This is a genomic window from Cellulomonas sp. EB106-03-03-XG116 (assembly GCF_058792015.1).
Genome location: NZ_JBYTEP010000038.1, coordinates 1 through 41833, shown reverse-complemented (window position 1 = coordinate 41833; position 41833 = coordinate 1). Strand labels below are relative to the sequence as shown.

Annotated in this window: 39 protein-coding genes; 11 read left to right on the top strand and 28 right to left on the bottom strand. The window is 75.9% G+C overall.

Translation table 11 applies throughout. The features are described from left to right. Positions 1 to 964, bottom strand: a 964-nt coding sequence (locus tag AC3WUG_RS13950; protein WP_492328220.1) for a serine/threonine-protein kinase, incomplete at its 3' end; no start/stop codon positions are given. A gap of 165 nt (positions 965 to 1129) precedes the next feature. Here AC3WUG_RS13950 and AC3WUG_RS13945 point away from each other — a divergent pair. The 5 genes from AC3WUG_RS13945 (at position 1130) to AC3WUG_RS13925 (ending at position 7683) form a co-directional block, all read left to right on the top strand. Next, the gene (locus AC3WUG_RS13945; RefSeq protein ID WP_431837529.1) at positions 1130 to 2563 is read left to right on the top strand and encodes an alpha,alpha-trehalose-phosphate synthase (UDP-forming); all 1434 of its coding nucleotides are present in this window, start codon (positions 1130 to 1132) and stop codon (positions 2561 to 2563) included. Between the two features lie 11 nt (positions 2564 to 2574). Then, positions 2575 to 3447: a trehalose-phosphatase gene (otsB, locus tag AC3WUG_RS13940; RefSeq protein ID WP_492328219.1), complete on the top strand. Its 873-nt coding sequence runs from the start codon at positions 2575 to 2577 to the stop codon at positions 3445 to 3447. Between the two features lie 9 nt (positions 3448 to 3456). After that, on the top strand, positions 3457 to 5046 hold the full coding sequence (locus tag AC3WUG_RS13935; protein ID WP_492328218.1) for an outer membrane protein assembly factor BamB family protein: 1590 nt from the start codon (positions 3457 to 3459) through the stop codon (positions 5044 to 5046). Positions 5047 to 5205: 159 nt separating this feature from the next. Continuing rightward, complete coding sequence (locus tag AC3WUG_RS13930; RefSeq protein ID WP_492328217.1) at positions 5206 to 6330, top strand: ABC transporter ATP-binding protein; 1125 nt, start codon at positions 5206 to 5208, stop codon at positions 6328 to 6330. A gap of 81 nt (positions 6331 to 6411) precedes the next feature. Then, positions 6412 to 7683, top strand: a complete 1272-nt coding sequence (locus AC3WUG_RS13925; protein ID WP_492328216.1) for a DUF4032 domain-containing protein — start codon at positions 6412 to 6414, stop codon at positions 7681 to 7683. Here AC3WUG_RS13925 and AC3WUG_RS13920 read toward each other — a convergent pair whose 3' ends face one another. The 4 genes from AC3WUG_RS13920 to AC3WUG_RS13905 are packed head-to-tail and all read right to left on the bottom strand — an operon-like array spanning position 7684 to position 11627. Beyond that, positions 7684 to 8169, bottom strand: a complete 486-nt coding sequence (locus AC3WUG_RS13920) for a pyridoxamine 5'-phosphate oxidase family protein (RefSeq protein WP_147795479.1) — start codon at positions 8167 to 8169, stop codon at positions 7684 to 7686. Between the two features lie 55 nt (positions 8170 to 8224). After that, positions 8225 to 9220 (bottom strand): 23S rRNA (guanosine(2251)-2'-O)-methyltransferase RlmB, encoded by a 996-nt coding sequence (gene rlmB, locus AC3WUG_RS13915; protein ID WP_492328215.1) that lies wholly within the window; start codon positions 9218 to 9220, stop codon positions 8225 to 8227. Next, positions 9220 to 10659 carry a cysteine--tRNA ligase gene (cysS, locus tag AC3WUG_RS13910; protein WP_492328214.1) on the bottom strand — a complete coding sequence of 480 codons (1440 nt, stop codon included), beginning with the start codon at positions 10657 to 10659 and terminating at the stop codon, positions 9220 to 9222. The genes rlmB and cysS overlap by 1 nt, the downstream gene beginning before the upstream one ends. Positions 10660 to 10670: 11 nt before the next feature. Next, on the bottom strand, positions 10671 to 11627 hold the full coding sequence (locus tag AC3WUG_RS13905; protein WP_492328213.1) for a LysR family transcriptional regulator: 957 nt from the start codon (positions 11625 to 11627) through the stop codon (positions 10671 to 10673). A gap of 72 nt (positions 11628 to 11699) precedes the next feature. On the opposite strand from AC3WUG_RS13905, the gene AC3WUG_RS13900 reads away from it, so the two are divergent. After that, positions 11700 to 12674, top strand: coding sequence for an EamA family transporter (locus AC3WUG_RS13900; protein WP_492328212.1), 975 nt, complete (start codon positions 11700 to 11702; stop codon positions 12672 to 12674). 177 nt (positions 12675 to 12851) lie between these two features. Here AC3WUG_RS13900 and ispF read toward each other — a convergent pair whose 3' ends face one another. The 3 genes from ispF to AC3WUG_RS13885 form a co-directional block, all read right to left on the bottom strand. Next, a complete protein-coding gene (gene ispF, locus AC3WUG_RS13895) occupies positions 12852 to 13343 on the bottom strand; it encodes a 2-C-methyl-D-erythritol 2,4-cyclodiphosphate synthase (protein WP_492328224.1) in 492 nt (163 codons plus the stop codon). A 65-nt stretch (positions 13344 to 13408) separates the two neighbouring features. Next, positions 13409 to 14152: a 2-C-methyl-D-erythritol 4-phosphate cytidylyltransferase gene (gene ispD / locus AC3WUG_RS13890; RefSeq protein ID WP_492328211.1), complete on the bottom strand. Its 744-nt coding sequence runs from the start codon at positions 14150 to 14152 to the stop codon at positions 13409 to 13411. A gap of 39 nt (positions 14153 to 14191) precedes the next feature. Continuing rightward, positions 14192 to 14674: a CarD family transcriptional regulator gene (locus tag AC3WUG_RS13885; protein WP_492328210.1), complete on the bottom strand. Its 483-nt coding sequence runs from the start codon at positions 14672 to 14674 to the stop codon at positions 14192 to 14194. Positions 14675 to 15042: 368 nt separating this feature from the next. On the opposite strand from AC3WUG_RS13885, the gene AC3WUG_RS13880 reads away from it, so the two are divergent. Then, positions 15043 to 15660 (top strand): hypothetical protein, encoded by a 618-nt coding sequence (locus AC3WUG_RS13880; RefSeq protein ID WP_492328209.1) that lies wholly within the window; start codon positions 15043 to 15045, stop codon positions 15658 to 15660. Positions 15661 to 15804: 144 nt separating this feature from the next. On the opposite strand, the gene pstB is transcribed toward AC3WUG_RS13880, so the two are convergent. The 6 genes from pstB to AC3WUG_RS13850 form a co-directional block, all read right to left on the bottom strand. After that, positions 15805 to 16584 (bottom strand): phosphate ABC transporter ATP-binding protein PstB, encoded by a 780-nt coding sequence (gene pstB, locus AC3WUG_RS13875; RefSeq protein WP_158375122.1) that lies wholly within the window; start codon positions 16582 to 16584, stop codon positions 15805 to 15807. A gap of 46 nt (positions 16585 to 16630) precedes the next feature. Further along, positions 16631 to 17587: a phosphate ABC transporter permease PstA gene (gene pstA / locus AC3WUG_RS13870; protein WP_492328208.1), complete on the bottom strand. Its 957-nt coding sequence runs from the start codon at positions 17585 to 17587 to the stop codon at positions 16631 to 16633. A gap of 1 nt (position 17588) precedes the next feature. Then, a complete protein-coding gene (gene pstC / locus AC3WUG_RS13865) occupies positions 17589 to 18599 on the bottom strand; it encodes a phosphate ABC transporter permease subunit PstC (RefSeq protein ID WP_492328207.1) in 1011 nt (336 codons plus the stop codon). A gap of 135 nt (positions 18600 to 18734) precedes the next feature. After that, positions 18735 to 19853 (bottom strand): phosphate ABC transporter substrate-binding protein PstS, encoded by a 1119-nt coding sequence (pstS, locus tag AC3WUG_RS13860; protein WP_492328206.1) that lies wholly within the window; start codon positions 19851 to 19853, stop codon positions 18735 to 18737. Between the two features lie 165 nt (positions 19854 to 20018). Next, positions 20019 to 20738, bottom strand: a complete 720-nt coding sequence (locus AC3WUG_RS13855; RefSeq protein WP_492328205.1) for a response regulator — start codon at positions 20736 to 20738, stop codon at positions 20019 to 20021. Positions 20739 to 20742: 4 nt separating this feature from the next. Continuing rightward, the gene (locus AC3WUG_RS13850) at positions 20743 to 21987 is read right to left on the bottom strand and encodes a sensor histidine kinase (RefSeq protein WP_492328204.1); all 1245 of its coding nucleotides are present in this window, start codon (positions 21985 to 21987) and stop codon (positions 20743 to 20745) included. A gap of 208 nt (positions 21988 to 22195) precedes the next feature. Between AC3WUG_RS13850 and phoU the strand changes: the two genes are divergently transcribed. Continuing rightward, complete coding sequence (phoU, locus tag AC3WUG_RS13845) at positions 22196 to 22858, top strand: phosphate signaling complex protein PhoU (RefSeq protein ID WP_492328203.1); 663 nt, start codon at positions 22196 to 22198, stop codon at positions 22856 to 22858. 172 nt (positions 22859 to 23030) lie between these two features. Here the strand turns inward: phoU and AC3WUG_RS13840 are convergent, their stop codons facing one another. Next, positions 23031 to 23771, bottom strand: a complete 741-nt coding sequence (locus tag AC3WUG_RS13840; protein ID WP_492328202.1) for a phosphoglyceromutase — start codon at positions 23769 to 23771, stop codon at positions 23031 to 23033. A gap of 89 nt (positions 23772 to 23860) precedes the next feature. Here AC3WUG_RS13840 and AC3WUG_RS13835 point away from each other — a divergent pair, with 89 nt between their 5' ends. Next, positions 23861 to 24304 carry a nitroreductase family deazaflavin-dependent oxidoreductase gene (locus AC3WUG_RS13835; RefSeq protein WP_492328201.1) on the top strand — a complete coding sequence of 148 codons (444 nt, stop codon included), beginning with the start codon at positions 23861 to 23863 and terminating at the stop codon, positions 24302 to 24304. A 16-nt stretch (positions 24305 to 24320) separates the two neighbouring features. Here AC3WUG_RS13835 and mshA read toward each other — a convergent pair whose 3' ends face one another. From mshA to AC3WUG_RS13815, 4 genes are all read right to left on the bottom strand, one after another. Next, positions 24321 to 25556 carry a D-inositol-3-phosphate glycosyltransferase gene (gene mshA / locus AC3WUG_RS13830; protein WP_492328223.1) on the bottom strand — a complete coding sequence of 412 codons (1236 nt, stop codon included), beginning with the start codon at positions 25554 to 25556 and terminating at the stop codon, positions 24321 to 24323. A gap of 151 nt (positions 25557 to 25707) precedes the next feature. Beyond that, entirely contained in the window at positions 25708 to 27144 is a 1437-nt protein-coding gene (locus tag AC3WUG_RS13825; protein WP_492328200.1) for a sugar porter family MFS transporter, read from the bottom strand. Continuing rightward, complete coding sequence (locus AC3WUG_RS13820; RefSeq protein WP_492328199.1) at positions 27141 to 28205, bottom strand: lactonase family protein; 1065 nt, start codon at positions 28203 to 28205, stop codon at positions 27141 to 27143. Before AC3WUG_RS13820 ends, AC3WUG_RS13825 begins: the two co-directional genes overlap by 4 nt. Before the next feature lie 75 nt (positions 28206 to 28280). Further along, the gene (locus AC3WUG_RS13815; RefSeq protein WP_492328198.1) at positions 28281 to 29594 is read right to left on the bottom strand and encodes an ROK family protein; all 1314 of its coding nucleotides are present in this window, start codon (positions 29592 to 29594) and stop codon (positions 28281 to 28283) included. 79 nt (positions 29595 to 29673) lie between these two features. Between AC3WUG_RS13815 and xylA the strand changes: the two genes are divergently transcribed. Both xylA and xylB read left to right on the top strand, forming a co-directional pair. Further along, positions 29674 to 30861 (top strand): xylose isomerase, encoded by a 1188-nt coding sequence (gene xylA / locus AC3WUG_RS13810; RefSeq protein WP_492328197.1) that lies wholly within the window; start codon positions 29674 to 29676, stop codon positions 30859 to 30861. A 119-nt stretch (positions 30862 to 30980) separates the two neighbouring features. Continuing rightward, positions 30981 to 32411, top strand: a complete 1431-nt coding sequence (xylB, locus tag AC3WUG_RS13805; protein ID WP_492328196.1) for a xylulokinase — start codon at positions 30981 to 30983, stop codon at positions 32409 to 32411. Between the two features lie 183 nt (positions 32412 to 32594). On the opposite strand, the gene AC3WUG_RS13800 is transcribed toward xylB, so the two are convergent. From AC3WUG_RS13800 to AC3WUG_RS13760, 9 genes are all read right to left on the bottom strand, one after another. Beyond that, positions 32595 to 32936, bottom strand: coding sequence for a histone-like nucleoid-structuring protein Lsr2 (locus AC3WUG_RS13800; protein ID WP_147795459.1), 342 nt, complete (start codon positions 32934 to 32936; stop codon positions 32595 to 32597). 119 nt (positions 32937 to 33055) lie between these two features. After that, entirely contained in the window at positions 33056 to 33232 is a 177-nt protein-coding gene (locus AC3WUG_RS13795; protein WP_492328195.1) for a hypothetical protein, read from the bottom strand. Positions 33233 to 33312: 80 nt separating this feature from the next. Continuing rightward, positions 33313 to 34851 (bottom strand): lysine--tRNA ligase, encoded by a 1539-nt coding sequence (gene lysS, locus AC3WUG_RS13790; protein WP_492328194.1) that lies wholly within the window; start codon positions 34849 to 34851, stop codon positions 33313 to 33315. A 69-nt stretch (positions 34852 to 34920) separates the two neighbouring features. Further along, a complete protein-coding gene (gene nadC, locus AC3WUG_RS13785; protein ID WP_492328193.1) occupies positions 34921 to 35817 on the bottom strand; it encodes a carboxylating nicotinate-nucleotide diphosphorylase in 897 nt (298 codons plus the stop codon). Positions 35818 to 35938: 121 nt separating this feature from the next. Further along, positions 35939 to 37639: an L-aspartate oxidase gene (locus AC3WUG_RS13780; protein ID WP_492328192.1), complete on the bottom strand. Its 1701-nt coding sequence runs from the start codon at positions 37637 to 37639 to the stop codon at positions 35939 to 35941. Then, positions 37636 to 38211, bottom strand: coding sequence for an aspartate 1-decarboxylase (gene panD, locus AC3WUG_RS13775; protein ID WP_492328222.1), 576 nt, complete (start codon positions 38209 to 38211; stop codon positions 37636 to 37638). The genes AC3WUG_RS13780 and panD overlap by 4 nt, the downstream gene beginning before the upstream one ends. Positions 38212 to 38213: 2 nt before the next feature. Beyond that, positions 38214 to 39104: a pantoate--beta-alanine ligase gene (panC, locus tag AC3WUG_RS13770; RefSeq protein WP_492328191.1), complete on the bottom strand. Its 891-nt coding sequence runs from the start codon at positions 39102 to 39104 to the stop codon at positions 38214 to 38216. Further along, positions 39101 to 40225, bottom strand: coding sequence for a Rossmann-like and DUF2520 domain-containing protein (locus tag AC3WUG_RS13765; RefSeq protein WP_492328190.1), 1125 nt, complete (start codon positions 40223 to 40225; stop codon positions 39101 to 39103). Before AC3WUG_RS13765 ends, panC begins: the two co-directional genes overlap by 4 nt. Next, positions 40222 to 41754, bottom strand: coding sequence for a PH domain-containing protein (locus AC3WUG_RS13760; RefSeq protein ID WP_492328221.1), 1533 nt, complete (start codon positions 41752 to 41754; stop codon positions 40222 to 40224). The genes AC3WUG_RS13765 and AC3WUG_RS13760 overlap by 4 nt, the downstream gene beginning before the upstream one ends. Positions 41755 to 41833: the final 79 nt, after the last annotated feature.

The window sequence follows — 41833 nt, the reverse complement described above, 5'->3', positions numbered from 1 at the left end:
CCGCGGCCGTGCCGTCCGCGGCGCCGAGCGCCACCGTCGCCGCGGTCACGGCACCGAGCGCCACCGTCCCGCCGGCGGCCGTGCCGCCGCGCAGCGCCCCGCCGCCCGGGCCGGCCGCGAGCGCCGCGGCGGCCGCCGCGTCGTCGTACTCCTCGCCCCGGCGCTCCGCCTCCGCCAGCGCCGCCACCACCTCGTCGGGCTGCGCGCGCTCCTCGGGGTCGGCCGCGAGGGCGTCCCAGAGCGCGCCCGCGGTCACCGGCCCGAGCCCGGCCAGGTCGGCGTCGCCGCTGCGGGTCCGGACCAGCACCGCCTCCAGCGGCCGGGTGCCGAACGGCGCGCGGCCGGTCGCGGCGTAGGCCAGCAGCGCCGCCCACCCCCACCAGTCGGTGGCCGGCGTCGGCTCGGCCCCGTCCACGAGCTCGGGCGCGAGGTAGCCGGGGGTGCCGACCACGAAGCCGGTCGAGGTCACCCGGGTCTCGTCGACGGACTGCGCGATGCCGAAGTCGATGAGCACCGGCCCGTCGGCGGTGACGAGCACGTTGCTGGGCTTGAGGTCGCGGTGCACCACACCGGCGGCGTGCACGGCGCCGAGCGCGTCCCGCAGCCCGTCGGCGAGCCGGTGCAGGGCGGCGGCGTCCAGCGGGCCGCGCTGCCGGACGTGCTCCGCGAGGTCGGCGCCGGGGACCAGCTCGGTGACGAGGAACGCCTCGGTCGAGTCGGCCTCCGCGTCCAGGACGGCCGCGACGCCCGGGTGCCGGAGCCGCTGGAGCGCGAGCACCTCGCGGCGCAGCCGCTCGCGCGAGGACGGGTCGGCGCCGATGTGCGGGTGCAGCAGCTTGAGCGCGACCGGCGTGCCGCCGCCGTCGACCGCCCGGTACACCGTGCCCATGCCGCCGGAGCCGAGCGGCGCGAGGATGGTGTACCCGCCGATCTCGGCGCCCGGCGACAGCCCGATGCGCTCCATGCGGGCACCGTAGCCGCCGCCCGGGCAGGGGTCGTGGTGCCGCGCGGCGGGTCCCGTGAAGGCACCCGGACGCCCGGTCGGGACGACGGCCGGACCTCCCGCGTCCCCGGGCGGTCGGTGCTCGGTCACGTTAAGGTCGAGCCGACACCAAGGAGATGGACTTCAGTGGATTCTGCTGGTTATGACCTGGTCGTCGTCGCGAACCGCCTCCCGGTCGACGTGACCGTGGGCGAGGACGGCGCGCCGAGCTGGACCCGCTCCCCCGGCGGTCTCGTGACCGCCCTCGAGCCCGTCGTGCAGCAGTCCGACGGCGCCTGGGTGGGCTGGGGCGGCTCCGCCGACCTCGAGCTCGAGCCGTTCGACGCCGACGACATGCGGCTCGTCCCGGTGAAGCTGACGGAGGACGACCTCCGCTTCTACTACGAGGGCTTCTCCAACGACACGCTGTGGCCGCTGTACCACGACGTGATCCAGCCCCCGACGTTCCACCGGCAGTGGTGGGACGCCTACCAGCGGGTCAACCGCCGGTTCGCGGACGCGGCGGCGGCGCAGGCCGCGCCCGGCGCGACGGTGTGGGTGCACGACTACCAGCTGCAGCTGGTCCCGAAGTTCCTGCGCGAGCTGCGCCCGGACGTGCGGATCGGCTACTTCCACCACATCCCGTTCCCCCCGCTGGAGATCTTCGCCCAGCTGCCGTGGCGGCTCCAGGTCGTCGAGGGCCTGCTCGGCGCGGACCTCATCGGGTTCCAGCGCGGCGGCGACGCGGCCAACTTCGTCCGGGTGGTCCGCCGGCTCACCGACCGCACCACGCGCGGGCAGATGATCACGCTGACCGACGCCGACGGCCGGGTCGAGCGGCACGTGCGCGCCGCGGCGTTCCCCATCTCCATCGACTCCAAGGCGTTCGACCGGCTCGCACGCACCCCCGAGGTGCAGCAGCGCGCCAAGGAGATCCGCGCCGAGCTCGGCGACCCGGAGGTGCTGCTGCTCGGCGTCGACCGGCTCGACTACACCAAGGGCATCCGGCACCGGATCAAGGCGTTCGAGGAGCTCCTCGAGGACGGCCGGATGACCGTGCCGGAGTCGACCCTCGTCCAGGTCGCCTCGCCCAGCCGGGAGAACGTCGGCGCCTACCAGCAGCTCCGCGAGGAGGTGGAGGCGCAGGTCGGCCGGATCAACGGCGAGCACGGCGAGCTGGGCCACGCGGCCGTGCACTACATGCACCACTCCTACCCGATGGAGGAGATGGCGGCCCTGTACCTCGCGGCCGACGTCATGCTCGTGACCGCGCTGCGCGACGGCATGAACCTGGTCGCCAAGGAGTACATCGCCGCGCGGTCCGACGACCGGGGCGCCCTGGTGCTCAGCGAGTTCACCGGCGCGGCCGACGAGCTCGGCGGCGCGGCCATCCTGGTCAACCCGCACGACATCGCCGGCCTGAAGAACGCGATCCAGCACGCCGCGAACATCGACCCGCGGGAGGCCCGCAAGCGGATGCGCCGCCTGCGCCGCCGGGTGCTGGAGAACGACGTCGCGCACTGGTCGGAGTCGTTCCTGTCGGTGCTGACCGCCGTCCCGGTGCGCGAGCGCCACGTCTGAGGAGCCCCGCCGTGCCCGCAGCACCCACCCCGCCCGGCGGACCCGCCGGCACCGACGACCTCCGCGCCGCGCTGCGCGCGCTGGTGGCCGACCCGGCCCGCCGGCCGCTGCTGGTCGCGCTCGACTTCGACGGCACCCTCGCCCCGCTGCAGGACGACCCCGAGGCGTCGCGGCTGCTGCCGGAAGCCGTGACCGCGCTGCGCGGGCTCGCGGGGCACCCGGACGCGGTGCGCCTCGCGCTCGTGTCCGGCCGGCCCGCCGCCGACCTGCACCGGCTGGCCCAGGTCCCGGCCGGCACCGTGCTGATCGGCAGCCACGGCGCCGAGCGCGCCCGGGTCGGCGAGCACGGCCTGGAGCGCGACGTCCTGACGCTGACGGACGACCAGGCCGACCGGCTGACCCGGCTCGGCGGCGAGCTGCAGGCGGTCGCGCGCGGCCGCGACGGCGTCTGGGTCGAGACGAAGCCCGCCGCGGTCGTGGTGCACACCCGCATGGCCGACCCGGCGACCGGCGACGCCGCGGAGCGGGAGGCGCTCGGCGTCGGCCAGCGCCTCGGGTCCGTGACGCTGCACGGCAAGAAGGTCGTCGAGGTGTCCGTGCTGGACGCGGACAAGGGGGCTGCCCTGGTCGCGCTCCGGGACGAGCTCCGGGCCGGGTCGGTGCTGTCCGCCGGGGACGACGTCACCGACGAGCACGCCTTCGAGGCGCTCGGACCCGGCGACCTCACCGTGAAGGTCGGCGACGGCCCCACCGCCGCCCGGTACCGGGTCCCCGACCCCGAGGCGCTGTCCGCGCTGCTGACCGGCCTGGCGGCCGACCTCGCGACCGGGTCCGCCGGATCCGGGGAAGCCGATCCCGCGCGCGGGGCGACCCCCGGGGCGTAGGTTCCGGTCGTGGGGCGACGACGGGAGCCGATGCAGGACGTCGAGCTGGTCGACGTCGGCACCGACCTGCCGCTCGCCCCCGAGGCGGAGGACCCCGAGGCCGAGGCCGCGCTCGCCCGCCGGGTCGCCCGGCGCCGGCGCGCGGTGCGCCGCTGGTGGCCGGTCCCGGTCGTCGCCGCGCTGGCGGTGGTCGGCACGCAGGCCCTGCTCGACGCGCGCGAGGACGGCCGGGTCGCCGCCCGGCAGGAGGTCGCCGGGGTGCTGCGCAGCGTCGCGCCCGGCCTGCCCGCCGCCCACCGGTACAGCCAGGAGACGGCGGCGGTCGTGCTCTCCGGCATCCCCGTCGACGACCTCCGGGTGGGGGTCGCGTCGCCGCCGTGGGACGCCGCCCGCGAGCTCGTCGCCCTCGACCGCGACGGGACCCAGGTCTGGTCGACGTCGCTGGAGGACGGCGGCCGCACGGAGCCGGACGTCGGCATGGAGTACCCGACGTGCGTGCCCGACGCCGAGCCGGTCAGCACCGTCCGCTGCCTGGTCCTCGACCGCGGCGCGGCCGACGCCGCCGACGACTCCGGGACCTGGGCGCCGGCCGCGCCGAGCGCCGCCCGGCTCGTGGCGCTCGACGCGGCGACGGGCGCGCTGCTCGCCACCCGCCAGGTCGCGCCGATGTCCGGCTGGGGCGGCGCCGACGGCCTCCAGGTGCTCGCGTCGATCGCCGACGGCACCCTGCGGGTCTCCGCGTGGGACACCGCGGCCGACCGGGGCGCGCCCGACGACGGGTCCGCCGCGCCGCTGTGGCGCACCGACGTCCCGCTCGCCGACCCCGAGGCGGCCGCGCGGCTGTTCTACCCGCCCGGCGTGTCCGTCGTGCCGGGGCGGGTGCTGGTGCAGGGCGAGCTCGGCTCCTGGGCCCTGGACGCCGACGACGGGCGGCTGCAGGCCTCGGGCACCGACTACCTCTCGGTCTCCCGCACGGGGCGCCTGCTGGCGAGCGGCGGGGCCGGCGCGCGGCTGCTCGACGACGACGGCGAGCCCCTGACCGACCTGCCCGGGCAGCCGCTGTGGCTGTCCGTGGACGACGGCTCGGTGCCCGGGGTGGAGCTCGTCGCCTCGTCGACCTCGGAGGGCCGGGTCCTGCTGGGGGTCGACGCGGAGTCGGGCGCCGAGCTGTGGTCGTCGCCGCACCCCCGCTGGTCGGACCCGGCCGCGGTGCTGCTGGAGGGCACGCTGTACGGCGCGGACACGGACGGCCTGTGGGCGCTCGACGTCGCCACCGGCCGGGAGCTCTGGCGCACGGTCGTCGAGGTGTCCGGCGACGGCGCCTCGGTGATGACCGACGGCCGGTACGTCCTGGTGCTCGCCCGGCCGGACGCGCTGGAGGGGCTGGGGGTCGCGGTCGGGGACGCGCCGACGGCGTCCGGGCGGGCGGACGAGGGGGCCGCCCCCGGGCCCGACTCCGCGCGCGCCCTCGCGGCGTTCGCGCTGTCCTCCGGCGCGCCCGCGTGGGCGACGCGGCTGCCCGCCGACGTGCAGGGCGTCTGGCCGTACGGGGGCGACCTGCTCGGCTACGGCGCCTCCGACGTCGTCGTCCTGAACTGACGACCGCGAGGTCACCCGCGGGTCAGCGTGGTGTGGTTGGATGTCGGTGGACCGAGGGGGGTCACCCGACCTCCCTCGACCCGTGTCAGCGAAGACACTCTGACACTCTTCACGACGGATCGTCCGGCACGTACCTGCCGGTGAAGGGATCGATGAACCATGGCTACGGTCACGTTCGACAAGGCCACCCGGGTGTACCCGGGCACGGAGCGTCCCGCGGTGGACGCCCTCGACCTGCACATCGAGGACGGCGAGTTCCTCGTCCTCGTCGGCCCCTCGGGCTGCGGCAAGTCGACCTCCCTCCGCATGCTCGCGGGCCTGGAGGACGTCAACGCGGGTCGCATCCTCATCGGCGACCGCGACGTCACCGACGTCCAGCCGAAGGACCGGGACATCGCGATGGTGTTCCAGAACTACGCGCTGTACCCGCACATGACGGTCGCCGACAACATGGGCTTCGCGCTCAAGATCGCCGGCACCCCGAAGGCGGAGATCCGCACCCGCGTCGAGGAGGCCGCCAAGATCCTCGACCTGACCCAGTACCTCGACCGCAAGCCGAAGGCCCTCTCGGGTGGCCAGCGGCAGCGCGTCGCGATGGGTCGCGCCATCGTCCGCCAGCCGCGCGTCTTCCTCATGGACGAGCCGCTGTCGAACCTGGACGCCAAGCTCCGCGTGCAGACCCGCACCCAGATCGCGTCGCTGCAGCGCCGCCTGGGCGTCACCACGGTCTACGTCACGCACGACCAGACCGAGGCGCTCACCATGGGCGACCGCATCGCGGTCCTCAAGGACGGCCTGCTCCAGCAGGTCGGCACCCCGCGCGACATGTACGACACCCCGGCCAACGTGTTCGTCGCCGGCTTCATCGGCTCCCCGGCCATGAACATCGGCACGTTCCCGCTCACCGACGGCGTGGCCAAGGTCGGCACCGCCGGCATCCAGGTCCCGCGCGACGCGATCAGCAAGCTCGCGGCCGACGACAACAACACCATCGTCATCGGGTTCCGCCCCGAGGCGCTGGACGTCGTCCCGCAGGGCACCCCGGACTCGATCCCGGTGGCGGTGAACATCGTCGAGGAGCTCGGCTCCGACGCGTTCGTGTACGGCTCGCTCGTCGGCGAGGCCGGCGCGGCCGAGGTCCACTCCGGGGCTGGCGACTCGCAGGTCATCGTGCGCGTCGACCCGCGGCAGGTCCCGGCCAAGGGCGAGACGATCAGCGTCCGCATCCGCACCGGCGAGCAGCACCTGTTCCACGCCGGCTCGGGCGAGCGCATCGCGCTCTGACGCACACATCTCCACGCCGAAGGGGCGGGGCCGGCACGCACCGGTCCCGCCCCTTCGTCGTCCGGATGGGAGAATCGACCCATGACCCCTCGCACGCGCCTGCAGATCACCGCGGCCGCGCCGGACCCCGCCCTGCTCGACCTGCCCTGGGACGTGCCGCTCGCGGACTGGCCCGCGGAGCGCCTCGCCGCCCTCCCCCGCGGCATCTCCCGGCACACCGTGCGGTTCGCGCGGCTGTCCGGCCGGGTCGTCGCGATCAAGGAGATCGGCGAGACGGTCGCGTACCGCGAGTACGAGCTGCTCCGCCAGCTCGGCCGCCTGGACGTGCCGAGCGTCGAGCCGGTCGGCGTCATCACCGGCCGCACCGCGCCCGACGGCGAGCCGCTCGAGGCCGTGCTCATCACGCAGCACCTGCGGTTCTCGCTGCCGTACCGCGCGCTGTTCAGCCAGGCGCTGCGCCCCGACACCGCCACCCGGCTCATCGACGCGCTCGCGGTGCTCCTGGTCCGCCTGCACCTCGTCGGCTTCTACTGGGGCGACGTGTCGCTGTCGAACACGCTGTTCCGCCGGGACGCGGAGACGTTCGCCGCCTACCTCGTCGACGCCGAGACCGGCGACCTGCACGACGAGCTCACCCCCGGGCAGCGGGCGTACGACCTGGAGGTCGCGCGGGTCAACATCATCGGCGAGCTCATGGACCTGCAGGCCGGCGAGTTCCTGGACGAGGACGTCGACGCCGTCGCGATCGGCGACGCGCTGGCCGAGCGGTACGAGGAGCTGTGGTCGGCGCTGACCAGCTCCGAGTCCTTCGGGCTCAACGAGCGGTGGCGGGTGCAGGCCCGGATCGAGCGGCTCAACGACCTGGGCTTCGACGTCGGCGAGCTCGACATCACCACCGACGTCGACGGCACCACGGTCCGCATCCAGCCGAAGGTCGTCGACGCCGGCCACCACTCGCGCCGGCTCATGCGGCTCACCGGCCTGGACGTGCAGGAGAACCAGGCGCGCCGGCTGCTCAACGACCTCGACCAGTACGTGGCCGCGATGGACCGGCAGAACGACGACGAGACGTTCGTCGCGCACGACTGGCTGACCGAGGTGTTCGAGCCCGCCGTCCGCGCCGTGCCCCGCGACCTGCGGCCCAAGCTCGAGCCCGCGCAGCTCTACCACGAGCTGCTGGACCACCGGTGGTTCCTGTCCGAGGCGCAGAAGCGCGACGTCCCGATGCGCGAGGCCGTGCGGTCCTACACGCAGGACATCCTGCCGAACCGCCCGGACGAGGAGTCGATCCTCGGCGTCTCCGCCGCGGACCTGCGCGAGGACCCGGACGTCCTCCCCGTCCCCCGGGAGTGACTAGAGCTCGACGCGCTCGTTCTCACCCTCCAGGCGCTCGCCCTTCGCCTTCGCCTTCACGAAGCTGAGCAGCGTCGCGACCCGGCCGCCCGGGGCGTCCCAGTACTCGGCGGACTCGGCGCGCACGCGCAGCAGCACGGCCTGCGGGGAGTCGGGCCCGTCGGGCAGCCACGCCTCGACCCCGGCGCTCCACAGCTCGCGCTTCTTGGCGACGTCCTCGACCGGCTCGGCGACGCCCGCCACCGACACCCAGGTCGCGCCCGACCCGACGGTGACGTTGACCCGCGGGTCGGCGGCGACGTGCGCGAGCTTGCGGGAGCCGCGCTCGGCGAAGAACCACAGGTCCCCGTCGAACTCGACCTCCTGGAGCGCCATCGGGCGCGCGATCAGGGTGCCGTCGGGGGCGACGGTGGTGAGCACGCCGAGGCGCTCGTCCTTCAGCATCCCGGCGACGGTGCGGACGGGATCGGTGGTGTCGTGGCTCATGCGACCACTGTCCGCCCGCCCCGGGGTGACCGCACCCCGGGGACGGCCGGGCGGGTCAGGAGGCGCGGGTGCGGGCGACCTCGTACAGGGCGATGCCCGCCGCGACGCCGGCGTTGAGGCTCTCGACCTCGCTGGCGATCGGGATGGACGCGATCGCGTCGCAGTGCTCCCGCACCAGGCGGGACAGGCCCTTGCCCTCCGAGCCGACGACCAGCACCAGCGGGTCGGCCGAGTACGGCAGGTCCGCGACCGCGACGTCGCCGCCGCCGTCCAGGCCCACGATGAAGCAGCCGGCCTCGTGCAGCCGCTCCAGCGCCCGCACCAGGTTCGTGGCCCGGGCGACCGGCACGCGGGCGGCGGCGCCCGCGGACACCTTCCAGGCCGACGCGGTCACCCCGGCGGACCGGCGCTCGGGCACCAGCACGCCGTGCGCGCCGAACGCCCCGGCGGACCGGAGCACGGCGCCGAGATTGCGCGGGTCGGTCACGCCGTCGAGCGCGACGATCAGCGGCGCGCGGTCGCTCGCGGCCGCGATGTCCAGCAGGTCCTCGACGTCCCCGTAGTCGTACGGCGGCACCTGGATCGCGACGCCCTGGTGCACGGAGCCGTCGGTGAGCCGGTCGAGCTCGGGCTTGGTGACCTCGAGCAGCGGGTAGCCGGCCTCGGTCGCGGTGCGGAGGATCTCGCGGGTGCGGTCGTCGGCCTCGAGCCGGGTCGCGATGTACACCGCGGAGACCGGGATGCCGGCGCGCAGCGCCTCGACCACGGAGTTCCGCCCGGCGACGACCTCGGTCGCGCCCGCGCCCCGCGCCTTGCCCGCGGCATTCGCCCGGCCGGCCGGGCGGCTGCCCGAGCCGCGGGTGCCCGCGACGGCGCGGCGCTCGGCCGCGGCCTTCTTCTTCGCGGCGGGGTGGTAGGACCGCTCCTCCGCCTTCGGGGTGGGGCCCTTGCCCTCGAGCCCGCGGCGGCGCTGGCCGCCCGAGCCGACGGAGGCGCCCTTCTTGGAGCCCGGCTTGCGTGTGGCGCCGCGGCGCTGGGAGTTCCCGGCCATCAGTCCTCGTCCTCGGTGGTCTGGCGCGCGGCGAGTGACCAGCGCGCGCCGGTGGCGTTGTCCTCGACGGCCACGCCCGCGGCCGTCAGGCGGTCGCGGATCGCGTCCGCGGTGGCCCAGTCGCGGGCCGCACGGGCCGCGGCGCGGGCGTCGAGCTCGGCGCGCACCAGGGCGTCGAGCGCCTCGGCGTGCCGGTCGTCGGCCGCGGCCGTGCCCCACTGCTCGCCGGCCGGGTCCAGGCCCAGCACGTCGAGCATGGCGCGCACGGCCACGAGGCCCGCGCGCACGGCGGCGTCGTCCCCGGAGGCCAGGGCGGTGTTGCCCGCGCGCAGGTGCTCGTGCACGACGGCGAGCGCCGCCGGCACGTTCAGGTCGTCGTCGAGCGCGGCGCCGAAGCCGTCGGGCAGCTCCGCGGTCGCCAGCTCGGCGGCGCCGACCGCGCCGACCCGCTCGGTGGCGCGCTGCACGAAGCCGGCCAGCCGGTCCCAGGTCGCCTCGGACTCGGCCAGCGTGTCCGGGGTCCACTCGAGCATCGACCGGTACTGCACCGCGGTCAGCGCGTACCGGACGACGGCCGGGCGCACGGTCTCCAGCAGCGTGCTGACCAGCAGCCCGTTGCCGAGCGACTTGCTCATCTTCGCGCCGGCCTGGGTGACCCAGCCGTTGTGCAGCCAGTACCGGGCGAACCCGTAGCCCGCGGCGCGCGACTGCGCCTGCTCGTTCTCGTGGTGCGGGAACCGCAGGTCCAGGCCGCCGCCGTGGATGTCGAACGTGTCGCCCAGGTAGCGCTGCGCCATCGCGGAGCACTCCAGGTGCCAGCCCGGGCGGCCGCGACCGAACGGGGTGTCCCAGGAGGCCGTCTCCGGCTCCCCGGGCTTGGCGGCCTTCCAGAGCGCGAAGTCGTGCGGGTCCCGCTTGTCGCCCGCGGAGCCGTCGGGGGCCGGGGCCATGTCGTCGAGCCGCTGGCTGGTGAGCGAGCCGTAGTCGGCGTAGGAGCGCACGTCGAAGTAGACGTCGCCCTCGGCCGCCACGTAGGCGTGCCCGGTGTCGACGAGGCGCTGCATCAGGGACACCATCGCGGGCACGTGGCCGGTGGCGCGGGGCTCGTAGGTGGGCGGCAGCACGCCGAGCGCGTCGTAGGCCGCGGTGAACGCGCGCTCGTTCTGCATCGCCCACGCCCACCACGCGACGCCGGCCTCGGCCGACTTCGCGAGGATCTTGTCGTCGATGTCGGTGACGTTCCGGACCAGCGTGACGTCGTGCCCGGTGCGGCGGAGCCAGCGGACCAGGACGTCGAACGCGACGGCGGACCGGACGTGGCCGACGTGCGGGGGCGCCTGCACGGTCGCGCCGCACAGGTAGATGCCGACCGCGCCCGGGGTGACGGGGACGAAGTCGCGCACCTCGCGGGTGGCGGTGTCGAACAGGCGCAGGCTCACGAGGGTCAAGGCTACCGGTCGGGGCGCTCCGGGCCGGTGGCGACGGCGTCCGGCCCGGTGGCGGCGGCCTCCGGGCCGTCCGCGAACCGGGCGGCCTCCGCGCGCAGGGCGTCCAGCACCCGCCGCACCACCCGGCGCGCGCCGCGGTCGGGCCGCACCAGCGCGTCCACCCGGCGCCCCGCGCGGACCCCCGCGAGCGGCACCAGCACCGCGCCGCGGCGTCCCGCGGTGTGCCGGGGCAGCAGGCTCACGCCGTGCCCCGCGGCGACCAGCGCCTCCACGACGCCGAAGTCGTTGAACCGCTGCACGATCCGCAGCGGCCGCCCCGCCACCGCGCCGACGGCGTCCAGCACGCCGGCCACCGGGAACCCGGCCTCCACCGCGATCCAGGGCTCGTCGGCCAGGTCGGCGGGGGTCACGGTCGCGCGGTCGGCGAGCCGGTGCCCGGGCGGCAGCGCGACGTCGAGCGGCTCGCGGAGCAGCGGCACCACGTCCACGCCCGGCGGCCAGTCGGCACCCGCGTCCGGGCGGTGCGCCACCACCAGGTCGAAGTCGGCGGTCAGCGCGGGGAACTCGTCCTGGGCCACGTCCTCGTCCCCGAGCTCCACCCGCACGCCGTCCATCGCGGCGACCCGGCGGAGCAGGCTCGGCAGCAGCAGCTCCGCGCCGGACTGGAACGCGGCGACCCGCACCAGGCCGTGCGGGGCGGACCGGAACGCGTCGACGGCCGCCTCGGCGCGCTCCAGCGCGACCGCCACGTCCGCGGCGGCGTCCGCGAGCGCGTGCCCGGCGCCGGTCAGCCGCACGCCGCGGCCGGAGCGCTCGACCACCTCGGCCCCGGCGTCCCGGGCGAGCGCGCGCAGCTGCTGCGACACCGCGGACGGCGTCAGGTGCAGGGCGGCGGCGGCCGCGGTGACCCCGCCGCGGTCGCGGACCGCCCGGAGCGTCGCGAGGTGCCGGGTGTCCATGCAGCGACGCTACAGGAACCCTGCGTGATCTTTCGATGGTGCTGCACGGTGCACGCGGGCGAGGATCGGCGCATGCCACCCCGGGACCGCCTGCTCGCCCTCACCGTCGCCGTGCTCTGGGGGCTGAACTTCCCCGCGATCCACCTGTCGCTGGAGCAGTTCCCGCCGTTCTTCCTGGTGGCGCTGCGGTTCGCGCTGCTCGCCGTGCCGACGCTGCTCCTGGTGCCGCGGCCGCGGGTCCCGGTGCGCTGGCTGCTCGGGTACGGCATCGGCTTCGGGGTCCTGCAGTTCGCGTTCCTCTACCTCGCGATGGACAGCGGCATGCCGACCGGGCTGGCGTCCCTGGTGCTGCAGGCCTCGGCCCCGTTCACGGTGCTGCTCGGCGCGGTCTGGCTGCGGGAGCGGATCACCGCGCGGCAGGCGGTCGGGGTCGCGGTCGCGATCTGCGGCCTGGGCGGCATCGCGGCGCTGCGGGCGGGGTCCGGGGCGTCCGCCGGGCTGCTGCCGGTGGTGCTGACGCTGTGCGGCGGGCTGGGCTGGGCGTTCGGCAACGTGTCCAGCCGGCAGGCCCGCCCCGACAGCCCGCTGCGGTTCATGCTGTGGATGTCGGTCGTGCCGCCGCTGCCGATGCTCGCGCTGTCCCTCGCGCTGGAGGGGCCCGCGGCGATCGGCCGCTCGCTGACGACGCTCGGGACCGCGACCGGGGCGTGGGCGCTGGCGGGCCTCGCGTTCACGGTCCTGGTGGCGACCGTCGTCGGCTCGGGGATCTGGACCACCCTGCTGGCGCGGCACCCGTCGGGTGTGGTGGCGCCGTTCTCGATGCTGGTCCCGGTGGTGGGCATCGGCGCGTCCTGGGCGTTCCTGGGCGAGCGCCCGTCCCCGGCGGAGCTGGCCCTGGGCGCCCTGGTCCTGGCGGGCGTCCTCCTCGCGACCCGCCCCCCGCGCCGCCCCGCGCCCCATACCCCCGCCGCGCCACCCGCCCCCGCTGCTGCTGCCCCCGCCACCGCACCTGCCCCCACGCCCACGCCGACGCCCACGTCGAGATGACAACTCTCGGCCGTCCCGCGCCCTCCGCGCACAGCCGAGAGTTGCCATCTCGACGGGGAACGGCCGCCGAGTCTCCACTCCGGGACTGTCGAGCGGTGTGGTCGTAGAGGCGCGAGATGGAGACTCGGCGGGCGCGGGCGCGGGTGCGGACCGGCGCGAGCGAGCGCGCGGGCGGCGTCAGGTGCGCGGGGCGATCAGGGACGTCGCGATCGCGGCGATGCCCTCGCCGCGGCCGGTGAGGCCGAGTCCGTCCGTCGTCGTCGCCGAGACCGAGACCGGCGCCCCGGCCGCGGCCGTCAGCGCGGCCTCCGCCTCGGCGCGGCGCGGGGACAGGCGGGGGCGGTTGCCGATCACCTGGACCGCGACGTTGCCGATCTCGAACCCGGCCTCGCGGACGAGGCGCGCCGCCTCGGCCAGCAGGGTCGTGCCGGCGGCTCCCGCCCACTCGGGGCGGGACGTGCCGAACACCGACCCCAGGTCCCCGATGCCGGCGGCGGACAGCAGCGCGTCGGCGGCGGCGTGCGCGGCGACGTCGGCGTCCGAGTGGCCGGCCAGCGGCGCCTCGCCCGGCCACGCCAGCCCCGCGAGGTGCAGGACGGCCCCGGGCGCGGGCTCGGGGTCGTTCGCGTGCACGTCGACGCCGACGCCGGTGCGCGGCAGGCCCGGCACGCCGGAGCCCGGCCCCGCGCCCGGCTCCCGCGCCGTCCCGCCCGCCGGCCCCGCGCCCGCCGCCGTCACGACCGCACCCCGTCCCGCGCCGCCGCGTCCCGCGCCAGCAGCTCCGCCACCGCCAGGTCCCGCGTCGTCGTGATCTTCATGGCCTGCTCCTCCCCGGGCACGACCCACACCCGCTCCCCCAGCGCCTCGACCAGCGCGGCGTCGTCGGTCGCGGCGGTCGCCTCGCTCGCGGCGCGGTGCGCCCCGGCGGCGTGCGCGGCGTCCAGCAGCGCCCGGTCGAACCCCTGCGGCGTCTGCACGGCGCGCATGGTGGCCCGCGGGACGGTCGCGACCACGGGCGCGGCGCCGTCGACGGGCTCGCCGACCTGCTTGATGGTGTCGGCGACCGGGAGCCCGGGCACGACGGCGCGGTGCCCGGCGCGCACGGCGGCCTCGACGGACCGGATCAGCGCGGGCGACGCCAGGGCGCGCGCGGCGTCGTGCACGAGGACGACGTCGACGTCCTCCCCGAGCGCGGCGAGCCCCGCGGCGACGGACGCCTGCCGCGACCCCGCGCCCTCGACGACGGTCACGGGCAGGCCGATCCCCGGCCGCACGGGGCCGGCGAGCAGCGCCCGGAAGCCCCCGGCGCGGCCGGGCGGCACCGTGACGACCACGGACAGCACGACGCCCGACGCAGCGAGGCGTCGGGCGGCGTGCACGACCAGCGGGACCCCGGCGAGCTCGACGAGCGCCTTCGGTCCCGGCAGGCCGAGCCGCGTGCCGCTGCCGGCGGCGGTCAGGATCGCCGCGGTGGGCATGCGGGCGCGGTCGGCCGGTGTCGGAGGGTCAGCGCGCCGTCAGGACGCGAGCACCTCGTCGAGGATGGCCTCGGCCTTCTCCTCCTCGGTGTGCTCGGCGAGCGCGAGCTCCGAGACGAGGATCTGCCGGGCCTTGGCGAGCATGCGCTTCTCGCCCGCGGACAGGCCGCGGTCGGCTTCCCGGCGGGAGAGGTCGCGGACGACCTCGGCGACCTTGATCACGTCGCCGGAGGCGAGCTTCTCGAGGTTGGCCTTGTAGCGGCGCGACCAGTTGGTCGGCTCCTCGGTGTAGGGGGCGCGCAGCACGTCGAACACGCGCTCCAGGCCCTCCTGCCCGACGACGTCCCGCACACCCACGAGGTCGACGTTCTCCGCCGGCACCTCGATGGTCAGGTCACCCTGGGCGACCTTCAGCTTGAGGTAGATCTTGTCCTCGCCGCGGATGGTCCTGGTCTTGATCTCCTCGATCAGCGCTGCACCGTGGTGCGGGTAGACAACCGTCTCCCCAACAGTGAAAGTCATCTGCAGGTGTCCCCTTTCGCGGAACCCCAGTCTACCACGCGGCAACGGGGGGATTTCGTGGAGATCAGCCGCGTTTGCGCAGGTCAGCGCGTTGCCGGCCACGTCAGAGATTCGACACGCCGCGCGACGTGCCGGCGGGGCGGGCGTCGCTCGCTAGTCTCCGACAAGGGCCCCGTGCAACCCCCTCCCCGGCCGCGCACCCCGCTGACCTGCGACGACGCCGTCCGTGGGACCGAAGGCCCACGCAGCCGCCGAGAGGCCGTGCACGGCACCCCTGCGCCCACGTAGGCTCGGCCTCGCACGCCCGCGCGCGTGCCGCAGCCCCCCGCGCACCGCAGCGCCCGCCCCACCGCACCGAGGAGTCCACCGTGGCCCGCAGCCGCACGTCCGCCCGCCCCGTCGTCGTCGGGGCCGTCCTGGCCCTCGCGGCGGCCCTGTCCGGCTGCTCGGTGACCAACCAGATCACCACCGAGGTCGCGTACTCGGCGTCGGACGGCGTGCGCGCGACCCTCGGCGACCTGACGGCGGAGAACCTGCTGATCGTCGCGGAGGCGGCCGACGCCCCCGGCGCGCTCCAGGGCGCCCTGACCAACCGCGGCGACGACGCCCTGACCGTCGAGCTGTCCCTCGAGGGCTCGTCCGAGCGCGTGCGCGTCGACCCCGGCGCCACCGTGCTGCTGGGCGGCGGCTCCGGCGAGGGCGGCGCGGACGGCGACGAGCGCGAGCGGGTCGTCTTCGACGCCGCGGGCGCCCCGGGGTCGACGGTCGAGCTCACGCTGAGCACGGCCGCGGCCGGCGACCAGACCGTGCCGGTCCCCGTGCTCGACGGCACGCTGCCGGAGTACGCGGACCTGGTCCCGGAGGCCGTCGAGGTCAGCCCCGAGCCGACCGTCACCGAGACCGCGTCCGCCGAGGACACCACGGAGCCGGGCGCGGAGGCGACCACCGCCCCGACCGCCGAGGCGACCACCGGCACCGAGGGCTGACGCCCGCGCGGGCCCGCCCCGCGCCCCCCACGCACGGCACAGGCCCCGTCCGGACTCCCGGACGGGGCCTGCGTCGTGCGGCCCGGGCGGTCGGCGCGCGGTTCCCCTCCCGACCCGCGCGCCGGCCGCCGTGCCCCCCGCGGCTCAGCCGAAGCGGCCGGAGATGTAGTCCTCGGTCGCCTGCTCCTTGGGCGACGAGAACATCGTGGCGGTGTCGTCGATCTCGATGAGCTTGCCGGGCTGGCCGGTGCCGGCGATGTTGAAGAAGGCCGTGCGCTCGGAGACGCGGGCCGCCTGCTGCATGTTGTGCGTGACGATGACGATCGTGTACTCGCTCTTGAGCTCGGCGATCAGGTCCTCGATGGCGAGGGTCGAGATCGGGTCGAGCGCGGAGCACGGCTCGTCCATGAGCAGCACCTGGGGCTTCACCGCGATGGCGCGGGCGATGCACAGGCGCTGCTGCTGGCCGCCGGACAGGCCGGAGCCCGGGCGGTCGAGGCGGTCCTTGACCTCGTTCCACAGGTTGGCGCCGCGCAGCGAGGCCTCGACGAGGTCGTTCGCGTCGCCCTTCGAGATCCGGCGGTTGTTCAGCCGGACGCCGGCGAGCACGTTCTCCGCGATCGACATCGTCGGGAACGGGTTCGGGCGCTGGAACACCATGCCGACCTGGCGGCGCACGGCGACCGGGTCGATCTCGGCGCCGTACAGGTCCACGCCCTCGACCGCGACGGTGCCCTCGACGCGCGCGCCGGGGATGACCTCGTGCATGCGGTTGAGGGTGCGGAGGAACGTCGACTTGCCGCAGCCGGACGGGCCGATGAACGCGGTCACCGAGCGGGGCTCGATGGTCATGTTCACGTCCTCGACGGCCTTGAAGGCGCCGTAGTAGATGTTCAGGTCCTTGACGTCGATGCGCTGAGCCATCTCGGTCGTCTCCTTGTGCTTGGTGAAGGGGAGGTGGGGGCGGCGGTCAGCGGATCTTCGGGGCGAAGAGCCGCGTCACCAGGCGCCCGATCAGGTTCAGCACCATGACGATGAGGAAGAGCGTGAGGGCGGCGGCCCAGGCGCGCTGCAGGTTGATGTCCGGGATGCAGCTCGCGTCGCCGTCCGTGCACGGGACGAGGCCCTGAGCGTACTGCCGGTACACGTAGACGGGCAGCGTCATCATGCGGCCCTCGAACAGGTTGAAGTTGATCGAGTCGACCACCCCGACCGTGAGCAGCAGCGGGGCCGTCTCGCCGATGACCCGGGCGATCGCCAGCATCACGCCGGTGGTCAGGCCGGCGACCGAGGTGCGCAGGACGACCTTGATGATGGTCAGCCAGCGCGGCACGCCGAGCGCGAGCGAGGCCTCGCGCAGCTCGTTCGGGACGAGCCGCAGCATCTCCTCGCTGGACCGGATGACGACCGGGATCATCAGCACCGACAGAGCGACCGAGCCGATGGCGCCGAACTTCGCGCCCGGCCCGAGGAGCAGCGCGAACAGGGCGTAGGCGAACAGGCCGGCGACGATCGACGGGATGCCCGTCATCACGTCGACCAGGAACGTCACCAGCCGCGCGAGCGGCTTGCCGTTGCCGTACTCGACCAGGTAGATCGCGGTCAGCAGGCCGATCGGCACCGAGATGAGCGCGGCGAACAGCGTGATCTCGAGCGTGCCGACGATCGCGTGGTAGATGCCGCCCGCGTCCATGCCGCCGAACACGCCGCGCATGGAGTTGAGCAGGAAGTAGGAGTCCAGCCGGCCGATGCCGCGGGACACGACGGTCCAGGTGAGCGACAGCAGCGGGATCATCGCCAGCACGAACGCCGCGCTGATCAGCACCCGCATCGTGACGTCGGTGCGGCGCCGGCGGCGATCCGTGGCCTGCAGCGCCTCGCGCAGAGACGCGCCCGCCGGGCTGGTGGTGGTCGGGGTGGTCGTCATGTCAGTTCGCCCCCGAGAAGTCCTTGCGCCGCGCGACGATCGCGCGGGCGGCCATGTTCACGGCCAGGGTGATGATGAACAGGGCGAGACCGGTCGCGATCAGCGTCGCGACGCCGGTCTGGTTGGCCTCCGGGAACTGCGCGGCGATGTTCGCGGCGATCGTCTGCTGCTGGCCGGCGGCGAGCAGCTGGAACGAGTAGAGGAACCCGGGCGACAGGATCATCAGGACGGCCATCGTCTCGCCGAGCGCGCGGCCCAGGCCGAGCATGGCGGCCGACACGATGCCGGACCGGGCGAACGGCAGCACGGCCATCCGCACGACCTCCCACTGCGTCGCGCCGAGGGCCAGGGCGGCCTCCTCGTGCAGCCGCGGCGTCTGCAGGAACACCTCGCGGCAGATGGCGGTGATGATCGGCAGGATCATCACCGCGAGCACGACGGCCACGGTCATCATCACGCGGCCGGTCGGCGACACCACGCCGCCGAAGAACGGGATCCAGCCGAGGTACGTCCCGAGGAACTCCCACACCGGCTGCACGACCGGGCTGAGCACCAGGCCGCCCCACAGGCCGTAGACGACCGACGGGATGGCGGCGAGCAGGTCGACCACGTAGCCGAGCGCGCTGGCCAGCCGGCGCGGCGCGTAGTGCGAGGTGAACAGCGCGATGCCGATGGCGACCGGCGTCGCCAGCAGCAGCGACACCGCGGCGGCGAGCAGCGTGCCGAAGATCAGCGGGCCGACGAAGCCCAGCAGGCTGGTGTCCTCGGGGAACCAGCTGACCGCGTCCGACAGCTCGGACGAGTCCGCGGTCAGGGCGGGCCAGGCGCGCTGGATCAGGAACACGGCGACGGCGGCCAGGATCACGAGGATCAGGACGCCGGCCCCGGTCGCGAGCCAGCGGAACGCCAGGCTGCCGCCGCGGTCGCCGTGGCCCGAGCCCAGCCTGCGGGCCGTCGTGCCGGGCTTCACCGGCTCGGTGGGCCCCGCGGTTCGGGGCTGGGTGCTGGTCACTCGGTCTCCAGGGGGAGGGGGAGGAGAGAGGTCGTGTCTCGCGCCGACGGCCGGCCCACCGCGAGGTGGGCCGGCCGGGGTCCGGGCGGGAGAGGCGGCCGACGGGTCACGACGACCGCCCCTCCCCCCGGGTGATCAGGACGCCAGGGTGATCGCGTCGATCGACGCCTGGACGTCGGTGCGCAGGTCGTCCGAGATCGGCGCGGAGCCCGCGGCCGACTCGGAGGCCGCCTGACCCTCGGCGGAGGCGACGTAGGTCGCGAACGCCTTGACCAGGTCGACGTCGTCCTGCGAGTCGTAGGACTGGCAGACGACCAGGTACGAGGCGAGGATCAGCGGGTAGGCGCCGGCCTCGGTCGTGGTGCGGTCGATGTCGATCACGATGTCACCCTCCTCGCGCGAGTCGTCGCGCGGGGAGACGTCGAGGGCGGCCGCGGCGGCCTCCTCCGACGGGGCGACGAACTCGTCGCCGACCTGGATGGAGACCTTGCCGAGCGAGCCGGCCTTCGAGGCGTCCGCGTAGCCGATGGTGCCCTGGCCGCCCTGGACGGTCTGGATCAGGCCGGAGGTGCCCTGGCCGGACTCGCCGCCCTCGACCGCCCAGTCGCCGGAGGCCTCGGCCGTCCAGGCGCCGTTGCCGGCCTTCGCCAGGTAGTCCGTGAAGTTCTTCGTGGTGCCCGACTCGTCCGAGCGGTGCACGGTGGTGATCGCCAGGTCCGGCAGCGTCACGTCCGGGTTGGCCTCGGCGATGGCCGGGTCGTTCCAGTTCGTGATCGTGTTGTTGAAGATGTTCGCGATCGTCTCGGCCGAGAGGTTCAGCTCGGCGACGCCCTCGAGGTTGAAGACGACGGCGATCGGGGAGATGTAGACCGGCAGATCCACCGCGTTGGCGCCGAAGCAGCGCTCCTGCGCCTGGGCCAGCTCGTCCTCGTCGAGCGCGGAGTCGGTACCCGCGAACTTCACGGAGCCGTCGAGGAACGCGGTGCGGCCACCACCGGAGCCGACCGGGTCGTACGAGACCGTGACGTCGGGGTTCGCGTTCTGGAACCCGGCGCGCCAGGCCTCCATCGCGGACTCCTGCGACGAGGCGCCCGAGCCGGCGAGCTCACCCGAGAGGGAGCTGGTCGAGCCGGTGTCGGAACCGCCGGAGGTCTCGGCGGCGCCCGTCGGGTTGTCCGAACCACATGCCGTGAGGGAGAGGGCGACGACGCCGGCGAGGGCGAGGGCACCCGTACGACCGCGGTTGAGGTTCACAGTGTTGTCCGTCCTGTCGTGACGCGGCGCGCACCCGTCTGTGCGCGACCTGGCGCCGACGCTAGGGAGCGCAGGTGACCAGGCTCCCGTAGCCGGGTGAACGCACGGTGAACGAGCGGACAATCCTGGCGGCGACCCGCGTGGCGCGCGTCACGGCCGGCCCGGTCAGGCCGGCTCGTCGTCCAGCAGCTTGTAGCCGAGGCCGCGCACCGTGACCAGGAGCGTGGGGTTGCCCGGGTCCGGCTCGATCTTGGCCCGCACCCGCTTCACGTGCACGTCGAGGGTCTTGGTGTCGCCGACGTAGTCGGTGCCCCACACCCGGTCGATGAGCTGGCCGCGGGTGAGCACCCGGCCGGCGTTGCGCAGCAGCAGCTCGAGCAGCTCGAACTCCTTGAGCGGGAACGCCACCGGCTGGTCGTCGACCGTGACCGTGTGCCGCTCGACGTCCATCCGGACCCGGCCGGCGGCGAGCACGCCGTCGTCCTCGGGCTCGTCCTCGCCGGCCGCGCCCCCACCGGACGGCGTCTGGCGGCGGCGGAGCACCGCGCGCACCCGGGCCAGCAGCTCGCGCGAGGAGTAGGGCTTGGTCACGTAGTCGTCGGCGCCGAGCTCCAGGCCGACCACCTTGTCGATCTCGCCGTCCTTCGCGGTCAGCATGATCACCGGGACGTCGCTGCGCTGCCGGATCCGGCGGCAGACCTCGGTGCCGGACATCCCGGGGAGCATGAGGTCGAGCAGCACGAGGTCGGCGCCCTCGGACTCGAACGCCTCGACGGCCTCGGTCCCGGTGGCGGCGGTGGTGACCTGGAACCCCTCGCGGCCGAGCAGGTACGCCAGCGGGTCGCGGTAGGACTCCTCGTCCTCGACGAGCAGGATGCGGGTCACGGGGTCAGGCCTCCGGTGCGGTGTCGGGGTGGGCGGCGGCGGCGCGCGGGGCGGCCGGGCCGGGTCGGTCGGGGACGACGAGGGGCTGCGGACGGTCGTCCGCGGTCGCGGTCGGCGGCTGGCCGACGGCGACCGGGAGCCGCAGGGTGAACGTGGAGCCGCGGCCCGGCTGCGACCACACCTGCACGTCGCCGCCGTGGTCGGCCGCGACGTGCTTGACGATCGACAGGCCGAGGCCCGTGCCGCCGGTCTCGCGGCTGCGGGCCGGGTCGACGCGGTAGAACCGCTCGAACACCCGGTCCTGCTCCTCGGGCGAGATGCCGATGCCCTGGTCGACGACCGCGATCTCGACCAGGCCGTCGCGGGCGCGCACGCCGACGCCCACGGTCGTGCCGGGCGGCGAGTAGCGGACCGCGTTGTCCAGCAGGTTGCGCACCGCCTGGACCAGCATCGTCGGGTCGCCGAACACCCGGGTGCCCCGCTCCCCGCCGACCTGGAAGCCCATGTCCTTCGCGGCGGCGCCGGTGCGCGCGCGGTCGACCGACTCGGCGACCACCGCGTCGACGTCCACCACGGCGATGTCCTTCAGCGCGCCGGCCACCTGCAGCCGGGACAGCTCGAGGATCTCGTGCACCAGCTCCGAGAGCCGGTGCGCCTCCCCGACCATCCGGCCCGCGAACCGGCGCACGGCCTCGGGGTCGTCCGCGGCGTCCTGCACCGTCTCGGCCAGCAGCGACAGCGCGCCGACCGGGGTCTTCAGCTCGTGGGACACGTTGACGACGAAGTCGCGGCGGATCGCCTCGAGGCGCCGGGCCTGGGTGTTGTCCTCGGCCAGCACCAGCAGCAGCCCCGGCGCGACCTGCGCGACGCGGACCTGCAGCATGACGGTGCCCGGGCCGAGGGGCCCGCGCGGCAGCTCCAGCTCCTCGTCGCGGATCAGCCCGGTGCGGCGGACGTCGGCGATCAGCTCGCGCACGGCGGCGTGCACGACCATGCCGTCCCGGACGACGCCGAGCGCGAACGCCGGCGGGCTCGCCCGGACGACGCGGTCCTCGTCGTCGAGCACCACCGCGGCGGAGCGCAGCACCGCGAGCGTCCGGACCACGCCGTCGTCGACCTCCGGCTCCGGGCGCGGCGGCACGCTGCGCTGCGCGCGCTCGCTGAACCGGAACGCCAGCGTCGCCCCGATGCCGGTGAGCAGACCCAGCACGCCCGCGAGCAGCGCGCCGAGACCGTTGAGACCGTCCACGGCGCCAGCGTACGGTCGTCGTGGGCGTGCCACGGACCGGCACGGCCGCGCCGCGGCGGCGCCGGGCGGAGTGTTCATCTCCGTTCACCGCGCGGCGACCTGCCGTTCACCGGCGCGTTCACCGGAGCGTGCGACCGTGGGTGGCCGGGACCAGACTGGTGCACCCACGCACGCCCGCGCGCGGACCGCGCGCGAACGAGAGGAAGCCATGCGGGAGATCTTCGAGGCCGAGCTCAAGCAGCTCGGGGACGACCTGGTGGCGATGAGCCGCCGGGTCGAGCACGCGATCGGGGCCGCCGGTGAGGCGCTGCTCCGCCAGGACCTGGCCCTCGCCGAGTCGGTGATCGCGGACGACCTCGCCATCGACGCGCTGGAGCGCGACCTCGACGAGCGCTGCGTCCTGCTGCTCGCCCAGCAGCAGCCGGTCGCCACCGACCTGCGCGTCGTCGTGTCCGCGCTGCGGATGAGCGCGACGCTCGAGCGGATGGGCGACCTGGCCCGGCACGTGGCCCAGGTGGCCCGCGGCCGGTACCCCAACGCCGCGATCGACCCCGCGCTGACCGGGGTGTTCACCGAGATGAACGAGGCCGCGCGCCGCGTCGCCCAGCGCACCACCCAGGTGCTCAGCTCGCACGACCTCACCGAGGCCGAGGGCATCGAGCGCGACGACGACCTGCTCGACTCGCTGCACGAGGAGACCTTCCGCGTGCTGCTCGGGGGGTCCTGGACCGGCAGCCCGCAGCAGACGATCGACGTCACGCTGCTCGGCCGGTACTACGAGCGGTTCGGCGACCACGCGGTCTCGGTCGCGCGCCGCATCGTCTACCTGGTCACCGGCGAGTTCGCGAGCGACGCCCCCGGCACCCGCTGACGTCGCGGACGGCCGTCCGCGCACGAGGCCCGTCTCCCCCGCCGCACGGGGGGACGGGCCTCGTCGTGTCCGGGGCGCGCCGCGCGAGGACGACGGCGGCCCGGGGACGACGAAGGGGCCCGGGCCGACGTGGTGTCGGCCCGGGCCCCTCGCGCGTGCTGCGTGCTGCCGGTCAGCGGCCCTGGTTCGCGACCGCGGCGATCGCCTCGGCGGCGGCGTCGGGGTCGAGGTAGGTGCCGCCCGGATTCGTCGGCTTCAGCGTCTCGGGGTCCAGGTGGTAGACGAGCGGGATGCCGGTCGGGATGTTGATCCCGGCGATCGTCGCGTCGTCCACGTCGTCGAGGTACTTCACGATCGCGCGGATCGAGTTGCCGTGCGCGGCCACCAGGGTGGTCTTCCCGGCCTTCAGGTCGGGCACGATCTCCGCGTCCCAGTACGGCAGCGCGCGGTCGAGCACCTGCTTGAGCGCCTCGGCGCGCGGGATCGGCTCGCCGGCGTAGCGCGGGTCGCTGTCCTGCGAGAACTCCGAGCCGAGCTCGATGTCCGGCGGCGGGACGTCGTAGGAGCGGCGCCAGAGCATGAACTGCTCCTCGCCGTACTCCTGCAGGGTCTGCTTCTTGTCCTTGCCCTGCAGCGCGCCGTAGTGGCGCTCGTTCAGGCGCCACGAGCGCTTGACCGGGATCCACAGGCGGTCCGCGGCGTCGAGCGCGTAGTTCGCGGTCGTGATGGCGCGGCGCAGCAGCGACGTGTGCACCACGTCCGGCAGCACGCCGGCGTCGGTGAGCAGCGTGCCGCCGCGCTTGGCCTCCGCGACGCCCTTCTCGGAGAGCGCGACGTCGACCCAGCCGGTGAACAGGTTCTTCGCGTTCCATTCGCTCTCGCCGTGGCGGAGCAGAACGAGGGTGTAGGTCATGGGTCCCATCCTGCCGCACCCGGCGCCCGGGCGTCGGGGGACGTTCGGCCCGCGGAACACCCGGGCCCCCGCGCGGCGTTGCACCGGGCATGCCGATCACCGGGGAGTACCAGCCCAGCACCGACAAGCGCTCGCGCGACCAGGTCGAGCTCATCGAGAGCTCCGGCGGGACGGAGGGCACCACGATGCGCGGGATGCCCGTCGTCGTCGTGACCATGCTCGGGGCGAGGTCGGGGAAGGTCCGCAAGATCCCCGTGATGCGGGTGGAGCACGACGGCGCGTACGCCGTGGTCGCGTCGCTCGGCGGGGCCCCGAAGCACCCCGTCTGGTACCACAACCTGCTGGCGCACCCGCTGGTCGAGCTGCAGGACGGCCCGGCGAAGGCCGACTACACCGTGCGCGAGGTCTCCGGCGCGGAGCGCGACCTGTGGTGGGCGCGGTCCGTCGAGGCGTACCCGGACTACGCGGACTACCAGACCCGCACGTCCCGGGTGATCCCGGTCCTGGTCCTGGAGCCGGTCGCCGCGTCCTGAGCCCGGCGGGGCGCCGTCACACCGCGACGCGCGCGCGGCGCTCGGCGGCCAGGGCGTAGACCTTGAGCACCTGCTCGGCCGTCGCGTCCCAGCCGTACTGCTCGGCCACCCGCCGGGCGCCCGCCCGCCAGGTCGTGCGCGACGCCGGGTCCGCGAGCGCCGTCGCCAGCGCGTCCGCCCACACCGCCGGGTCGTGCCCGCGCACCTGCCGCCCGGACACGCCGTCCTGCACCACGGACCGCAGCCCGCCGACCGCGGACGCGACGACGGGGGTGCCCGCGGCCTGCGCCTCGACGGCCACCAGCCCGAACGACTCGCTGCGCGACGGCACGGCCACGAGGTCGGCCGCGCCGAACCAGCGGGCGAGGTCGGCGCGCGCGACCGGCGGGTGGAACCGCACGTCGTCCGCGACCCCGGAGGTCGCGGCGAGCGCCTGCAGCTCGGTGAGCGCGGTCGCCCGGCCGCTCGGCCCGCCGAGCACGACCAGCAGCGGGACCGGCCGGCCCGTCGCACGGAGCACGCCCAGCGCCCGCACGAGCACGTCCGGCGCCTTGAGCGGCTGCACCCGGCCCGCGAACACCACGACGTCCCGGTCGACCGGCAGCCCGAGGTCCCGGCGCAGGGCGGCGCGGTCGGCGCGCGGCCGGAACGTGCTGAGGTCGACGCCCGGCGCGACGACGTGCACCCGCTCGGGGTCGGCGTCGTACATGCCGACGAGGTCCTGGCCCTCCTCGGCGGTGCTCGCGACCAGCGCGTCGGCGGCGGCGACCACCTGCTCCTCGCCGATCACCCGGGTCGCCGGCTCGGGGCTGTCCCCCGGCGCGAGCGCGGCGTTCTTCACCCGGGCCATCGTGTGCATGGTGTGCACCAGCGGCACGTCCCAGCGCTCCGCCGCGAGCCAGCCGACCTGGCCGGACAGCCAGTAGTGGCTGTGCAGCACGTCGAACCAGCCGGCGGGCCGGGCGGCGCCGACCCGGAGCACGCCCGCGGTCACCGCGCAGAGCTGGCCGGGCAGGTCGTTCTTGTCCAGCCCCTCGTACGGGCCGGCGGGCACGTGGTGCACGAGCACCCGGTCGTCGTGCTCGTCGAGGTGCACGGACTCCGGCAGCGCCGACGAGGTGGCGCGGGTGAAGATCTCGACCGCGGCGCCGCGGCGGGCGAGCGCCCGGGCCAGCTCGGCGATGTAGACGTTCATCCCGCCGGCGTCGCCCGTGCCCGGCTGGTCCCGGGGCGAGGTGTGCACGGACAGCATGGCGATGCGCTGCGGCTCGTGCGGCACGACGGGGCTCCGGGAGGGGGACGGTGACGGGCGGACTCCCCCCATTGTCGGCCATCCGCGGGGGTACGCACCGCGTGACGCCGACCACCCGGGTGGGATCCGGTCGGGCGCACCGTCCCCGGCGTCAGGGGCGCGCGGCCCGGAAGTCCTCCTCCAGCTGCTCGAGCGACCGGTCCCGGGTCTCGGGGAGCACGAACCGCACGAACAGCCAGGACAGCACGTTCAGCGCCGCGAACAGCAGGAACGTCCCGTTGACCCCGATGCCGGCGACCACCGACGGGAAGAACCCGGAGATGACCGCGTTCGCCGCCCAGTTCCAGAACACGCACAGCCCGATCGCGAAGCCGCGGACCCGCAGCGGGAACAGCTCGGCCAGGATCACCCAGCAGACCAGCCCCACGGACGACTGGTTGAAGCCCACGAACAGCACCAGGAAGAACGTGACGGCCACCGACCGGCCGGTGCTCTCCGGGATCGCCGCCGAGCACAGCGCGATCAGCAGGTGCGACGCGATGATGCCGGTGAGCCCGACCAGCAGCAGCCCGCGCCGGGTGACCCGGTTGATGACCCGCAGGCCGATGAGCATGCCGAGCACCGAGAACACGCCGTTCAGCACGTTCGCCACCAGGGCGACGTCCCCGCTGAACCCGGACTGCCGGAGCAGCTGGGTGCCGTAGTACATGACGGCGTTGATGCCGCCGAGCTGGTTGACCACCGCGACGCCGACGCCGATCAGCACGAGCCGCCGCACCCACGCGAGCCGCAGCTCCCCCCAGCCGCCCTGCCCGCGCGCGGCGTCGGTGCGCTCGAGGGCGACGAGGTCGCGGACCTCGCGGAGCTCCGCGGCCGCCCGCCCCGGGTCGCGCACCTGGCGGAGCACCGCGAGCGCGTCGTCCTCCCGGCCGCGGGACAGCAGCCAGCGGGGCGACTCGGGCATCCGGAGCATCCCCGCGAACAGCGCGACCGCCGGCACGGCCTGCACCGCGAGCATGTACCGCCAGACGCCGGGGTGGTCGGACCACACGGTGCCGATGACCGCGTTGATCACGAACGCCGCGAGCTGGCCGACGACGATGGCGATCTCGTTCCGCCCCGTGATCGCGCCGCGGCGCTCCGTCGGCGCGAGCTCGGCCAGGTAGACCGGCACCGTGACGGACGCGCCGCCGACGGCGAGGCCGAGCACGAACCGGGTCGCGGCCATGACCTCGAACGACGGGGCGGCGACGCTGCCCAGCGCGCCCACGAAGAAGACCACGGCGAGCGCCACGAGCGTGCGGCGCCGGCCGACCCGGTCCGCGAGCCGGCCGCAGAGCAGCGCGCCGATCGCCGCGCCGACGAGCAGGCTGCTGGTGACCAGGCCCTCGGTCGCCGGGGTGAGCCCGAGGTCGGCGACCATCGGGTCCAGCGCGCCGTTGATGACGCCGGTGTCGTAGCCGAACAGCAGGCCGCCGAAGGTCGCGACGACCGTGATGACGTCGAGCCGCCGCAGGTGCGGCCCCGGCATCAGCGGCGGGAGGGTGCGGGGGGCGGCGCCGGGCGCGCCCGCGGGACCGGCGGTCACGCCGGCACGACGCACGCCGGGGCCGGCAGCGCGACGGTCGAGACGACGGCCCCGTCCCGGAGCACGGTGAGCGAGTCGCCGCGCTGGTCCGCCACGACGGTCCAGCCCTCGACGACCGCGAAGTGCCGCGGCCACGCGCCGGGCAGCGCGGTCTGGCCCGCGGGCGCGAGCGTGCCGTCGGGCCCGGGCGCGAAGGTCGCGAGCACGTCGGTGCCGCGGGTCGCGACCAGCACGCGGTCGCCGGCCCGGTCGATGTGCGAAGGCAGCGGGCGCCCGCCGGCGCCCGCCGGCGCGCCGTCCTCGGCGGCGGGGACGTGCTGCACCACCCGGCCGGACGCGGTCGCCGCGTCCCAGGCCAGCACGGCGACGGTGACGTCGAGCTCGCAGGCGACGTACGCGATCCGGCCGTCGGCGGAGAACACCAGGTGCCGCGGGCCGGAGCCGGGGCGCAGCGTCGCGGCGATCCCGTCCTCGGTGAGCAGGCCGGTCTCCGGGTCGCGCCGGTACCGGCGGATCTCGTCGGTGCCGAGATCGCAGACCAGCAGGTGCGCGGCGTCCGGGGTCAGCGCGGCGAAGTGGGCGTGCGACGCCTCCTGGCGCTCGGCGTCGGGGCCGGAGCCGGTGTGGGTCAGCACCTGGGCGGGGGCGTCCGCGGCGAGGCCGTCCGGGCCGAGCTCGAGGACCGCCAGCGAGCCCGAGGAGTAGTTGGCGACGTAGGCCACCCGGCCCTCCGGGTCGAGCAGCACGTGGCACGGGTCGTCGCCGCCGCTGCCGGCGGTGCCGGTCCGGGCGAGGGCGGGCCGGCCGTCCGCGCCGGTCCCGACCCGGAACGCCGACACGGTGCCGCCGGCGTGCTCGCCGACCGCGAGCAGCAGGCCGGCCTGCCGGTCCACGGCCAGGAACGAGGGCGCGTGCGTCTCGGCCACGAGCACGGGGTCCACGAGGCGCCCGGTGTCCGCGGCCAGGCCGACCCGCCAGATGCCCTCGCCGAGCCCGGCGGGGGTCCCCGCCCCGGCCGAGGGGTAGGTCCCGATCCACAGGTCGCGCAGGTGCTCCGTCACGGCGAGGACTGTAGGCGACGGCGCCCGCTCCCGCCGAGTCCGCCCGCCCGCGGCACCGGCGTCCGCGGTGCGGGGTCAGGCGGCGGGGGCGGGCAGCCAGGCGGCCGGGTCGTCGGCGACCGCGCGGAGGACGACCAGGGCGGCGCCGTCCATCGCCGCGTGCTCCCCGCCCGCGGCGACGCCGACCCGCGCGTCCGCCCAGGCCGCGGCGAGCACCCGCGTCCGCAGCTGCGCCACGACGGCGTCCGTCAGCCACGGCGCCAGCGGCGCGTAGATCCCGCCGAGCACCACCCGCTCGACGTCCACGAGGTTGACGAAGTTGGCGAGCGCGACGCCCAGCGCCTCGCCCGCGGACCGCAGCGCCCGCGCCGTGCGCTCGTCGCCGGCGCCGGCCGCCGCGAGCAGCGCGTCCACCGGCTCCTCGACGTCGCGCCCGGCCGCGCGCAGCAGCGCGTCCTTGCCCGCGTACTGCTCGAGGCAGCCGCGCGCCCCGCAGGTGCACCGCGGCCCCTGCTGGTCGACGACGGTGTGGCCCAGCTCGCCGCTCCAGCCGTGCCGCCCGGCGAACACCTCGCCGTCGAGCACGATCGCCGCGCCGATGCCGACCTCGCCCGACACGTACAGGAACGACTGCCCGGCGGCGCCGGCGCGCGCCTCGGCGCGGGCGGCCAGGTTCGCCTCGTTCGCCAGCCGGACCGCCAGGCCGTCGACCTCCGGGTGGCCGGCCAGCAGCGCCACGACGTCGACGTCCCGCCAGCCGAGGTTCGGGGCGAGCCGGAGCGGGCCGGTGCCGCGGTCCACGAGCCCGGGCAGCGCGAGGCACATGCCCGCCAGCCGGGCCCCGGCGGGCAGGGCCGCGCGGACCTCCCCCACCAGCGCCGCGAGCACGCCGAGCACCCGCGCGGGATCGCTGTGCCGGTAGTCGCCGCGGGTCTCCCGGTGCGCGACCACGTGCCCGGCGAGGTCGAGCGCGCGCACCCCCACGTAGTCGACGTTCACCTCGGCGCCCAGGCCCACGACGGTGCCGGACGCGGGGACCAGCGGGACCGCGGGGCGGCCCGCGCGGGCGGTGGCCGTGGGCGGCAGCTCGGCGACCAGGCGGGCGCCGATCAGCAGGTCGACCAGGGCGGACACCGCGCCGCGGGTCAGCCCGGTGGCGGTGGCGACGTCGGCGCGGGACGGCGGCGCGGCGGGCGCGGCGGGCGCGCCGCCGGCCGCCGCGGGGTCCGCGGCGTCCAGCACGTGCCGCAGCACGAGGGCCAGGTTGTGCTCCCGCAGCGAGCCCTGCCGGGCCGGCACCCGGCGGCGCGCGGCCGGGCCCGCGACAGCCGGGCGGGCCGCGCCGGGGTCGGCGGCGGGCGCCTCGGGCGGCGCGGCGGAGTCGGTCACGCGGTTGACCCTAGCCGGTCCCGCGTATAAGTTCACTCACAAGACAAACCCCGCAGGGTTACTCGATGAGGAGCAGACGATGGTGCGCACGCCCACCCGCGACGACAAGTTCTCCTTCGGTCTCTGGACCGTCGGCTGGAACGCCCAGGACCAGTTCGGCTCCGCGAGCCGGCCGTGGCTCGACCCGGTGGAGTCGGTGCACAAGCTCGCCGAGCTCGGCGCCGCGCACGTGACCTTCCACGACGACGACGTCGTGCCGTTCGGCTCCGACGACGCCGAGCGCGAGCGCATCCTCGGCCGGTTCAAGCAGGCGCTGGCCGACACCGGCATCACGGTCGAGATGGTCACGACCAACACCTTCAGCCACCCGATCTTCAAGGACGGCGCGTTCACGTCGAACGACCGCCGCGTGCGCCGCTACGGCCTGCGCAAGGTCATCCGGAACGTCGACCTGGCCGCCGAGCTCGGCGCCGACACGTTCGTCATGTGGGGCGGCCGCGAGGGCGCGGAGTACGACTCCGCCAAGGACCTGAACGCCGCGCACGACCGGTACGCCGAGGGCATCGACACCGTCGCCGCGTACATCAAGGAGAAGGGCTACGGCCTCCGGATCGCCATCGAGCCGAAGCCGAACGAGCCCCGCGGCGACATCCTGCTCCCGACGATCGGCCACGCCCTCGCGCTGATCGCGAAGCTCGAGCACGGCGACATCGTCGGCCTCAACCCGGAGACCGGCCACGAGCAGATGGCGGGCCTCAACTACACGCAGGGCATCGCCGAGGCGCTGTGGGCCGGCAAGCTGTTCCACATCGACCTGAACGGCCAGCGGTCCATCAAGTACGACCAGGACCTCGTGTTCGGCCACGGCGACCTGTTCTCCGCGTTCGCCACCGTCGACCTGATCGAGAACGGTTTCCCGTCCGGCGGCCCGCGCTACGACGGCCCGCGGCACTTCGACTACAAGCCGTCCCGCACCGAGGACTTCGACGGCGTGTGGGAGTCGGCCCGGGCCAACATGGCGACCTACCTGCTGCTCAAGGAGCGCGCGCAGGCGTTCCGCGCCGACCCGGAGGTCCAGGAGGCCCTCGAGGCGTCCGGCGTGCTCGAGCTGTCGCAGCCGACGATCGGCGAGGGCGAGACCCTGGCCGACCTGCTGGCCGACCGGTCCGCGTACGAGGACTTCGACGTCGAGGGCGTCGCCGCCCGCGGCTTCGGCTTCGTCCGCCTGAACCAGCTCGCGCTGGAGCACGCGCTCGGCGCCCGCTGACGCACGCACCACCGCCGAGGTCGAGGGTTTCCGGCGAGGTCGAGGGTCCCTGCCCCCGGTTTCGCGTGGAACCCTCGACCTCGGCGCTTCTCCCCTACCAGCAAGAGCGAGGAAGCAGCATGGGCCTGGTCGCCGGGGTGGACTCCTCCACCCAGTCCTGCAAGGTCGTCGTGCGCGACGCCGAGACCGGGGCGCTGGTGCGCTCCGGCCGCGCGTCGCACCCCGACGGCACCGAGATCGACCCGCGGCACTGGTGGGACGCGCTGCAGACCGCCGTGCGGGACGCCGGCGGGCTCGACGACGTCGACGCGGTCGCGGTCGGCGGGCAGCAGCACGGCATGGTCGCGCTCGACGCCGACGGCGAGGTCGTCCGCGACGCGCTGCTGTGGAACGACACCCGGTCCGCGCCGTCCGCGCTCGCGCTGATCGACGAGCTCGGCGGCCCGCAGGCCTGGGCCGACGCGATCGGCTCGGTGCCCGTCGCGTCGCTGACGGTCACCAAGCTGCGCTGGCTGCGGGACCACGAGCCCGACGCCGCCGCGCGGGTCGCCGCCGTGGCGCTCCCCCACGACTGGCTGACCTGGCGGCTCGCCGGGTACGGCCCGGGCAACGCCGACCTCACGGCGCTCACGACCGACAGGTCCGACGTGTCGGGCACCGGCTACTGGTCGCCGTTCACCGAGGACTACCGCCGCGACCTGCTGGAGCTGGCGCTCGGCCACGACGTCGTGCTGCCGCGGGTCGTCGGAGCGGGCGAGGCGGCGGGGGTCGCCGGGGACACCGCGCTCGCGCGGGCGGGCGCCGCGCTGGGCGCCGGGGCGGGCGACAACGCCGCCGCCGCGCTCGGGCTCGGCATGGTCGCCGGCGACGTCGCGATCTCCATCGGCACCTCGGGCGTCGTGTCCGCGGTGTCCGCCACGCCGACCGCCGACGGCTCCGGCCTGGTCACCGGGTTCGCCGACGCGACCGGCGCCTACCTGCCGCTCGCCTGCACGCTCAACGCCTCCCGGGTGCTGGACGCCGCGGCGCGGATGCTCGGCGTCGACCACGCGGGCCTGTCCGCGCTCGCGCTGTCCGCGCCCGCCGGCGCCGACGGCCTGGTGCTCGTCCCCTACCTGGAGGGCGAGCGCACCCCGAACAAGCCGGACGCCACCGGCGCGCTGCACGGGATGCGGCTGGCGAACACGACGCCCGCGCACCTGGCGCGGGCCGCGGTCGAGGGCATGCTCTGCGCGCTCGCCGACGGCCTGGACGCGCTGCGCGCGCAGGGCGTGCCGGTCGAGCGGGTGTCCCTCATCGGCGGCGGCGCGCAGTCCGAGGCCGTCCGGCGGATCGCGCCGGCCGTGCTCGGGACCGACGTGGCCGTGCCGACGCCGGGCGAGTACGTGGCCGACGGCGCCGCGCGCCAGGCGGCGTGGGTGCTGAGCGGGTCGGAGCAGCCGCCGGCGTGGACCGCGGCGGGCGAGGCGGAGGTCTACGAGGCCGATGCCGCGCCGCGCGTGCGCGAGCAGTACGCCGCGGTGCGCGACCTGACGGCGACGCGCGGCTGAGCCCGGCGCGCGGCCCGGCCGCCTGGCGGCGGGCGGGTCAGCAGGCGGGCGGTGAGGTCGGCACTTCGCGACGAGGTCGGCACTCGCTTGTGCCGACCTCACCCGCGCGGCGCATTCGCCGGACGCAGGACGGCCCGGCACCCCTCGCGGGGTGCCGGGCCGTTCGCGTGCGCGCTGCGGGCGTCAGCCCTGGGCGGCCTCGTAGGCGTCGCGGATCTCCGCGGAGATGCGGCCGCGCTCGGAGACCTCGTAGCCGTTCTCCTTGGCCCAGGCGCGCACGGCGCCGGCGTCGGAGGACCGGCGCGGGCGGCTGGCGCCGCCACCGCTGCTGCGGCCGGCGGAGGAGCGGCCGCCGACCTTGCGGGCGTGGCCGACCCAGGTGCCGAGCGCGTCGCGCAGCTCGGCCGCGTGGGCGCTCGTGAGGTCGATCTCGTAGGACACGCCGTCGAGCGCGAACGTCACCGTCTCGTCCGCCGTGCCGCCGTCAATGTCGTCGACCAGCAGGACCTGAACCTTCTGTGCCATTTCGCCCTCCCGAGCATCGGCCGCCGTCGCAGGCCCCCGATCGGCGAGCGGCGAATATGTGCGTACGGGAAAAGCATGGCAGCCGAATGGCGTCGCGTCAAAGGACGCGTGTCAATGGTTCAGATTTCGGGCGAAGTGCGCGTCTCATTCGCGCGCGCCGCGTCCTCGCGATCCATGCGCGCCAAAGCGGCGCGTTCCGTGCGATCGGCGTTGATGAGCGCGCGGATGGCGATCCAGAAGATCACCCCGACGCCGACGGACGGGATGAGCGCGGCGAGCGCAGGACCGAGGTTCATGCGGACCAGGGTACGCCCGGGGACGGCACCGCCCGGCGGCCCGCGGCGGGCCGCCGGGCGGGTGCGCGGCGGGGGGGTGATCAGGCCTGGGGCTTCACCAGCGGGAACAGGATCGTCTCCCGGATGCCGAGGCCGGTCAGCGCCATGAGCAGGCGATCGACGCCCATCCCCATGCCGCCGGTCGGCGGCAGCGCGTACTCGACCGCGGCGAGGAAGTCCTCGTCCAGCTGCATCGCCTCGTCGTCGCCGGCGGCCGCGAGGATCGCCTGCGCCTCGAACCGCTGGCGCTGGACCACCGGGTCGACCAGCTCGGAGTAGGCGGTCGCGAGCTCGAACCCGCGGACGTACAGGTCCCACTTCTCGACCTGGCCCTTGATGCTGCGGTGGTCGCGGGTCAGCGGGCTGGTCTCGACCGGGAAGTCGCGCACGAACGTCGGCGCGTGCAGGTGGTCGCCGACCTGGTGCTCCCAGATCACCTCGACCAGCTTGCCGTGGCTGACCCGCTTCGGGTCGAGCTGCACGTCGAGCCGGTTCGCGATCGCCTGCAGGTGCGCGACCGACGTCTCCGGCGTGATCTCCTCGCCGAGCGACTCGGACAGCGAGCCGTACATGGTGAGCTGCGCCCAGTCGCCGCCGACCTCGTACTCCTCGCCGTCCGGCAGCGTGATCGTCGTCGTCCCGAGCACGTCCTGCGCGGCGGTCTGCACCAGGTCCTGGGTCAGCGCGGCCATCGTGTCGTAGTCGCCGTAGGCCTCGTACGCCTCCAGCATCGCGAACTCGGGCGAGTGCGTGGAGTCCGCGCCCTCGTTCCGGAAGTTCCGGTTGATCTCGAACACGCGCTCCAGGCCGCCGACCGCGGCGCGCTTGAGGAACAGCTCCGGCGCGATCCGCAGGTACAGGTCGATGTCGAACGCGTTCATGTGCGTCACGAACGGGCGCGCCGCGGCGCCGCCGGGCTGCGTCTGCAGCATCGGGGTCTCGACCTCGAGGTAGCCGCGGCGGTGGAAGTTCTCCCGCAGCGAGCGCACGACCCCGGCGCGCAGCCGGACGGTGTCGCGGGCGGCCGGGCGGACGATGAGGTCGACGTACCGCTGGCGGACGCGCACCTCCTCGGACAGCTCCGGGGCCTCCTCGTCGCCCTTCGCGTACAGGTTGGGCAGCGGGCGCAGCGACTTCGCCGCGAGGGTCCAGGCGTCGGCCATCACGGACAGCTCGCCGCGGCGGGACGCCACGACCGTGCCGTGCACGAACAGGTGGTCGCCCAGGTCGACGTCGGCCTTGAACGCGGCCAGCCGGTCCTCGCCGACGTTCGCCAGGCTCAGCATCGCCTGCAGCCGGTTGCCCTCGCCGTCCTGCAGCGTGGCGAAGCACAGCTTGCCGGTGTTGCGCAGGAACACGACGCGGCCGGCGACGCCGACGACGTCCTCGGTCTCCTGGCCGGGCTCCAGGTCGGGGTGCGCGGCGCGGACCTCGGCGATGGTGTGCGTGCGCGGGACGCCGACCGGGTACGGCTCGACGCCCTCCGCCAGCATCCGGTCCCGCTTCTCGCGCCGGACCCGGAGCTGCTCGGGGAGGTCGTCGGCGGCGGGGACGGCGGGCGTCTGCTGGGGCTCGGTCACGCCCGGAATCCTACCGAGCGGGCGGGGCCCCGTCCGTCACGGGCGCGGGAGCCGGCCCCGGCGCGCGGGTCAGACCCCCTCGACCAGGTCGAGCGCGAGGTCGAGGATCGGCGAGGAGTGCGTGAGCGCGCCGACGGACAGGTAGTCGACGCCGGTCGCGGCCACCTCGGCGGCCCGGTCGAGCGTGAGGTTGCCGGTCGCCTCGAGCTCGACGCGCCCCGTGGCCGCCTCCCCCGCGCGGACCGCCTCGACGGTGGCGGCGAGCACCGGCGTCGGCATGTTGTCGAGCAGCAGGAACCGCGCGCCGACGCCGACGGCCTCCAGCGCCTGCTCGGTGGTGTCCGCCTCGACCTGGATCGTCACGTCGGGGAACCGCGCGCGCACCGCCTCGACCGCCGCGGCGACCCCGCCGGCCGCGACCACGTGGTTGTCCTTCACCATCGCCACGTCGTGCAGGCCCATGCGCTTGTTCGTGCCGCCGCCGCGCCGCACCGCGTACTTCTCGAGCTCCCGGAGGCCGGGGGTGGTCTTCCGGGTGTCGAGCACCTGCGCGCCGGTGCCGGCCAGGGCGTCCGCCCAGCGGCGGGTGTGCGTGGCGACGCCGGAGGCGCGGGACGCGAGGTTCAGCGCGGTGCGCTCCGCGACCAGCAGCGCCTGGACCGGGCCGGTCAGCACGGCCAGCACGTCGCCCGGCGCGACGGCGGTGCCGTCCGGGACCCGCTGGTCGACCGTCGCCGGGGCGAGGCCGAGGCGGTCGGTGACCTGGCGCAGCACCTCGGCGACGACCGGCAGGCCGGCGACGACCCCGGCCTCCCGGGCCACCAGGCGGGCGACGCCCGGGACGTCCGGGGCGACCGTGGCCTGGGTCGTGACGTCGCGGCCCGGGGCGGGGCCGAGGTCCTCGTCGAGGGCGACCGCGACGGTGCGGGCGAGCCAGGCGGGGTCGAGGGAGTCGGGCGTGGTCACCCCGGAAGCCTAGGGCCGCCCGAGAGGTGCTCGTCGTGAGCCGGGCCGGCGTCCAGTGGAACGTCCTGACCGACACGCCCAGCGCGTGTCGGTCAGGACGTTCCACTCGAGCCCCGAGCCGTCAGTCCTGGGGGGTCAGGCGCTGGGTCAGCTCGCCGTCCGGGGCCAGGGTCGCCTCCACGCGGACCAGCCACCGCGCGTCGTCGCGGTCCGGGTGGTCGCTGCGCAGGTGGCCGCCCCGCGTCTCCCGCCGGGTCGCCGCCGCCGCGGTCAGCACCGTGGCGACCTGGTGCACGTTCGTGGTCTCCCACTCCGCGACCTGGGGGTCCGCCACCGGCCGCTCGCCGCCCTCGACGGCGCGGTGCGCGTCCGTCCGCACGGCCGCGAGCGCCTGCGCGGCCGCCGCCAGGCCCGCCGCGGACCGCAGCACGCCGGGCCCGTCGGTGGCGATCCGCTGCACCCGGGACCGGGCGGCGCCGGCGACCAGCGCCTCGGGGCCGGGACGCTCGACGGGCTCCGCGGGGCGCAGGGCGCCGGTCTCGACCCGGTGCGCGATGTCGTGCGCGGCGCGGTGCGCGAACACCAGGCCCTCGAGCAGCGAGTTCGACGCCAGCCGGTTCGCGCCGTGCACGCCGGTGCACGCCACCTCGCCGACCGCGTACAGCCCGGGCAGGGTCGACCGGCCGACCAGGTCGGTGACGACGCCGCCCGAGTGGTAGTGCTGCGCGGGGGCGACCGGGACCAGGTCGGTCGCGAGGTCGAGGCCGTGCTCGGCCAGCCGGGCGCCGATGGTCGGGAACCGCCGGCGGATCCGCTCGGCGCCGAGGTGCCGGGCGTCCAGCAGCACGTGGTCGGCGCCGGTGCGGGCCAGCTGCCGGACGATCGCCTTCGCGACGACGTCCCGCGGCGCGAGCTCGGCCAGCGGGTGCACGCCGACCATGAACCGGCGGCCCTCGACGTCGACGAGGTGCGCGCCCTCGCCCCGGACCGCCTCCGAGATGAGCGCGAGCTGCCCCTTCACGCCGGCGCCGAGCCACAGCACGGTCGGGTGGAACTGCACGAACTCCAGGTCGCCGACCGCCGCGCCCGCGCGCAGCGCCGCGGCCAGGCCGTCGCCGGTCGCCTGCACGGGGTTGGTCGAGGACCGGAACACCTGGCCGATGCCGCCGGTCGCCAGCACCACGGCCGGCGCGAGCACGGCGCCGACGCCGTCCCGGCTGCCCTCGCCGATCACGTGCAGCGTCACGCCGCACACCGGGCCGGGCCGGCCGGCGCGCCCGGGGGCGCCGGTGAGCACGTCGAGCACGAGGGCGTGCTCGATGACCTCGATGCCCGGGTCCGCCTGCACGGCCGCGAGCTGCGCGACCAGCGCCCGGGAGATCTCGGCCCCGGTGGCGTCGCCACCCGCGTGCGCGACCCGGTCGGCGTGGTGGCCGCCCTCCCGGGTCAGGCTGAGGGTGCCGTCGGGCTCGGTGTCGAACACCGCGCCGCGCGCGACCAGCTCGCGCACCCGCGCGGGGCCCTCGGTCACGAGCACCTCGACGGCCCGCGGGTCGCACAGGCCGACGCCCGCGACGAGCGTGTCCCGCAGGTGCGCCTCCGGGGAGTCGGCCGGGTCGAGCGCCGCGGCGATGCCGCCCTGCGCCCACACCGTCGACCCCGAGACGAGCCGGTCCTTGGTCACGAGCAGCACCCGCGGCACCCGCGTCCGGAGCTCGAGCGCCGCGGTCAGGCCGGCGATGCCGGAGCCGACGACCACGGCGTCCGCCCGGGCGGTCCAGCCCGGGGCGGGTGCGGCGAGCCGGCGGGCCAGCCGGGTCACCGTCCGGCGCCCGCGTCCCGCCCGGCGTCGTTCGCCCCCGCCCCCAGGTCGTCGCGCACCGGGTGGTCCTGCCCGTCCCGCACCGCGTCGGCGCCGGACCCGGCGGCCCCGTCCCGCTCCACCAGCGTCCGCCCCTGGTCGAACGGCACGCCGCTCGGGTGCAGCCCGGACGCCGCGGTCCAGGACTCCGGCACGGTGCCCGGGTCGTGGCCGGTGTCCATGATCCGGTTCTCGGCGTCGACCAGGACGACGTGCGGCTCGTAGGTCCGGGCCTCGGCGTCCGAGAGCATCCCGTAGGCGATGAGGATGACGACGTCGCCCGGGTGCACCAGGTGCGCGGCGGCGCCGTTGATGCAGATCTGCCCCGAGCCCGCCTCGCCGGCGATCACGTAGGTGGTGAGCCGGGCGCCGTTGGTCACGTCGACGACGTCGACCTGCTGGCCGGGCAGCAGGTCGGCCGCCGCCAGCAGGTGCGCGTCGACCGTGATCGAGCCGACGTAGTGCAGGTCCGCCTGGGTCACGGTCGCGCGGTGGATCTTGCCGATCATCATCGGCCGCTGCAGCGAGGTCATGGTCACGCCCACCCCACGTCGGAGTTGTCGATCAGCCGGGTCGCCCCGACGGTGGCCGCGAGCGCCAGGACGGCCGTCCGCCCGGCGAGGTCTGCCGCCGTGCCCGTCACGTCCTCGAAGGTCAGCGGGTCCACCACCGCCACGTAGTCCGTGCCGACGGCGGCGCCGTCCAGCACCGCCCGCGCCGCCGCGCGCACCGCGTCCGGGTCGCCGCCCGCGTCCGCCGCCGCGCGGCCCGCGGCGAGGGCGCGGCTCAGCGCCAGCGCCTGCTCCCGCTCGGCCGTCGACAGGTAGGCGTTCCGCGACGACAGCGCGAGGCCGTCGGCGTCCCGCACCGTGGGCACGCCCACGACCTCCACGGGCACGTCCAGGTCCCGCACCATGCGGCGCACCGCGGCGAGCTGCTGCACGTCCTTGCGGCCGAACAGCGCGACGTCCGGGCCGACCAGGTGCAGCAGCTTGAGCACCACGGTCAGCACGCCGTCCAGGTGGCCGGGGCGGGTCGCGCCCTCGTAGACCGTGCCGACCGCGCCGGCGGACACCCGCACGGCCGGGTCGCCGTCGGGGTAGACCACCTCGGGGGCCGGGGCGAACACGACGTCGCCCTCCCCCAGCAGGTCGGGCCCGGTGAGCGACGCGAGGTCGCCCTCGAGGTCGCGGGGGTAGCGGTCCAGGTCCTCTGACGGGGCGAACTGCAGCGGGTTGACGAAGATCGTCACCACCACCTGCTCGCCGCGGGCGCGCGCCTCGCGCACCAGCGACAGGTGCCCGGCGTGCAGCGCGCCCATCGTCATCACGACGGCGCGGCCGCCGGCCGGGCGGTCCGCCAGCGCCGCCGCCAGCTCGGGGCGCGTGCGCGCCAGCGTGGGGGCACCCGTGCGTGCCTCGGTCATGCCTGGTCCTCCTGGTCGGCGCCGGGCGCGGGGTCGCCGCCGCCCGCGCCCTCGTCGTCGTGCGCGCCGTGCACCGTACTCCCGTCCGGCCCCCCGGCGTGAGCCGGGCCCGCACCACCCGGGGGTCCGGCCGGCGCGGGCGGGGTGCCGGCGCCCGCCGGCGCTGACCCGGGCGCGGCCTCCGCCGCCGGGTCCCCCGTGGCCAGCACGTCCAGCAGCGCCCGGCCCTGCTCGGCGCGCAGCAGCCCGGCCGCCAGCGCCCGCCCGGTCGCCGCGCGGGACAGCGCCCGGTAGGACGCCGCCACGTCCGTCGCCCCGGTGCGGACGCCGAGGTCGGTCAGCTCGTCGAGGTGGTCGCGGACGGTGCCGGCGTCGCCGCGCCGCACCGGGCCGGTCAGCGTCGTGACGGCGCCGTTGGTGACGTCGCCGTCGGCGTCCCGCCCGCCGCCGGCCGACTCGGCCCGCAGCGCCCCGTCCAGCGCGGCGGTGAGCAGCGGGCGCAGCACCGCGCCGGGGTCGGCGACGCCCGCCGCGGCGAGCGCCTGCCCCGCCTGCGCGACCAGCACGACCAGGTGGTTCGCGCCGTGCGCCAGGGCCGCGTGGTAGAGCGGGCGCGCGGCCTCGTCGAGCACGACCGGCTCGCCGCCCATCTCCACCACCAGCGCCTGCCCGATCGGCAGCACCGGCGTCGGCGCGGTGACCGCGAACGTGCAGCCGACCAGCCGGGACAGGTCGAGCGACGTGCCGGTGAAGGTCATCGCCGGGTGCAGCGCGATCGGGATGACCCCCTGCGCGCGCGCCGGGTCGAGCACCGCGGCCCCGTAGCGGCCGGCGGTGTGCACCACGATCTGCCCGGGCTGCCAGGCGCCGGTCGCCGCGAGGCCCGCCACGAGCTCCGCGAGCGCGTCGTCCGGCACGGCGAGCAGCACCAGCTCGGCGCGGCGCACCACCTCGGGCACGTCCAGCACCGGGACGCCCGGCAGCAGCGCGTCGGCCCGCTCCCGGGACGCCTCCGACACCGCGCTGACGCCGACCACCGGGTGCCCGGCCGCGCCCAGGGCGCTGCCCAGCACCGCGCCGACCCGGCCCGCGCCGACGACGCCGATCCCCAGCCGCGTCATGCCCGGCGCATCCACTGCTCCGGCCCCGCCCCGGCGCGCGCGGTCCGGGCCCGCGTCGCCTGCTCGTCGAGGAGGCCCGCGGCGACCCGCCGGTCGAGGTGGTCGACCCGCGGCGACACCGGACCGGGCGTGGAGTGCAGCTGGAACGACGCCAGCCCCAGCCGGCGCTGCAGCGGCCCCTGCTCCAGCCCGAGCGACTGGGTCCGCTCGTGCGGCACGACGACGAGCTGGCGGACCAGCACCCCGGAGCGCAGCACCAGCGCGCGGTCGGTCACGGTCACGCCGTGCCGCCGCCAGCCGATCGGGTCGAGCCACCGCGACCGGCGCGGGGCCACGGCCCAGCCGCCGTCGGCCGTCCGGCCGGTCAGCCCCGCCTCGACGAGGGCGCGCGGGTCCGCGGTGCCCAGGTCGGGCAGCACCAGCCACAGCGCCAGCATCGCCTCGTCCCGGGTGCCGACGGGCAGCAGCACGTTCTCCGTCTGGGTCTGGTCGCCGCTGCTGCCGTAGCCCGCGACGTTCACCTCGACCCGCCACCAGTCCGGCTTCCGCCACAGCAGCCCCTGGGTGACCCGCACGGCCTGCACCCGGCCCGGCGGGACGGTCTGCGCCCGCGACTCGGTCAGGCCGTGCCGCAGCCGGATCCCGTCCGGCGAGATCGCCGCGCGGAAGTTCGCCCCGCGGTTGAACCGGGTCCAGGTGTACGACACGACGCCGAGGAGGGCGGGCAGCAGCGCGAACGCCGAGCCGACCTGGCCGGTGCCGGCGATCAGCGCGCCGACGGCGCCGAGCATCACGACGAGCCAGATCGTCGCCGAGGACAGCAGCGTGGACGCCAGCAGCCGGCCGACCGGGACCTCGTAGACCGGGTGCTCGGGCGCGACGGGCGCGGGGCCCTCCCAGCCGCCGTCGGCGTCCGGCTCGACCGGGAGGGTCAGCGCGGCGTCCGGGTCGGCGGTCGCGGGGTGGCCGGTGGCCGGGACCGCGCCGGGGGTCGTGGTGGCGAGCGGCGGGCCGCCGGGCGCCGCCGGGGCTCCCGGGGCGGCGGTCGGCGCACCCGCGGGCCGCGGCCGGCGCCCGGGGTGCAGGCCCGCCGCGCGCGCCAGGAGCTCGGCGCGCAGCTGCTCGGCCTCCGCCTCCCGCAGGAACGCGAGGGACACCGCGGACCCGGCGCCGCCGGCGACCTCGAGGCGCAGCTCGGACAGGCCGATGATCCGGGCGAGCAGCGGCTGCACGACGTCGACGGCCTGCAGCCGGTCGAGCCGGGCCTGGCGCTGCTGGCGGAACACCACGCCGGAGCGCAGGTGCACGGCCTCGTCGGTGACGGCGAACCGGGTCATGCGCCAGGCGATCGCCGAGTAGCCGAAGCCGACCAGCGCGACCAGCACGACGACGCCCGCGATGACGAGCCAGGCGCGGCCGCCCAGCCACTCGGCGAGCTGGCGCACGTCGTCGGCGGCGTTCCACGCGATGATCGCGAGCACGGCGGCGAGCACCTTCCACCCCTTCACCGCGGGGGTGACGGGGTGCATCCGGCGCCAGGCGAGGTCGTCGGCGGGCGGCTCGGGCTCGGGGGCGGCGGCCGGGGTGGCCGCGGCGGCACCCGCGGGC

What these genes read in the sequence shown, in the direction of transcription:
- xylB (WP_492328196.1), top strand. Translation starts at nt 30,981, where the DNA reads ATGGGCCTGGTCGCCGGGGTGGACTCCTCCACCCAGTCCTGCAAGGTC.
- AC3WUG_RS13885 (WP_492328210.1), bottom strand. Translation starts at nt 14,674, where the DNA reads ATGACTTTCACTGTTGGGGAGACGGTTGTCTACCCGCACCACGGTGCA.
- AC3WUG_RS13920 (WP_147795479.1), bottom strand. Translation starts at nt 8,169, where the DNA reads ATGAGCCACGACACCACCGATCCCGTCCGCACCGTCGCCGGGATGCTG.
- pstB (WP_158375122.1), bottom strand. Translation starts at nt 16,584, where the DNA reads ATGGCTCAGCGCATCGACGTCAAGGACCTGAACATCTACTACGGCGCC.
- mshA (WP_492328223.1), bottom strand. Translation starts at nt 25,556, where the DNA reads ATGCTGTCCGTGCACACCTCGCCCCGGGACCAGCCGGGCACGGGCGAC.
- xylA (WP_492328197.1), top strand. Translation starts at nt 29,674, where the DNA reads ATGGTGCGCACGCCCACCCGCGACGACAAGTTCTCCTTCGGTCTCTGG.
- AC3WUG_RS13930 (WP_492328217.1), top strand. Translation starts at nt 5,206, where the DNA reads ATGGCTACGGTCACGTTCGACAAGGCCACCCGGGTGTACCCGGGCACG.
- panD (WP_492328222.1), bottom strand. Translation starts at nt 38,211, where the DNA reads ATGACCTCGCTGCAGCGGCCGATGATGATCGGCAAGATCCACCGCGCG.
- AC3WUG_RS13765 (WP_492328190.1), bottom strand. Translation starts at nt 40,225, where the DNA reads ATGACGCGGCTGGGGATCGGCGTCGTCGGCGCGGGCCGGGTCGGCGCG.
- AC3WUG_RS13835 (WP_492328201.1), top strand. Translation starts at nt 23,861, where the DNA reads ATGCCGATCACCGGGGAGTACCAGCCCAGCACCGACAAGCGCTCGCGC.
- AC3WUG_RS13760 (WP_492328221.1), bottom strand. Translation starts at nt 41,754, where the DNA reads ATGCACCCCGTCACCCCCGCGGTGAAGGGGTGGAAGGTGCTCGCCGCC.
- panC (WP_492328191.1), bottom strand. Translation starts at nt 39,104, where the DNA reads ATGACCGAGGCACGCACGGGTGCCCCCACGCTGGCGCGCACGCGCCCC.
- AC3WUG_RS13795 (WP_492328195.1), bottom strand. Translation starts at nt 33,232, where the DNA reads ATGAACCTCGGTCCTGCGCTCGCCGCGCTCATCCCGTCCGTCGGCGTC.
- pstA (WP_492328208.1), bottom strand. Translation starts at nt 17,587, where the DNA reads ATGACGACCACCCCGACCACCACCAGCCCGGCGGGCGCGTCTCTGCGC.
- AC3WUG_RS13905 (WP_492328213.1), bottom strand. Translation starts at nt 11,627, where the DNA reads ATGGACACCCGGCACCTCGCGACGCTCCGGGCGGTCCGCGACCGCGGC.
- AC3WUG_RS13840 (WP_492328202.1), bottom strand. Translation starts at nt 23,771, where the DNA reads ATGACCTACACCCTCGTTCTGCTCCGCCACGGCGAGAGCGAATGGAAC.
- AC3WUG_RS13800 (WP_147795459.1), bottom strand. Translation starts at nt 32,936, where the DNA reads ATGGCACAGAAGGTTCAGGTCCTGCTGGTCGACGACATTGACGGCGGC.
- rlmB (WP_492328215.1), bottom strand. Translation starts at nt 9,220, where the DNA reads ATGGCCGGGAACTCCCAGCGCCGCGGCGCCACACGCAAGCCGGGCTCC.
- AC3WUG_RS13925 (WP_492328216.1), top strand. Translation starts at nt 6,412, where the DNA reads ATGACCCCTCGCACGCGCCTGCAGATCACCGCGGCCGCGCCGGACCCC.
- ispD (WP_492328211.1), bottom strand. Translation starts at nt 14,152, where the DNA reads ATGCCCACCGCGGCGATCCTGACCGCCGCCGGCAGCGGCACGCGGCTC.
- phoU (WP_492328203.1), top strand. Translation starts at nt 22,196, where the DNA reads ATGCGGGAGATCTTCGAGGCCGAGCTCAAGCAGCTCGGGGACGACCTG.
- AC3WUG_RS13900 (WP_492328212.1), top strand. Translation starts at nt 11,700, where the DNA reads ATGCCACCCCGGGACCGCCTGCTCGCCCTCACCGTCGCCGTGCTCTGG.